This window comes from Marinomonas gallaica, assembly GCF_001639745.1.
In the GTDB taxonomy this organism is placed as follows: domain Bacteria; phylum Pseudomonadota; class Gammaproteobacteria; order Pseudomonadales; family Marinomonadaceae; genus Marinomonas; species Marinomonas gallaica.
Map to the genome: position 1 here is coordinate 1 of NZ_LTAX01000004.1, position 57,671 is coordinate 57,671.

The 57,671-nt window shown below is 45.3% G+C and carries 48 protein-coding genes (1 of these 48 running past the window's edge); 29 read left to right on the forward strand and 19 right to left on the reverse strand.

Annotated features, from left to right (window positions below):
- Positions 1–245: 245 nt before the first annotated feature.
- The 5 genes from AYW76_RS05615 to AYW76_RS05635 form a co-directional block, all read right to left on the reverse strand.
- Entirely contained in the window at positions 246–1,337 is a 1,092-nt protein-coding gene (locus AYW76_RS05615) for an acyltransferase family protein (RefSeq protein WP_156489033.1), read from the reverse strand.
- Positions 1,338–1,800: 463 nt separating this feature from the next.
- A complete protein-coding gene (locus tag AYW76_RS05620; protein WP_067216939.1) occupies positions 1,801–2,676 on the reverse strand; it encodes a hypothetical protein in 876 nt (291 codons plus the stop codon).
- A 169-nt stretch (positions 2,677–2,845) separates the two neighbouring features.
- Complete coding sequence (locus AYW76_RS05625; protein ID WP_067216947.1) at positions 2,846–4,243, reverse strand: TolC family protein; 1,398 nt, start codon at positions 4,241–4,243, stop codon at positions 2,846–2,848.
- Between the two features lies 1 nt (position 4,244).
- Positions 4,245–5,696: an HlyD family type I secretion periplasmic adaptor subunit gene (locus AYW76_RS05630; protein WP_082866124.1), complete on the reverse strand. Its 1,452-nt coding sequence runs from the start codon at positions 5,694–5,696 to the stop codon at positions 4,245–4,247.
- A 35-nt stretch (positions 5,697–5,731) separates the two neighbouring features.
- A complete protein-coding gene (locus AYW76_RS05635) occupies positions 5,732–7,441 on the reverse strand; it encodes a type I secretion system permease/ATPase (protein WP_067216949.1) in 1,710 nt (569 codons plus the stop codon).
- A gap of 279 nt (positions 7,442–7,720) precedes the next feature.
- Between AYW76_RS05635 and AYW76_RS05640 the strand changes: the two genes are divergently transcribed.
- The 10 genes from AYW76_RS05640 (at position 7,721) to AYW76_RS05685 (ending at position 17,114) form a co-directional block, all read left to right on the forward strand.
- Complete coding sequence (locus tag AYW76_RS05640) at positions 7,721–8,149, forward strand: DUF6447 family protein (RefSeq protein ID WP_067216955.1); 429 nt, start codon at positions 7,721–7,723, stop codon at positions 8,147–8,149.
- A gap of 84 nt (positions 8,150–8,233) precedes the next feature.
- Positions 8,234–8,806: a hypothetical protein gene (locus AYW76_RS05645; protein WP_067216957.1), complete on the forward strand. Its 573-nt coding sequence runs from the start codon at positions 8,234–8,236 to the stop codon at positions 8,804–8,806.
- A 22-nt stretch (positions 8,807–8,828) separates the two neighbouring features.
- Positions 8,829–9,905, forward strand: coding sequence for a dTDP-glucose 4,6-dehydratase (gene rfbB / locus AYW76_RS05650; protein ID WP_067216960.1), 1,077 nt, complete (start codon positions 8,829–8,831; stop codon positions 9,903–9,905).
- Between the two features lie 10 nt (positions 9,906–9,915).
- The gene (gene rfbA, locus AYW76_RS05655; RefSeq protein ID WP_067217408.1) at positions 9,916–10,797 is read left to right on the forward strand and encodes a glucose-1-phosphate thymidylyltransferase RfbA; all 882 of its coding nucleotides are present in this window, start codon (positions 9,916–9,918) and stop codon (positions 10,795–10,797) included.
- A 23-nt stretch (positions 10,798–10,820) separates the two neighbouring features.
- On the forward strand, positions 10,821–11,360 hold the full coding sequence (gene rfbC / locus AYW76_RS05660; protein WP_067216963.1) for a dTDP-4-dehydrorhamnose 3,5-epimerase: 540 nt from the start codon (positions 10,821–10,823) through the stop codon (positions 11,358–11,360).
- A 3-nt stretch (positions 11,361–11,363) separates the two neighbouring features.
- Positions 11,364–12,248: a dTDP-4-dehydrorhamnose reductase gene (gene rfbD, locus AYW76_RS05665; protein WP_067216966.1), complete on the forward strand. Its 885-nt coding sequence runs from the start codon at positions 11,364–11,366 to the stop codon at positions 12,246–12,248.
- Positions 12,245–13,354 (forward strand): glycosyltransferase, encoded by a 1,110-nt coding sequence (locus AYW76_RS05670; protein WP_067216968.1) that lies wholly within the window; start codon positions 12,245–12,247, stop codon positions 13,352–13,354. Before rfbD ends, AYW76_RS05670 begins: the two co-directional genes overlap by 4 nt.
- Before the next feature lie 22 nt (positions 13,355–13,376).
- Positions 13,377–14,438 (forward strand): DUF1972 domain-containing protein, encoded by a 1,062-nt coding sequence (locus AYW76_RS05675; protein ID WP_067216972.1) that lies wholly within the window; start codon positions 13,377–13,379, stop codon positions 14,436–14,438.
- An 81-nt stretch (positions 14,439–14,519) separates the two neighbouring features.
- Entirely contained in the window at positions 14,520–15,845 is a 1,326-nt protein-coding gene (locus AYW76_RS05680; protein WP_082866125.1) for an exopolysaccharide biosynthesis polyprenyl glycosylphosphotransferase, read from the forward strand.
- 36 nt (positions 15,846–15,881) lie between these two features.
- Positions 15,882–17,114, forward strand: a complete 1,233-nt coding sequence (locus tag AYW76_RS05685; protein ID WP_231872556.1) for an O-antigen ligase family protein — start codon at positions 15,882–15,884, stop codon at positions 17,112–17,114.
- Positions 17,115–17,304: 190 nt separating this feature from the next.
- Here AYW76_RS05685 and AYW76_RS05690 read toward each other — a convergent pair whose 3' ends face one another.
- Positions 17,305–17,994, reverse strand: a complete 690-nt coding sequence (locus AYW76_RS05690) for an FKBP-type peptidyl-prolyl cis-trans isomerase (RefSeq protein WP_067216975.1) — start codon at positions 17,992–17,994, stop codon at positions 17,305–17,307.
- A gap of 506 nt (positions 17,995–18,500) precedes the next feature.
- Here AYW76_RS05690 and AYW76_RS05695 point away from each other — a divergent pair.
- A complete protein-coding gene (locus tag AYW76_RS05695; protein WP_067216978.1) occupies positions 18,501–20,534 on the forward strand; it encodes a GGDEF domain-containing phosphodiesterase in 2,034 nt (677 codons plus the stop codon).
- Between the two features lie 36 nt (positions 20,535–20,570).
- Here AYW76_RS05695 and hslO read toward each other — a convergent pair whose 3' ends face one another.
- On the reverse strand, positions 20,571–21,440 hold the full coding sequence (hslO, locus tag AYW76_RS05700) for an Hsp33 family molecular chaperone HslO (protein ID WP_082866126.1): 870 nt from the start codon (positions 21,438–21,440) through the stop codon (positions 20,571–20,573).
- Positions 21,441–21,610: 170 nt separating this feature from the next.
- Here hslO and AYW76_RS05705 point away from each other — a divergent pair, with 170 nt between their 5' ends.
- From AYW76_RS05705 to AYW76_RS05725, 5 genes are all read left to right on the forward strand, one after another.
- Positions 21,611–23,539, forward strand: a complete 1,929-nt coding sequence (locus AYW76_RS05705) for an ATP-binding cassette domain-containing protein (protein WP_067216980.1) — start codon at positions 21,611–21,613, stop codon at positions 23,537–23,539.
- A 224-nt stretch (positions 23,540–23,763) separates the two neighbouring features.
- Positions 23,764–25,380: a methyl-accepting chemotaxis protein gene (locus tag AYW76_RS05710; protein WP_067216982.1), complete on the forward strand. Its 1,617-nt coding sequence runs from the start codon at positions 23,764–23,766 to the stop codon at positions 25,378–25,380.
- Positions 25,381–25,661: 281 nt separating this feature from the next.
- Entirely contained in the window at positions 25,662–26,651 is a 990-nt protein-coding gene (gene hemB / locus AYW76_RS05715; RefSeq protein WP_067216984.1) for a porphobilinogen synthase, read from the forward strand.
- A gap of 152 nt (positions 26,652–26,803) precedes the next feature.
- Complete coding sequence (ppk1, locus tag AYW76_RS05720; protein ID WP_197467772.1) at positions 26,804–29,056, forward strand: polyphosphate kinase 1; 2,253 nt, start codon at positions 26,804–26,806, stop codon at positions 29,054–29,056.
- A 150-nt stretch (positions 29,057–29,206) separates the two neighbouring features.
- Positions 29,207–30,748, forward strand: coding sequence for a M10 family metallopeptidase (locus tag AYW76_RS05725; RefSeq protein WP_082866128.1), 1,542 nt, complete (start codon positions 29,207–29,209; stop codon positions 30,746–30,748).
- A 60-nt stretch (positions 30,749–30,808) separates the two neighbouring features.
- Here AYW76_RS05725 and AYW76_RS05730 read toward each other — a convergent pair whose 3' ends face one another.
- Together AYW76_RS05730 and rho are read right to left on the reverse strand one after the other, a co-directional pair.
- The gene (locus AYW76_RS05730) at positions 30,809–31,525 is read right to left on the reverse strand and encodes an NAD(P)H-flavin reductase (protein ID WP_067216988.1); all 717 of its coding nucleotides are present in this window, start codon (positions 31,523–31,525) and stop codon (positions 30,809–30,811) included.
- Between the two features lie 174 nt (positions 31,526–31,699).
- Complete coding sequence (gene rho / locus AYW76_RS05735) at positions 31,700–32,965, reverse strand: transcription termination factor Rho (protein ID WP_067031356.1); 1,266 nt, start codon at positions 32,963–32,965, stop codon at positions 31,700–31,702.
- A gap of 456 nt (positions 32,966–33,421) precedes the next feature.
- Here rho and AYW76_RS05740 point away from each other — a divergent pair, with 456 nt between their 5' ends.
- From AYW76_RS05740 to AYW76_RS05760, 5 genes are all read left to right on the forward strand, one after another.
- Positions 33,422–34,942: a Ppx/GppA phosphatase family protein gene (locus AYW76_RS05740; RefSeq protein WP_067216991.1), complete on the forward strand. Its 1,521-nt coding sequence runs from the start codon at positions 33,422–33,424 to the stop codon at positions 34,940–34,942.
- Between the two features lie 528 nt (positions 34,943–35,470).
- Positions 35,471–36,967, forward strand: a complete 1,497-nt coding sequence (gene mqo / locus AYW76_RS05745) for a malate dehydrogenase (quinone) (protein WP_269448094.1) — start codon at positions 35,471–35,473, stop codon at positions 36,965–36,967.
- Positions 36,968–37,046: 79 nt separating this feature from the next.
- Positions 37,047–37,304 carry a YfcL family protein gene (locus tag AYW76_RS05750; RefSeq protein ID WP_067216998.1) on the forward strand — a complete coding sequence of 86 codons (258 nt, stop codon included), beginning with the start codon at positions 37,047–37,049 and terminating at the stop codon, positions 37,302–37,304.
- Positions 37,305–37,431: 127 nt separating this feature from the next.
- Complete coding sequence (locus tag AYW76_RS05755) at positions 37,432–37,866, forward strand: nucleotidyltransferase substrate binding protein (RefSeq protein ID WP_067217001.1); 435 nt, start codon at positions 37,432–37,434, stop codon at positions 37,864–37,866.
- Positions 37,859–38,173 carry a nucleotidyltransferase domain-containing protein gene (locus AYW76_RS05760; protein WP_067217004.1) on the forward strand — a complete coding sequence of 105 codons (315 nt, stop codon included), beginning with the start codon at positions 37,859–37,861 and terminating at the stop codon, positions 38,171–38,173. The genes AYW76_RS05755 and AYW76_RS05760 overlap by 8 nt, the downstream gene beginning before the upstream one ends.
- Here AYW76_RS05760 and AYW76_RS05765 read toward each other — a convergent pair.
- Positions 38,160–39,071 (reverse strand): lysine exporter LysO family protein, encoded by a 912-nt coding sequence (locus AYW76_RS05765; RefSeq protein ID WP_067217006.1) that lies wholly within the window; start codon positions 39,069–39,071, stop codon positions 38,160–38,162. The two genes, AYW76_RS05760 and AYW76_RS05765, sit on opposite strands and share 14 nt — an antisense overlap.
- Before the next feature lie 175 nt (positions 39,072–39,246).
- Here AYW76_RS05765 and AYW76_RS05770 point away from each other — a divergent pair, with 175 nt between their 5' ends.
- A complete protein-coding gene (locus tag AYW76_RS05770) occupies positions 39,247–40,629 on the forward strand; it encodes an MATE family efflux transporter (RefSeq protein WP_067217008.1) in 1,383 nt (460 codons plus the stop codon).
- A 54-nt stretch (positions 40,630–40,683) separates the two neighbouring features.
- Here AYW76_RS05770 and AYW76_RS05775 read toward each other — a convergent pair whose 3' ends face one another.
- Positions 40,684–42,168 (reverse strand): cobyric acid synthase, encoded by a 1,485-nt coding sequence (locus AYW76_RS05775; RefSeq protein ID WP_067217010.1) that lies wholly within the window; start codon positions 42,166–42,168, stop codon positions 40,684–40,686.
- Positions 42,169–42,269: 101 nt separating this feature from the next.
- On the opposite strand from AYW76_RS05775, the gene cbiB reads away from it, so the two are divergent.
- The 6 genes from cbiB (at position 42,270) to AYW76_RS05805 (ending at position 46,383) form a co-directional block, all read left to right on the forward strand.
- Positions 42,270–43,220, forward strand: coding sequence for an adenosylcobinamide-phosphate synthase CbiB (gene cbiB, locus AYW76_RS05780; protein WP_082866138.1), 951 nt, complete (start codon positions 42,270–42,272; stop codon positions 43,218–43,220).
- Between the two features lie 4 nt (positions 43,221–43,224).
- Positions 43,225–44,265, forward strand: a complete 1,041-nt coding sequence (locus AYW76_RS05785; RefSeq protein ID WP_067217013.1) for an aminotransferase class I/II-fold pyridoxal phosphate-dependent enzyme — start codon at positions 43,225–43,227, stop codon at positions 44,263–44,265.
- Complete coding sequence (gene cobU, locus AYW76_RS05790; protein ID WP_067217034.1) at positions 44,262–44,783, forward strand: bifunctional adenosylcobinamide kinase/adenosylcobinamide-phosphate guanylyltransferase; 522 nt, start codon at positions 44,262–44,264, stop codon at positions 44,781–44,783. The genes AYW76_RS05785 and cobU overlap by 4 nt, the downstream gene beginning before the upstream one ends.
- A 146-nt stretch (positions 44,784–44,929) precedes the next feature.
- Positions 44,930–45,427, forward strand: coding sequence for a xanthine phosphoribosyltransferase (gene gpt, locus AYW76_RS05795; RefSeq protein WP_067031315.1), 498 nt, complete (start codon positions 44,930–44,932; stop codon positions 45,425–45,427).
- Positions 45,428–45,610: 183 nt separating this feature from the next.
- A complete protein-coding gene (locus AYW76_RS05800) occupies positions 45,611–46,012 on the forward strand; it encodes a DUF2914 domain-containing protein (RefSeq protein WP_067217036.1) in 402 nt (133 codons plus the stop codon).
- Positions 46,013–46,050: 38 nt separating this feature from the next.
- A complete protein-coding gene (locus AYW76_RS05805) occupies positions 46,051–46,383 on the forward strand; it encodes a DUF1904 family protein (protein WP_067217037.1) in 333 nt (110 codons plus the stop codon).
- Positions 46,384–46,473: 90 nt separating this feature from the next.
- On the opposite strand, the gene astB is transcribed toward AYW76_RS05805, so the two are convergent.
- From astB to AYW76_RS05825, 4 genes are read right to left on the reverse strand one after another with little or no spacing between them, the layout of a single operon-like run.
- On the reverse strand, positions 46,474–47,823 hold the full coding sequence (gene astB, locus AYW76_RS05810) for an N-succinylarginine dihydrolase (RefSeq protein WP_067217038.1): 1,350 nt from the start codon (positions 47,821–47,823) through the stop codon (positions 46,474–46,476).
- A 31-nt stretch (positions 47,824–47,854) separates the two neighbouring features.
- On the reverse strand, positions 47,855–49,327 hold the full coding sequence (astD, locus tag AYW76_RS05815; RefSeq protein WP_067217041.1) for a succinylglutamate-semialdehyde dehydrogenase: 1,473 nt from the start codon (positions 49,325–49,327) through the stop codon (positions 47,855–47,857).
- 14 nt (positions 49,328–49,341) lie between these two features.
- Positions 49,342–50,385 carry an arginine N-succinyltransferase gene (gene astA / locus AYW76_RS05820; RefSeq protein WP_067217044.1) on the reverse strand — a complete coding sequence of 348 codons (1,044 nt, stop codon included), beginning with the start codon at positions 50,383–50,385 and terminating at the stop codon, positions 49,342–49,344.
- A gap of 52 nt (positions 50,386–50,437) precedes the next feature.
- The gene (locus AYW76_RS05825; RefSeq protein WP_067217047.1) at positions 50,438–51,451 is read right to left on the reverse strand and encodes an arginine N-succinyltransferase; all 1,014 of its coding nucleotides are present in this window, start codon (positions 51,449–51,451) and stop codon (positions 50,438–50,440) included.
- Between the two features lie 134 nt (positions 51,452–51,585).
- Here AYW76_RS05825 and AYW76_RS05830 point away from each other — a divergent pair, with 134 nt between their 5' ends.
- Positions 51,586–51,819, forward strand: a complete 234-nt coding sequence (locus AYW76_RS05830; protein WP_067217050.1) for a DUF1653 domain-containing protein — start codon at positions 51,586–51,588, stop codon at positions 51,817–51,819.
- A 58-nt stretch (positions 51,820–51,877) separates the two neighbouring features.
- Here the strand turns inward: AYW76_RS05830 and AYW76_RS05835 are convergent, their stop codons facing one another.
- From AYW76_RS05835 to AYW76_RS05850, 4 genes are all read right to left on the reverse strand, one after another.
- Positions 51,878–53,248, reverse strand: a complete 1,371-nt coding sequence (locus tag AYW76_RS05835; RefSeq protein ID WP_067217053.1) for a YjiH family protein — start codon at positions 53,246–53,248, stop codon at positions 51,878–51,880.
- A gap of 263 nt (positions 53,249–53,511) precedes the next feature.
- A complete protein-coding gene (locus AYW76_RS05840; protein ID WP_067217056.1) occupies positions 53,512–54,486 on the reverse strand; it encodes a LysR family transcriptional regulator in 975 nt (324 codons plus the stop codon).
- 53 nt (positions 54,487–54,539) lie between these two features.
- Entirely contained in the window at positions 54,540–57,617 is a 3,078-nt protein-coding gene (locus tag AYW76_RS05845) for an efflux RND transporter permease subunit (protein ID WP_067217059.1), read from the reverse strand.
- 1 nt (position 57,618) lies between these two features.
- Positions 57,619–57,671, reverse strand: partial view of an efflux RND transporter periplasmic adaptor subunit gene (locus AYW76_RS05850; protein ID WP_067217062.1) — the 3' end only. It continues 1,054 nt past the right edge of the window; only the last 53 of its 1,107 coding nucleotides appear in the window; its start codon lies off the right edge, out of view; its stop codon occupies positions 57,619–57,621.

Here is a 57,671-nt window from a genome sequence, read left to right on the forward strand (position 1 = left end):
AGTTGATACAAGCCTTATTGCCGCGAAGACTAGAAAATGAAATGGCATTTTAGACTAAAAACGCCATTATTCAGGGATGACGCGTTAGTATCGTTGAAAATTTGCGTGACGAATATATCAAAATACTTTTTTGCTAGGTGATTGGTATTCAGGGGCGACTAATTATTATTTCGCCATGATTAATCGCGCACAGAGTATCTCTCGAAGTATTCAGGTCCGACTATATAAATATTGTATTCAGTCGCTTATTTTATTTGTGCTTTCCTTGATGTACGCCGGTTTAGTATCGGGGATTCAATAAAATGCCAAGAAATGGTGGCGAAAATTAGAGTGATACTTAAAGATGCTAAAAACATAGTAAGAAAGCTAATGTCTGGTATAAAAAGCACAAGTGTCTGTTGTATGGGAAAGGCGTATATATATACTCCATAGGAGTAATCTCCGATGCGATTGTAAATATGAGTTTTTTCGCAAGGAAGGTAAGCTATCACTAGAACACTGTAGGCAATGGTAAGGGAATAATAGATAGGATAGGCAAGCGTATCCTTTAACCATGGTATGCCGAGTAATAGTAATCCTGCGATGCTCCACATGACAGGGATGCGATAGCGCAGTTTGTAAAGTATACTGCCGACTGTAAAAGTACAAATAAAGATCAGCATGTCAAATTTTTCAAACTGATGCGTATTTTGAAAGTGCTTTGCCGTTAAACAAGCAATAAGAATAAAACAGACTAGGGAAGTCAGTTTAATGTGAAGTTGCCAATGAGCTAAATAATGTTTGGTTAATCCACTTAAACAGAATGCTAGAGCGGTCATAACATACATCCAAGTTTCTATAGGTAGAGTCCAAAGAGAGCCATTTACAGAGTTTGAATGAGGGTTTTCTATGAATACTCCGGGAAGTTTAAAGTGAGTGTGGATATCTAGCAAGTTAATGTTTAAAAGGTATTGCCAAGTGCTTGGTGTGGAAAAATAAGTGACAATATCAAGTTCGGTTATAAATGGTCCAAGTATAAAGACAGTAAGTAATAGTACGACAGATAATGCTGGGAATATTCGCTTGCTACGAGCTAAAACATAATGTTGCAAGTCATGTGAGCGATCTAAGCTTCTATATATTAAGAAACCGCTGATAGAAAAAAATATTGTAACAAAAAAAGTACCCATGCCAATGTTAAAATATAATTGAAAAGGATCTTTTATGTTGGGCCTGTTACTTACCAGGACGTAGCTATGAGCGAATAAAACGCCTATGGCACAAAGCATACGTATGAGATTGAAATTATTATTTGAACCTATACAAAGTTTACTGATCTTAGGTGGATTTATTAGCAAATTTATAACCGAATATAGAGTGAAGTTAAGATGTGTTTTTCATGCTATCTCAGAAAATACAGTTCTAGCTATTATAGCGTCTATAATAGCTATGTATACAAAGAGTTAAAAGCGAATGCGTTAATCTCTCTATATTTTCCTATGCCTGATTTCGTCAGCACTGAAAGACTCCCATCTTATTGAAAGCATGTTAAAACCTGAAGCGTTACAAATGGTTAGGGGGTAAGGCTTTGAATGGCAGCTTACTCAGATGATACAAGGTACAAGCAATGCTCAAGCAGTGCGTCTAAAGTGAGTGGTGTTATACATGTGACAAGAAAAACGATGCCAAGCTGTACAGCAAGGCTCGACAGCGGCTCCCCTAGGTTGCCAAAGAGCAGACACTGCCCTAAGACAAACCTATGGTAAAGCCGATCATGAGTTAATGCTGAGACTGTGGCCATACCGTGCTTAAACGGTATTTTTAAGCTATATAATTTGCATAATCAATATCTGTCTGGGCACCAATTAACTCTGCTATATTGTTAAGCTGCGAAAAGTCTTCGCTGTATAAGTTTTCCAAATTTTGCAGATACCCGTCAAAATTTATATTGCTCAGTTGTTCTAGGTAGTTTGACCAGTCAAAAGAAGCGAATTGAGCTGTGATTTCAGACCAGTCGACTGTCCCAAACGCCTGTGTTAATAAGTCACTGACTTGATCGACTGAGAAGCCGAATTGAGCGAGGTATTCTGAGTAATCTTCCCAGTTAATATCCTCGAACCCAGTTGTAATATCATCATCTAAGTTATCCTGCCAAACTGAGTCATCGAAAAGCGTTTCAAGGTTGGTGTTGTCAAATAAATTACTCAGTTCTGTTATCCAGTTATCATCATTGGCTAGGACGTTAGCGTAGTTTTGTAGTTCTGTTGCCCACGATTCCCAGTCGAAGTTTGCTAATGCGCTTTCTAGGGTTGTGTTCCACGTGCCCCAGTCAATATTTGCCAGCGCAGCTTGATAATCGGTAATCAATGTGTCCCAGTTATAGGCTTGGATTTCTTCATCAGATAGGTTGAGAACATTTTTCAGTGTTAAGTCAACTTCGACTGGGACCTCTGGTGTTGCTGTTTCTGGCGGAATAGGGGCGCTAGAGGTTGTGGTAAACCCTTTAGCTGCAAAGAAATTTTTCACTTCGTTGCCAGAAACACCATCTGCATATAGTTCACCTAGCATATCGAAGGTAATACCGTATTGGGCAGCAGTGCTGTAAATAATGGCAGGAGAGTTTAAATTGTTGTGAATAAACTCCCGAGCTTGCTGAAAGGTAACGCCGTATTGGGCCAGTAACTCTGATGCAGACATAGTGAACTCCTTTTTTATTTTATAGCGGTCGAATAATGATCAGTATTATAGCGCCGACTTAATACGTTTGAAGTAGTATTGCGGTTTTTAGACAAAAAAAAGCTAAGACAGTTGCCTTAGCTTAAAGACTGATAACTGCTGAGTAGAGCGTATTATCAATACTTTTGTCTCATAGATGGGATTTCGAATTAAAAAGCTGGTCATATTGTTGAAGTGTTGATTCATTTAGTTGGCCAGCTTCAAGTTGAAGGTTCAGATCTGCCATTAAATAGTCAGAGAGTGTTTTTGCAAACTCTAAGCGCACGTCATACATCTCACTGCGTGCCTCTAATACATCTACTTGACTACCAAGACTTAAATCCGCTTGACGTTCTGCTGCATCTAAAAAGGCTTGGCTAGATTTACGAGATTCTTCTAGGGCTTTTAGTCGTTGACGATAGGAACTAAGCTGAGTGTAAGCAAGCTTAACGGCTTGATTTTTATCGGAAAGAGTTTTTTCGTAACGCGCTTGGGCCGCATTGTAAGTCGCTTCTGCTTGGCGAGATTTTGCTGAGGTACGCCCACCGGAATACAATGGAATAGTCAGGTTTAGCGAAGCAATGGAACGCGTGCTGTCTACAAAAATATCGTCTGAGTAGCGGTCAGTATAGGATAAAGAAAAGTCCAAGGTTGGCAAGTGTTGGGCACTTGCTGAGTCGGCTTCAAGTTCTTTGCTTCGAACGTTGGCCATTTCGGCTTGCAATAAAGAGTTGTACTGTACTTTCTTGATCCAGTTCTCTTTTGAGTCTTGAGAAAGATTAGGCAGTACGAGATGTCCGTTAGCGACCCAATCTTTTGGGATGCTAAACGATTCGCCAGTCAGGTTTTCAAGCTGAGTTTTTGCATCTTCAAGGCGGCTTTTAGCTTGTAGCATGTCACTGCGTGATACGTCACGGCTAGACGTGGCGCGTAGTACATTTAAACGATCGCCTACACCTAATTCGTTCATTCGTTGTGTTTGGTCAAGCTTTATCTGCAGTGACTCTAGCTTCTCTTGGTTTATGTAGACTTGCTGAGCAGCAAGAAGTGCCTCTAGGTAGGCTTGGCTTAAGCGGTAAATTAATTCTTGCTCCGCACGAGTGTAGGAAAATTTAGATTGTTTGACCGCTTCCTGCGCACTATCCAAGGCTTTCCAAGCGGAAATATTAATTAGGCTTTGTTTTAGTTGAACTTGATAGCTGTAATCAGCTTGCTCATCTTGAGTACGTTCTTTTTGGGTGTCACTTGTGTATTTGTCAGGATTACGTGTGTACTCATCATCAACAATTGAGTAGCGGTAGCTAGAGCTGAGCGATACGTTAGGTAGCAATTGTGATAGGGCTATATCATCTTGCTCTTCCTTCGCTTGCGAATTATAAAAAGCATACTTCAGTTCAGGGTCGTGCTGCTTAGCCAGCTCAAGTGCTTGAGCAAACCCAATTGCTTGTTCTGCTGGGTTGGCTGATTCAATCTCCTCTGCCAAGGTGGCAGAGGAGATTGTTGTACTGATCATCAAAGCAATCAGGTGCGGTTTAAATGGGATCAACATTCTACTTTTCCTTCAAGCTTCGTGCGAAGCTGTCTTTGATCGGTTTAATAATGTAGCTAAAGAGTGTGCGTTCGCCACGGCGAATCATGACTTCAGCAGGCATACCTGGGATTAGCTTCATTTGATCTGAGTTCATGTCATCACGTCCTTTATCCGTCACCTTGATGCGCGCTAAGTAATAGGGTGCTTGGTCTTCTCGCTGTTGCAGACGGTCAGCGGAGACATTGATCACTTCCCCTTGAATGACTTGGGTGATACTTGCATTAAATGCCGAGAAGCGAATGTCGGCCAGTTGACCAATATGAATGTCATTAATATCATTGGTCATAACGCGGCTTTCGACGACAAAACTGTCTTCAAAAGGCACTAAGTCCATTAGGGGTTGTCCAGAGTTTGCCACACTACCAATAGTGTGTACTTGCATATCGACAATGGTGCCATCTTCTGGTGCTCGTACAATTGAGCGTTCAACACGATCTCGTGCGACTTGGTATTTTTCTTGTAGATCGAAGTATGTTGTTTGAGTTTGTTTTAAACGATCACCAACGTCTTTAAGGTAGTCTTGTTTACGTGTTGCAATTTGCAGTTCCGTTTCAGTGTTTTGTATCTTCAGCTGCGCCATATTTGACTTCAGCTTATTGATCTCATTTTGAGTTGAAATAATAGAGCGGTTCAGTTCTCGCGCACGGTTGTTGTCGCCTAGGCCTTCGTTATACAGTGTGGTATAAGCTTCTTCTTCTTCACGGAGTAAGGCTAGTTGTTGGTTTAGGCCATCAATTTGTGCCTCCATACCACTTACTTGCTCATCCGTTTGTTCTAATCGTGTTTCTAATGAGTTGGCTTCTTGCTGATAAGCAGAGATTCGCGCGTTTAATTGATTGCTTTGCTGTTTGAGAGCATTGGCTATGTCTTCATCTTGCTTTGCTGCTTCTCGAAGTGACTCAGAGAAGCGAATGCTTGTTTCAAAGTTTTGCTCGGCGTTTAGACGCTCAAGCTCAGCTCGCGCGATTTGTAGCTGCTTGTTGCTGTTATTAAGCTGAGCTCGAAATTGGGCATTCTCAAGCTGAATAAGTGGTTCACCTGCTTTAACAGCATCACCATTACGTACGAAGATTTTTTCAATAATACCACCTTCGTAATGCTGTATGGTTTTGCGGTAGCTATCGACCACTACTTCACCAGGAGCAATTAAGGCACTGTTAAGAGGCGCGGTTGTTCCCCAAAGCGTGAAAAGACCAAGAGTCAGTATTAGAAAGATAATGCCAAATTTAACATAGCGGCGATCATCAGTAGGGACTTCGTCCTCACTTTTTTGAGCAGGTTGTGCAGTAGATTTTTCTACGTAACCAGGCTTTGCTTCAGAAGCGGGTATTTTAGCGGTTTCTATTTGTGCCAGCGGTTGGCCAGAACTTTCATGGCTTAGCTCGGTATCTTTGTCTGTCTGTTTTGTCATTTTTACGGTCTCGAATTCTTTACTTATAAAAGAGGTTAGGCTCTAAGTGCTGTATGTTCTGGTGCTTTTTGAGACATCAGTTTCTGCATAACTTCTTCTTTTGGTCCGAACATTTGCATCTGACCTTCTTTGAGTACCATAAGTTTATCAATACTCTTAAGGATTGACGTACGGTGACTGATGACAAACGTAGTGACGCTTTCTTGTTTCAGGATTTGCATGGTTTCGCTCAGTGCCTTCTCGCCTAGTTCATCTAAGTTGGAGTTTGGTTCGTCGAGCACCACGACTTTTGGTGTGCCATAAAGAGCACGGGCTAGGCCCACTCTTTGGCGCTGACCACCAGACAGAGCTCCTGAATCAACACCAATGCGAGTATCGTAAGCATCTGGGAGTTGTAAAATCATGTCGTGAACCCCCGCTTTTTTCGCGGCCGCTACGACAAGATCAGGGTTGACTTCTCCGAAGCGGGCAATATTCTCACTGACGGTACCGTTAAACAGTTCGATGTCCTGTGGCAAATAACCAATATGAGGACCAATCTCTTCACGGTTATAGTGCTGCACTTCTGCGCCATCGATTCGGAGGGTGCCATTCAGTGTTGGCCATATACCTAGTATTGCTTTGGCTAGAGAGGATTTACCAGCGGCACTTGGGCCAATGATGCCAACAAGGTCGCCAGGCTTAACTTCAAAGTTGACACCTTTAAGGGTAGGTGTTCGGGAACCAGCTGGACCAACAAATAGGTTGATGGCATCAACTTGCCCTGTTGGCTCAGGTAGACTCATGTTGCGGTCTTCTTCAGGGAAAGACGACAGTAATTCTTGCAAGCGTGTGCGTGCGCTTCGCGCATTGTTAAACCCAGACCAGCTGTTAATTAGCAAATCTAGAGGCGCTAATGCTCGTCCCAATAGGATGGATCCCGCGATCATCATACCCGGGGACATTTCATTGAGAACAACGTAATACGCACCTAATCCTAGAATAGAAGACTGAAAAATCATACGCAGTACTTTAGATAAGTTGGAGAACACGCCTGCACGATCACTTGCAACGGTTTGCTTCCCTAGGAACGTCTTATGCTGGTCACTCCAGCGTCCCATAATGCCAGGTAACATGCCCATGGCATGAAGTACTTCCGCGTTGCGAAGGTTACTAGAAGCCAAGTTTTGCGCTTTGATATTTTCACCGTTCGCTTCGGTTAGCATTTTTTTAGTGAACTTCTCGTTCAAAACCGCAATGCTTAATAAAATTGCGCCCGCACCCAACGCAAACCAGCCAAATGCTGGGTGAAACATAAACAATAAAGCGATGTAAATTGGGAACCACGGGGCATCAAAAAACGCAAAAAGACCGTTACCTGTTAGAAACTGGCGGATGCTGGTTAGGTCATTTAGCGGTTGAGCCGTACGTTGATTTGGGACTTTAACACCTGCATTAAACATGGCGGTGTACACCCGGTGGCTTAGGAATTGGTCGATTTGGTTAGAGACCCTTACCAAAATACGCGATCGAACCCATTCCAAAACCCCGAGTACTCCGAATAGGAAAATCATAATCAGTGTAAGGAAGAATAACGTTTCTAAACTACGAGATGTTACGACTCGATCATATACTTGGAGCATATAAAATGGCGCAGTTAACATCAGTATATTTATGAAGAGACTAAAGAAGCCTGCGGCTATAAAACCACGTTTGCTCGCTTTGAGTGCGCTTCCTAGATCATCTACGGCTTTTGAGTTTTTCATAAAGATATCTGTCTTTTTAAGGTTTACGGCTGAGTCAAAAAAATCGTCACGGTGGAGGGTTAATGTGGACGCAATGACATTTTACAACCCCATGATGGCGGCAAGATTATCAGAGTCTATTTAAAGGCATGTGACTCCACTCACTTTTTTACGGATTGTGTTCCGCTATTGTAGCAATTTCCAGTTTGTATCCTCAATTATTCAAGCCTGACCAAAATGTATTGTTGGATTAGTTATGTTAAATTACGCGACTTATTTAAGTCGACCTAGGAGTAAAAAATGGCAACGTTAACGGTTGAAGGTAAACAGTTCGATATCAATGAGTTGTCGGAAGAAGCGAAGTCTTGTGCAAACTCAGTATCTTTTTGTGACAATAGAATAAGTCAATTAGAGGCTGAATTGACCGTTGTTAAAATGGCTCGACATGGTTTTGTACAGCGATTAGTGGCAGCTCTACCTAATGTTGAGGATAAAACATTAACTACTAAAGCGGTTACGAAAAAACGTACGACACGCAAAGCAGAAAATAGTGAAAAAAGTGCAACAGGATCTTCTACAGGCAAGAAGACTACGACAACCCGTAAACGTGCTACTACGACAGCAGCGAAAAAAAATGTCGCTACAACAAAAAAAACAACCTCTCCAACAACACGTAAAGCTAGTGCAAAAAATGCGAATTTGGATTCAGGGCCGATTACCGAGTCGTAGTGTTTTGAGAAAAATAGCTATGATCCAGTTTTCTTACTAGATTGATACGGATAATGTTTTCTCAACTTTACAAGATTAACATGTATGAATGAGCTTGTTGTAAAGAGTGTTTCTCTGGCCTATTCCTCGTTTGAGGATCGTTTGCAGATGCACTGTGTGGTTGGTGGTAAACACCATGAATTATGGATGACGCAGCGTATGTGGCAACAACTGATGCCTAAGTTAATCAGTTGGCTTAAAAAATCAGGCGGTGCACGTTCAGCTCACTTAGTTGGCTTGACGATGAAGAAAAATGTGCCTCCATCAGGTGAGATGCCAGAGGTTCATAATTCAGATAGCCGTCAAGCGATAGGTTCTGCAGCACTCGGTTCCGATGCTAGTGCGGCTGAAGCTGCACAGCCTCTGCCACCTAGTTCTCGTGTTTGGATCTGTTCAATAGCAAATATCACGATGAACGATGCGCGTATTCGTATCAGTATCGGTTCAGAGAAGAGTTCTTTAACCTATATTTTTAGTATGACAGTGTTAGAGGCTTCATACTTTTTGCTAGCTCATAAACGCGTGTCAATTCAAGCTGCTTGGCCTTTTGATTGGCCTGACTGGTTGGTGTTGGAGGAAGACCTTGCAACCGACTCTTACACTAAACTTTTACACTAACTTAATATTTGGCCAGTAGTTTATGAAACTATTAATTACAGGTGGCGCGGGCTTCATTGGCAGTGCGGTTGTTCGACACCTTTTAACCGATACACAGTATGACGTGGTTAATCTAGATAAGCTAACCTACGCTGGTAATCTTGATTCAATACCCACTGAGTTAATTCATTCTCGTTATACGTTTGAGCAGGTGGATATCTGCGATGGCGCAGCATTAGCGAAAGTGTTTAATCTGCATCAACCTGATGCCGTGATGCACTTGGCGGCTGAAAGTCACGTTGACCGTTCTATTGATGGACCTGGTGACTTTATCCAAACCAATATTGTTGGTACTTATACGCTGCTTGAAGCGGCTCGACGTTATTGGTCGGGTTTAAGCAAAGATAAGCAGCAAGCGTTTCGTTTCCATCATATCTCAACCGATGAAGTGTACGGCGATTTACCACACCCTGATGAGGTAGACGGTGATTTACCGATGTTCACGGAAACAACATCTTACGCGCCAAGCTCGCCCTATTCGGCCAGTAAAGCCAGTTCGGATCATCTTGTTCGTGCGTGGCTGCGCACCTATGGTTTCCCCACGATTGTGACAAATTGCTCTAATAATTATGGTCCTTATCACTTTCCTGAGAAATTGATTCCACACATGATTTTGAATGCATTATCAGGTAAAGCTTTACCTGTGTATGGTGATGGCTCTCAAATACGCGATTGGCTGTATGTGGAAGATCATGCACGTGCTTTGGTGAAGGTAGTGACAGAAGGTGAGGTAGGGCAAACCTATAACATCGGTGGCCATAATGAAAAGCGTAATATTGAAGTGGTCCATACGCTTTGTGATTTACTCGAAGAGTTAGTGCCCAACAAGCCTAATGGCGTTGCTGCTTATCGCGATCTGATTACCTATGTAAAAGACCGTCCGGGTCATGATGTGCGCTACGCCATTGATGCCAGTAAAATTGCCGATGAATTAGGCTGGAAGCCTGAGGAAACGTTTACATCAGGCATGCGTAAAACGGTACAGTGGTATTTAGCAAACGAATCTTGGTGGCAACGTGTGCTGAATGGCGATTACAAACTTGATCGCTTAGGCAAATAGGATGGGCAGCATGGCAAAGCGTAAAGGGATTATTTTAGCCGGCGGCAGTGGTACACGTTTGCATCCGCTGACGTTAGGCATGTCAAAGCAGCTGATGCCGATTTACGATAAGCCGATGATTTACTATCCGTTGTCGGTTTTGATGTTAGCGGGTATTCGTGAAATCTTAATTATCACCACACCAGAAGATCAAGAGAGTTTTCAAAAGCTATTAGGTGACGGTAGTTACTTTGGTGTTGAGCTGACCTATGCTGTTCAGCCATCGCCTGATGGCTTAGCGCAAGCGTTTATTATCGGTGAAGAGTTTATCGGTGACGACAATGTGGCGCTGGTATTGGGCGACAATATTTTCTTTGGTCAGCATTTCTCAGACAAGCTAAAACAGTCGGCTGCGCAAACATCCGGTGCAACCGTGTTTGGCTATCACGTGATGGACCCAGAACGCTTTGGTGTCGTGGAATTTGATGAACACGGTAAAGCCATTAGCATAGAAGAAAAGCCGGAAAATCCTCGCTCCAATTATGCGGTAACGGGCTTGTACTTTTACGACAATGATGTGGTTAACATTGCGAAGAGCATTCAGCCTTCCGTGCGCGGTGAGTTGGAAATTACCGATGTGAATTTGGCGTATTTAAAACGCGGAGATTTGCATACATCGCTATTGGGGCGTGGTTTTGCGTGGCTGGATACAGGGACGCATGATTCTTTGCTGGAGGCTGGGCAGTTTGTGCAAACCGTTGAACATCGCCAAGGGCTTAAAATCGCGTGTCTGGAAGAAATTGCTTTTCGGCAGAATTGGATTAGCCAAGCGCATTTGATTCATGCTGGTAATGCGTTAAAGAAAACAGGATACGGCCAGTATCTGCTTAAAGTCGCTGATGGCTATCAGTAAACTCTGCTAGGACCCAATAAAGTATGAATGTCATTGAAACAAATATCGCAGATGTTGTGATTATCGAGCCGAAGGTCTTTGGCGACGAGCGTGGTTTTTTTCTCGAAACCTTCCAAGCCGAGCGTTATCAGGAAATGGCGGGTATCGATCTGCCCTTTGTACAAGACAACCATTCACGTTCAGGAAAGAATGTTTTACGTGGTTTACATTTTCAGAAAAGTAAGCCACAAGGCAAGTTGGTGCGCGTTGTTCGTGGTGAAGTATTTGATGTGGCCGTCGATATTCGTCCTGACTCGCCAACCTATGGACAATGGGCTGGCGTGTTGTTGAGTGAAGACAATAAACGTCAGTTTTGGGTGCCGCCCGGTCTGGCGCATGGCTTTGTTGTGTTATCGGACATCGCAGATTTTGAGTACAAGTGTACCGATTATTATGATCCGAGTGATGAAGGCTGCTTAATATGGAACGATGCCAGTGTCGGAATCGAATGGCCGGAAGGCATCGAGCCGATTTTGTCCGCCAAGGATGAGCTCGGTCTTTCCTTTGAAGAGCTTGGAAAGTAACTTATGCGGATTTTGTTAACGGGAAAAAATGGGCAGCTAGGGCGTTGTTTTCAAGACGTTTGTACATCCTCGAAGCATGAATTAATAGGGTATGGCTCGGATGAGTTAGATATTTCACAGACGGGTCAGGTGTTATCTGTGGTCGCAGAGGCCAAGCCGGATATTATTGTGAATGCGGCTGCATATACGGCGGTGGATAAAGCAGAAGATGAGTCTGACAAGGCGTATGCTGTCAATGAGTTGGGGGTTAAAAACCTTGCTCAAGCTGCGCAACGGCTTGGCATTCCAGTCATTCATGTATCGACTGATTATGTCTTTGACGGTTATAGTGTTGAGCCTTATAAGCCAAGTGATCCAACTGCGCCACAAGGGGTTTACGGAGCATCCAAGTTAGCAGGAGAAAAGCGTCTTGCGCAAATTTGTACTCAGTATATTGTATTAAGAACGGCGTGGGTGTTTAGCGAATACGGCAATAATTTCGTTAAAACCATGATCCGGTTAGCTAACCAGCGTGATTCACTTAGTGTCGTGGCAGATCAATATGGCTGTCCGACGTATGCAGGCGATTTGGCGCAGGCAATTTTGCAGCTTTGCGATCAATATCAACAAACTGGTGAGCTGGCATGGGGGACACATCATTACTGTGGTGATCTACCGACTAGCTGGCACGGTTTTGCTCGCACCATTTTTGCTAAAGCCGAGCAGGTCGGTTTAATTCAGAGTAAGCCTCAGTTGACGGCGATCAGTTCTGCACAGTACCCGACACCAGCTAAGCGTCCAGAGTATTCCGTGTTGGAGTGTTCTTCGCTTGAAGAAATTGGCGTTACACCTTGTCTCTGGCATGAAGTACTGTCTGATTGTTTAAATAAACTTGTTAAGACGCAATGAAACAAAAAGCTAAGGTTATTATTTTCGTGCACCTCTATAACGATTTTAGTGGTAGCCCTTGCGTTTTAAAAGATGCCATAGAAAGCTTGGATGGGACTGGTGTAGAGCGAATTTTGTTTACAAGTCAGCATCGTGGTTTTTTGAGTGATTTGGCAATAAAAAAACAAACGGTACCCTATTTATATTCGAATAAGACTCTGATTAAACTGCTTTTTTACGTGATTTCACAGTTTTACTTGTTCTTTTTCCTGTCGTTCTGTTTATTAAAGATGCGCATTTCGGGTAAACATGTTGAAGTAGTTGCAAACACTATTTTGCCAGCAGCGGCTGTATTGGCAGGAAAGCTATTTGCACATAGAACGGTAAGTTATGTGCACGAGCTAGCTGTTCAATCCAAGTTGCTGTCTTTTTTCTTAAAAAACATTGCGTTGAAGTGCTCTGATAGACGTATATATGTTTCTCAGTTTTTGAAAGAAAGCTACTTTGATGAGCAGGGCGATGTCCTCTTAAATGGCTTGAGAGGTGATCTGTCTGAATATGTGGCAAAGCTATCGTATCAGGAACTAATTGAATGCAAACTATCGCATTTTCGGGTACTTTTCGTTGGAAATCTTCGTGAATATAAAGGCTTTTGGGCGTTTTTAAAACTTGCGCGGTTACGGCCCAATATGTGCTTTGAGGCAGTTATTAATGCGTCTGAATCTGAATTTGATGCCTTTAGAAAAACGGCAGATATTCCTATAAATGTAAACGTTGTATTGAGACCGAAAGATCTTGCTGAGTCTTATCAAAAAGCATTCGTGCTACTTAATTTATCTGATACTCGTTTTGTAAAAGAAACCTTTGGTATGACGATTTTGGAAGGGTTTGCCTTTGCTTGCCCTGCGATCGTGCCGAGCGAAGGGGGCCATCACGATTTTTGTAGTACGAATAATAGCTTATCGGCAGATGTCCTGGCTATCGAGGACGTGCTAACACACCTAGACAGCTTGTCTCTAAATCAAGGTAAATGGCTTGAATTGTCTAAAGGAGCATTTGAAACGGCCCAAAAATTGACCAATTTGGAATATAAGAAACGAATCAAACGGTATTTGTTGGGCTTCTAACGGTTCTAAAAAGCAGGTGAGAATGAAAAAAGTGTTCGTAGTTGGGGTCGTTGGGATACCAGCTTGTTATGGTGGTTTTGAAACGTTAGTAGAAAACTTGGTTGAGAAGTCAGCCTCTGATGTAACGTACACGGTGTTTTGCTCTGAACATGATTACGATGTCCAACTTAGTGAGCATAAAGGCGCGAAGTTGTTGTACCTACCTTTTAAGGCCAATGGGATGCAGAGTATTCTGTATGATACTTACGCGCTAATAAAGTCTCTTTTCTACCGCCCTGATGTAGTGTTGATTCTAGGTGTCTCTGGTTGTGTCTTTCTTCCTATCTTTAAGCTCTTTTCTCGCAGTAAGGTGATTGTGAATATTGATGGCTTAGAGTGGCGCAGAGCGAAATGGGGGCGATTTGCTAGGGCTTTTTTAAAGCTTTCTGAAAAGCTTGCTGTAGCGTTTTCTGATACGGTTATTAGTGATAATCAGGCTATTTATGACCACGTATTGAGTTGTTATAAACGGCATTCTGAGGTGATAGCCTACGGAGGAGATCATGCAATGGTGAGAGCTGTTTCAGGCTTCCATGATAGCTACGCTCTTGCTTTGTGCCGGATTGAACCCGAGAATAATGTTGAGCTTATTTTAAAAGCGTTTGCTGATTTAGACATACCGTTGAAGTTTATTGGTAATTGGCACAACAGTGAATTCGGGCGACGCTTAAAAATAGAGTATTCAAATGTAGCTAACATTGAATTAATTGAGCCTGTTTACGACCCTGAAGAGCTGTTTGCATACCGTGATCAATGTAGGTTTTACGTGCATGGTCACTCTGCGGGCGGTACTAACCCATCATTGGTTGAGATGATGTTTTTCGCTAAACCTATTTTTGCTTTTAATTGCAACTTCAATCGCTACTCAACAGATGGCAAAGCAATGTATTTTGATTCACCAGACAGTTTGAAGACGATTATTCTGTCTTGGGAAAAAACAGGTGACGCGGCAGCTGAAGAGATAGGGCGAGCGATGAATGATATAGCCGTACAGCGCTATACGTGGGCGAAAGTGACACAAGCATATCAAAAACTTTACCAGTAGTTGGATAAATAGTTGTTGCAACCTGTGGTCTGCTTGATTAGGTTTGAACGTTTTTATGGTATTTGATGGCGTGGAGTACAAATGAAAAAAAGTTCAGTGAAGCGCTATCAAGATCGTAGAGTGCCATTCTCTTATGCTCTGGTGGATTTACTACTGCCCGGCATATTACTATCATCGATGTTCGCTCTATTTGGTACTGGCGAATGGAAAAGTGAATATCACTGGATGGCTGCATTAAGTGGTGTGTTTTTTGCCACATGTATTGGAGTTCAAGGTGGTTACAGTCGCTACAATGAGAGAGGATTTGCTAAAAAACTAGAAGTGACCTTTAAGACATGGTTTTTAAATGTCTTTTTTTTATTGGTGCTATTGTTTTTCTATTTGTCAAAGTTGCAATTTGATCGTTGGATTGTATCTGCTTGGGTAGTTCTTACGCCTTTTTTTGTGATGTTCACGAAAGTAATGATTCAGCGTTATTCTCGCGGCTTCTCTCAAGCAAAAATCCAAGTGGCTGTGCTGGGACGGTATTACGAATTTAATGAGTTAGAGTACGCCATGCTGGAATTTCAAGGCGTTGAGTTGACGTATTTTAGCTTAAGTGACAGTGATGATATTGAACACAGCATCCTGAAATTGTCTCCTGATTATTTATTGTTGAACTTAGAAACACCAGCCACCAATAAGTTGATTAAGGAGCTGACACATCTTGATCTGAAGGGTATTCGGTTAATTGTCTTACATCGTTTTATGGAAGCATTTTTGCGTAAATGTTACATCCCCTATGACGGTGAAGACTTGAGCTATCTTGAGAAAGTTCGTCCTTATAACCCTAAAAATTATCTATTTAAACGTTCAATTGATTGCGTAGCTGTTCTAGGCATAGGGCTTTTATGCTCACCACTTATCATTTATGCCATTCTCAAAATACGCTTACAATCTCCAGGTAGTATCTTATTTCGACAATGTCGAGTCGGGCTAGGCGGTAAAAACTTTGTCGCGCTCAAGTTTCGCAGTATGCATGAAGATGCACATTTTGATCCCTATACCCAAAAAGAAGATCCTCGTGTTTTTCCTTTTGGCAATGTGATGCGCAAGTTTCGGATTGATGAATTACCGCAATTATGGAATGTATTACGAGGTGAAATGCATTTGGTTGGGCCTCGGACGGAGTGGGATATTTTGGTAGAAGACTATGAAAAAGAAATCCCTTATTACCATGAACGCCACCTTGTGCGCCCAGGGATCTCTGGCTGGGCACAAGTGTGTTACCCCTATGGGGCTAATTTGGAAGACGCTCGTCAGAAACTCATGTATGACCTGTATTACATAAAGCATTGGAGTGTTTGGTTAGAGCTTGAAACGATTTTACGTACTGTGGTTGTGGTGCTAGGCAGAAAAGGCCATTAGTAACACCTTTGATTGTTGTTCAAGTAGGATGTAGATGTGTTAGTCATAAGCGTGATGGCTTGGTGTTTAGCGTGTGGGTTTTTAGCGCTTAATTTAAGTGTGGCTGGTGGCTACTCAATTCCTGCAGCTGTGTTGTTTTTGGTGTCTTTTTTAGTTTTTCTAAAGCAGAGAGTAGGTGCTTTGAAGCTCACTAAAAAAGATTATCTGTTAGCAGTCGTCTTTTCGGGCTACGCATTAGCGATGTGCTTTTTCGTTTATTTAGACGGTTGGCATACACGTGAATTAGATCGGCCGTCTCGATTCCTATTATGCCTCCCTGTTCTGTTTATGCTTCTGAGGCTGATGCCTCCGAAACTACCGCTATTGTTTTATGGTGTTACTGCTGGTGCAATTTCAAGCTTAGGGGTTGCTCTCTACGATCGCTTCTATTTAGGCTTGTCGCGCGCTCAAGGCAGTGAGAACGCGATCATGTTTGGCGATACGGCTATGATGCTGGGCTTTATGAGCTGTGCAGCGTTGATGTATTTCTACCATAAGAAGCAGTGGCCGTGGGCGCTGATCAGTGCGCTCGCGATATTCTCGGGCATTGCGGCGTCTTTTTTGTCTGGCTCGCGAGGTGGCTGGGTAGCAGCCCCTTTGATTGGCGGGTTCTTGTTATGGCAAAGTCGCGATCTGTTTAATAAAAAGTTGATGTTGGCTGGTTTACTTGGTGCGAGTGTATTTTTAGTTGGTGTTATTGCTACTCCGCAAACAGGGATTCAGCAGCGGATTGGCGCAGCGCTGACTGATATTAAAAAATATCAATCTGGGGACAGTTATACTTCGGTTGGATTGCGCTTTGATATGTGGCGTTCATCGTTCTATTTGGCAGCCGAGTCGCCAATATTTGGTGAAGGGCAATACGGCAGTCGTGAGATACGTAATGAGCTGGCGAATCAAGGGTTGATTCATCCACAAGCCGCTAAGTTTGATCACTTACACAACGAATATCTAACGGCGCTTGGCTTTCATGGCGTGGTCGGGCTGATATGTCTAATGCTTGCCTATCTAGTGCCATTAAGGCTCTTTATGGCGTCTGTTAAACGATACCGAGATAACTGGGATATTAAGCCTTATGCCATTGCTGGGGCATTAGTGCCTATGTGCTACATGGACTTTGCCTTGACCCAGTCTATGTTCAGTCACAATATTGGTGTGATGATGTATGTTTTTCCGATTATCTTTTTCTGGGCGGCATTACGCTGGCAGGAAATGAGATATGTTAACTAGCATTATTCGTTATGTATGTGTTGTTCGCGATAAGAATGAGTTGTCCCCGATACAATCGGGTCGTACAAAGGAATTGTATTCGCTAAGAGGATGAATTTCCCTCGGTAAAACTAGGCCGTACGAGCGAATTGTATTCGCGATAAGGATTAGTCATCCCCGATATAATTGGGTCGTACGACGTTCGCGTGATTTACTCAGCGCTTTCGATGTCCAGCAGTTCTACTGTGAACTGAAGGGCCGAATGCGGTGGGATTGGGCCTGTTCCGCCTGGGCCGTACGCTAAATCAGAAGGAATGTAGAATTCGTATTTAGAGCCAACCGGCATCAGCTGTACACCTTCTGTCCAACCCGGAATCACTTGATTGAGTGGGAAAGAAATAGGCTCGCCGCGTTCGTAGGAGCTATCAAATACCGTGCCATCAACCAATTTGCCTTCGTAGTTCACTTTAACGGTGTCGGTTTCGGCAGGTTTCGCACCGTCGCCTTGTTCGATGACTTTGTACATTAGACCGGAGTCTGTTGTCATGACGCCGTCTTGTTCCGCTTTTTCATCGAGCCAAGCTTGCGACTTTGATTGCGCTTCTTCTGCCATTTTTGCTTGCTCACGCTGTGCTTTTTCCATTTGTTCTTGCTGGAAAGCTTGTACGGTTGCTTGCACATCTTCTATCGACATTTGCGGTTCTACATCGTTGAAAGAGTCGTCGAAACCCGCTTTAAAAGCTTCTAAGTCCATGCCTTCAAAGTCATTTGCCATGCGGCTACCAAACATTGTACCGATTGAGTAACCCAGTTTCTGTTCTTTGCTATCAAGCTCGACGTCTGCAGCGTTTGCTAGTGAAACTGAAGAGACAACCAGCGCTGCGACTAATGTTTTTTTCATGTGAAAATGTTCCGTTAGTTAAGGTTCTAATAAAGAACTTGGTTGGGGTGGATATAAGATTTTCAAGCACGTGAGCAGAATTTTTCAGGTATTTGATAAAACGCTTTGTGCTTCGCAAATCGATTCAAGCGTTCGTTTTTAACATAAGAGGGCTGTCCAGCACCAATCATGTATAACACTTCACTAAAGTGACCCCTTCACCTGTACACCTAGTTAATACTCGAAAAGATACGCGAAGCACAAAGCGTTAAATAAATGTATGCCTCGATATTGGCGGCAACAAGCCCCTTTACAAATGGCTGACACTTTTTGTGAAATCTGTGATTTGTCCATATAAGCATGCATTGCTATGGCTTGTAAGTCTGGTGGCTTTAATCAGGAAAGGGATTCATTTTAAAGAAATCTAAGTCAAAAAACGGTCGATTCTGTCGGATTAGGGTAAGTTAAAATGGCTTTTTAAGGCTAATATGAAGAGTCAATTATGCTAATAGCGCTGTCAGGATATTATGTCTCGAAACGGATCATCGCAGGGTACTTCAACTTACCGTCAGTTGTTTATTACGATCGGTATTATCAGTGCGTTAGTATTTCTATGGGCGCGTACCTCGTTTAATCATTATCAAGTGGATTTATTTGATTTGGAGGGGGTCAATCTACAGCCTATTCAAGCTACGGAGCTGCTGTCTGAAAAGGATGATGGCTTGTTGTCGATGCGCTGTCGTTTGCTCCAAGTGTCGTCTTCCTTTACTTGTGGTGTTCAGGTGCATTTACCCAAGGATGCGCAAGGTAATTTATTTTCATTTGATAGAATCGATCGCATGGAGATTGCGACGCAAGTGCTGACTGCTCCTGAGCGTTTTGATGGTCGATTACAAGTCAATATTGTGAGTATGTTTAAAGGCGGGGACGATCAAGCACTGACCGATTCCAATTTAAAGTTTCACTCGACACGGATTGGCAGCGGCACGTTTGAAATCCCGCTGGATCGTTTTGATGTTGCCAGTTGGTGGCAGGATGCTTACAACATCAGTTTTGAAGACGCCAAGAAAGACTTTAGCCAAGTTGAGAGTGTGTACATATTGCTGAATGATAGACCGCTCAAATACGAGGGCGAGTATCAATTCACGGTGTCTGAATTAAAAGTCGATGGCTATCTCGTGGATCCGTTGTCGTTGAATAATTGGCTGATTACATTTTGGCTAATGCTAGGTGTGGGCAGTCTGCTTCACTTCTCATGGCGCGGGCATGGCACGTTACAACGTATGCGTCGTGTCGCATTGTATGATCATGCTACTGAACTGTTGAATGAGCAGGGTCTTAGGGATTACCTGCGCGGTTTAGCTCCAGAAGCGGATGGTGCCTTATATATCTTACGCTTTGATAATGCCGCCATTTTAGAGCGTCACTTTGGTGAAAAAGTCTTTAATCAGCTGTTGATTAAAACCAAACAGCGTTTGTTGTCCGTGTTTCAGTCTCAGTCAGTGACCTTAGTTCGTCTTAGTGAGGCAGAGTTTGCTTTGTTTTGTCCTACGGGGATATTGGCGCGTGAGCAGCTACTTGAACGGATTTTCAAGGAAGGTGTCGAGATGGAAGGGGTTGGACACCTCAAACTGGATGTGATCGCAAGTGTGGTGGTGGAGTCGTCGATCCCCAAGAAACTGGATGCTGTGCTGGAAAAAGGTCGTTTCGTTTTGGACCAGCCGAAAGATAGAACAGTATTTGCGAAGCGTTATACGTCGGAATTGGATGAGCCATTACAGCGTAAAGCCTCTGTCGAGCAAGCTGTACGTCGTTGTATTGCGGAAGACGACTTCTATCTGGTATTTATGCCGTTGTACGATGCCCGACGTGACCGAGTGATGGGGGCTGAGGCGTTACTGCGTTCTAATTCTGAAAGCTTAAGGCAACTGTCACCAGAGGTGTACATTCCTGTGGCCGAAAAGGCCAACCTGATTCAAGAAATCGATATGCTAGTGCTGCGCAAAGCGCTGACGGCAATCAAACAACACGAGTTGCCTGAAGGCTTTGTTTTATCAATTAATATCTCGGCGCAAGAACTGCTCGACAGTGAGTTCGCGCAGCGTATTGATGCGGCTTTACGCAGTGCGGGCGTGTCGGCCTCGAGTATTTGCCTCGAAGTGACAGAAACCTTCTTTGTACACATGGATGAGGCGAAAGTAGAGGTGCTGGATCAGCTGCGCGCGCTGGGGTGTCTTGTGTCATTAGACGACTTTGGTACAGGCTATACGTCGTTTGCGCATTTACAGCGTTTGTCTGTCGATGAGATTAAAATAGATCGTAGCTTTGTGAGCCGTTTGGATGACCCCAAAGCGCGTGTTGTCGTCGAGTCGATGGTGAACATTGCACAAGCACTGGATTATAAGCTGGTTGCGGAAGGGGTTGAAACGTTGGAGCAGTTGGACTATTTGCGTTCGTTGGGCTGTCACTGTTTCCAAGGGTTTTTGTTTTCTGAGCCCACGACCTTGAAGAAAGCACTGGCGGCGCGAAAGCCCGCCCCGGTAGAAATAAGTCTAAAGTAGGGTGGGCGCCTATCTAAGGATGCCCACCCTTTGCTATTAATGTGTTTGTGCTTGGTCGCCTAACGCGTGGTCTAAATCTTCTTTGTTAAACTGGTAGACTTCCGCGCAGAACTGGCATTCAGCTTTGATTGAGCCTTCTTCGCTAATGATTTGGCGAATTTCTTCTGCCCCCATAGACGCGATGGCATCAAATGTACGTTGGCGTGAGCATGAACAACCAAATTGCATGGTTTTAGAATCGTACATGCGCAGCTCTTCTTCGTGGTACAGGCGGTGTAATAGCTCTGTTGTGTCTAAGGTTAGCAACTCTTCATCTTTTACGGTGGTCGCTAAGTGAACGAAACGTTCCCATGCATCTTCATCGCCATCTTTTGCTTGTTCTGCGGGTAGGCGTTGTAAGAAAAGCCCGGCTGCTTGTGTGCCGTCGGCGGCTAACCATACGCGGCTTGGTAACTGCTCTGATTGGAAGAAGTATTGCTCTAGGCACTGGGCCAAGCTATCACCGACGATCTCGACGATGCCTTGGTAGCGATTACCTTGACGCGGTTCGATGGTGATTACCAAATAACCGTTAGCAAGCAGCTCTTTCAATGACGCCTGTTCTGGAAACGCTTGTGCTTCATCCCATTGGGCAATGGCACGCAAGTTTTGCTGTTCGTCACACTCAGCCATTAACGTTTTTAACTGACCTTCGCCTTTACACTGGATTGATAGCACGCCGTCAATTTTGACGATGTCGCGCAATAGAGCAATGGCGGCAACAAACTCGCCTAAAAGTTTTTCAAGGGATTTCGGGTAACTTTTACGAGAAATGATGTTTTGGTAAGCATCGGTTAGAAGTACGCGCTCGCCTCGAACATTGGTGTTATCGAAGGAGAAGCGTTGGATTTCATTGATGTTGTTCACAAGAATCACCGTTAAATTAAGTATGCGTACATTTTAAATCGCAATGGCCGATTTTGCACCTTATGTGAGGGCGCTAAATGAGGTTTAAAGGGGCAATCTCAAAGAGGCTCGCTTGGTCTTTTATAATCCTCTAAAATGCGTGCTTTGCTAAATCACTCAGAGACGTATTCATGATCCAGTTTTCCCAAGTCAGTTTGCAACGCGGTACGCAGTTTTTGCTTGAACAGGCCGATATGACCATTTTTGAAGGTCAAAAGGTGGGTTTGATCGGGGCAAATGGCGCGGGTAAATCGTCTTTGTTTGCGTTAGTGCGTGGTTTGTTGCATGCGGATACAGGAGAGGTCATTCTACCGGGCCAGCGTCGTATCGCGTTTATGGCACAAGAGGTAGAAGACGTTGACCGTACGGCGTTGGAATATTGTCTTGATGGTGACGATCAGTTGCGTGTGATCGAAGCGAAAATTGAAGTGGCGCAAAGCAGTGGCGATGATCATGCCCATGCTCACTGGTTAAGCGAATACGAAAATGTACAGGGTTATACTGCACAGGCGCGCGGTGAAATGCTGCTCCAAGGTCTAGGTTTCAAAATGGCCGACATGAGTAAAAAAGTGGCGGATTTCTCAGGTGGTTGGCGCATTCGTTTAAACCTTGCACGGGCGTTGATGTGTCCATCTGATATTTTGCTGTTGGACGAACCGACCAACCACTTGGATTTGGATGCGGTAATGTGGCTTGAAAACTGGTTGCGCTCTTACGCGGGTACGTTGTTATTGATCTCTCACGACCGGGATTTTCTCGATGGTATTTGTAGCCATATCGTTCATCTCTACCAGAAGAAGCTGAATCTGTATAAAGGTAACTACAGTAATTATGAGCGTCAGCGCGCTGAGCATTTAGCACAGCAGCAATCCATGTTTGAACAGCAGCAACGTAAGCGTGCTCATCTACAAGAGTATGTAGATCGCTTCCGCTACAAAGCGACAAAGGCAAAGCAAGCCCAAAGCCGACTTAAAATGCTGGAAAAAATGGAGAGTATTGGACCTGCGCACATTGATTCTCAATTTCAATTTTCTATACCGATGGCGGATAAAACCTCGCCCCAATTGGTCAGTTTGATTCAAGCGGACTTGGGTTATGTGATGGAAGATGGCACGCCAAGAGTACAGTTGGGAGAGTCGAATTTTTCTGTACGTGACGGTCAGCGTATTGGTCTATTGGGCCCTAATGGCGCGGGTAAATCGACGCTGATTAAATCCTTGGTAGAAGAATTGGATTTGTTATCAGGGGAGCGTGTCTATGGTGAAAACACCAAGGTTGGCTATTTCTCTCAGCATCAGTTGAGCGCATTGGATTTAGAAGCGTCGCCTGTCTTACACATTCAGCGCATTACTCCGACGGCACTGGAAGCGGATGTGCGTAAGTATCTTGGCGGTTTTGGTTTTATTGGTGATGATGCGCTTCGCGCGGTGAAAGGTTTTTCCGGCGGGGAAAAAGCCCGTTTGGCTTTGTCTTTGATTGCATGGCGCAAACCGAACTTGCTGGTACTCGATGAGCCGACTAACCATTTGGACTTAGACATGCGTCAAGCATTGACGGAGGCTTTGCAAGAGTTTGAGGGAGCGATCCTTGTGGTATCCCATGATCGTCACTTATTAAACAGTACTGTCGATGAATTTTTCTTAGTGGCTGATCATCAAATTGAAGCATTTGATGGGGATCTGCATGCTTATCATCAATGGTTGCAAGCCAGACAGCAGCAGGCTAATCAAGCAGAACGTGCAGCTGGTGGTAATGACGTAAAAGTTGAAAAAGTAGACCGTAAAGAAGAACGTCGCAAAGCCGCTGAGCAACGTGAAAAATTACGTCCTCTGCGTAAGTTGATCGAGAAACATGAGAAAACCATGCAAACCGCCCAGGCGCACCTTTCGAGCATCAGTGAAGCTATGTCTGATAACGATCTGTATGACATTGCCAATAAAGACAAACTGCAACGTCTGTTAGCCGATGAAGCGCAATGGAAGAAGACGCTAGAAGACGCAGAAGAGGCGTGGTTTGAGGCTCAAGATGAACTAGAGCAGGTTGAGATTGAACTGGCTTAAATAGTTTATATCAACATTGTTTCTAAGCCTTAGCGTTTATAAATGCTGAAAACACACCTGATATAAAATTTTTTTATATGTTTTATATGGCGAATGCTCGCCAGCTTAGACTTTTAATATTTGTTGGTTTTTGATAATAGTATTTATTCTTATTTGGTGCTTTTTTACTTTATTAAAATGGTATTTTTATCGTCATCGTTTGTTATTAAGGAGTGATAACAGCCGTGAATATTCGCTTAGTATCCATTGGAGTACGTTCTACGATTGCGTTCGCGGTTGTGGGTCTAATTGTGTTGGGAATAGGACTTTTTTCTATTAATCGTGTCTCTAATCTGTCCGATGAATTTGATGTCGTGACAGAGCATCGAGTGCCTGCGCTGGTGTATTCAAAGAATATGGTTGCAGCACTGTATGAGTTACGTTTTGAGGTGGTGAAAACGATTCTATCGCCTGAAACCTCTGACCAAGGCCGACGTCGTGTGACGGCCGCGGAAGAGCGCTTTAAAGCGGAACTGGAAAAAATGCGTAATGTAGCGCGAGCTGAAGAGGCCGTTCGGCTTGTGGCAAAAGTGACGCAGCAGTTTTCAGATTATCAAGCATTACAAAAACGCATACTCGATTTAGTAGTGGCGGGCAATGTCGCCGCGAGTTTACCCGTGCAGGAACAAGCAAAAGTGGCGGGGAGTGAGCTTGTCAACTCAATTGAATTATTAGAGAAATTTCAGAATCAGCGCATCATAGACAGCGATCATAGAGTTGATCAAGCTGAAACGGATACCATGGTAATTATGTACTCCGTCATTGCTTGTGCATTGATGTTGGTAGCACTGTTTTCTTATCTATTTACTCGAAGTCTTGTTCGACCTCTTCGAGTTGCCATTGGGGCAGCAAAGGCCATCGCCAATGGCGACTTGCGTCATGAGTTTTCGGATAAAGGGAAAGACGAGGCGGCGCAGATGATACAAGCGTTAGCGGCCATGCAGTCTAATCTGAGGAAGACAATCTATGATATTCAGGCCTCAGCCCGCCAGCTCGCTTCGACATCTGAAAATTTGAGTAGTGTCACGGAGCTTTCAACTAAAGCAATTTACGATCAGAACGTGCAGCTAGAGCAAGCTGTATCATCTGTGACGCAGCTATCATCCGCTGTTGATGAAGTCGCTCGTAATGCTGTTGCGACGTCAGAAGAATCTCAAAACGCGAATGAGCGTTCAGAGGTGGGTAACCAAGAAGTATCAAATACCATTGATACGATTAACGGTTTATTGTCCGAGCTTGATGGCACAATGTCAGGTGTTACGTCCCTAGAGCAGCAAGTTTCTAATATTGGTAAAGTGTTAGATGTGATTCGTGATATTGCAGAGCAAACTAATTTATTGGCTCTGAATGCCGCAATTGAGGCTGCCCGTGCGGGAGAGAGTGGTCGTGGTTTTGCTGTGGTAGCAGATGAGGTGCGTGGTTTGGCTCACCGGACTCATGAGTCGACCATAGAAATTGAAAGCATGATTGGTTCCGTGCAAAAAGACACAGGCAGCACTGTTAGTTCTATTCGTACAAGTTATGAAAAAGCGAAAGAAACTCTGGACATTGCTCATCGCGCTGGGGACGCGCTGGAGGCTATTCGAACCTCAGTCGTAAAAATTAATGAGCAAAATACGACCATAGCATCCGCCGCTGAGGAGCAGGCTATCGTCTCCAATACCGTAGATGAAGGGCTGGTTGCTATTAGCGATCTTGCGAATGCAACCGCTGAAGCAGCGAATAAAAGCAGCCAATCAAGTCAAGAACTTGCACAACTGGCGGAGTCTCTTAGTAAGCTAACCAGTCAGTTTAAGGTGTAAGCCCTAATTTTTACGCTCTAGATCATGGAGCAGCTTAAGGCCTCTAATGGAAAGAACATTAGAGGCCTTTTTATTTGTGTTGCAACATCATGCTTTTTCTATAAATTTGCTGAATGATATCAATACCTACCCTTTAATTTTGTTCTAGAATGGGTTTATTCGTAAAAAGGGAAAGTCTTTACTAACGTGCTTTTCCTTGTTTTATCGGACAATTTGCGTCTCTGTAATGTAATTGTCACAATTTATTTATAGTTTACACTCATAAAGTAAGGAGTTGGTACATGACCTTTCCGTTCGCTCGTATGCGCCGTATGCGTAAAGATGATTTTTCTCGCCGTTTAATGCGCGAGCATCGTCTAAGCGCTGACGATCTTATATACCCTATGTTTGTGATCGAAGGGCAGAATACGCGTGAAGCCGTACCTTCTATGCCGGGGGTCGCTCGTGTGACATTAGACTTGCTTAAAGAAGAAGCGGCCGAGTTGGTTGCATTGGGCATTCCTATGGTGGCGCTATTTCCGGTGTTGGCAAGTGACAACAAGTCACTGATGGCTGAGGAGGCTTATAACCCAGACGGCCTAGCTCAACGTGCTATTCGTATGTTGCGAGAAAACTTCCCTGAGTTGGGTGTGATGACCGATGTGGCATTGGATCCGTTTACCACTCATGGGCAAGACGGCATCATCGATGATGACGGCTACGTGTTGAATGACATCACGGTCGATGTGTTGGTGAAGCAAGCCCTGTCTCATGCACAAGCGGGTGCTCAGGTTATTGCGCCGTCGGACATGATGGACGGCCGTATTGGTGCGATTCGTGAAGCTTTGGAGTTAGAGGGCTTTATCAATACTCGCATTATGGCTTATTCGGCGAAATATGCGTCGGCTTATTATGGCCCTTTCCGTGATGCGGTAGGTTCATCAGGCAATCTAGGGAAAGGCAATAAATTCACCTATCAAATGGACCCGGCTAATACCGATGAAGCAATTCGTGAAGTCTTGCTGGATTTGGAAGAGGGGGCGGATATGGTGATGGTGAAGCCTGGTATGCCTTATCTAGACGTTGTACGTCGAGTAAAGTCAGAATTGGGTGTACCGACCTATGCGTACCAAGTGAGTGGTGAATACGCGATGCAGATGGCAGCCTTTGAAAACGGCTGGCTCGATAAAGATCAAGTGATGATGGAATCTTTGTTGGCATTTAAGCGCGCTGGTGCGGATGGTATTTTGACTTATTTTGCAAAAGACGCTGCCCGTTTATTAAAGGGCTAAAACGGCTTCATTATTTTCGTGTTGAGATGTTGATTAATCATCGAGGAAGCCGTGACCCTAGGGCCGCGTTAGTGTAATTTTAAAGTTGGCCAGACTGCTTAGTTAGGTCAACATGGAACATAATGATGGCACGCTATTGGAGCTGACACGCAATGTCTGAACAGCCTGAAAAAGAAAATGAAGTGGCTCAATCCTCAGCTAATACAAACGAGGATACTGCACAGAACGAAGCCAAGACGATCGAAGAGATTGCTGAGGAATTGGTACTAGAACCGATCCCAGAGCAGCCTATTGATCCAAGCCGTTTAGCCATTGAAGAGCGCTTACCTGAAGACATCGATTTGTCGGATCCAGAGCTGTTCTTTAACCGTGAGCTTAGTCATCTACAGTTCAATGCGCGTGTACTTGAGCAGGCTATGGACGAAAATCATCCGGTTTTGAACCGTTTGATGTTCCTGTGTATTTTCAGCTCAAACATGGATGAGTTCTTTGAAATACGTGTGGCAGGCCTAAAAAGTCAGATTGAATACGGTCGCGAGAAAAACGGCCCAGATGGCATGCACCCACGTAAGGTGTTGCAGTTGATTAGCGACCACGCTCACAAACTTGTGCGTCGTCAATACCGTATCTTAAATGACATTATTTTCCCAAAACTGGCGGAAGAAAATATTCGCTTTATTCGACGCTCGGTGTGGACTGAAAAGCAAGCGGCTTGGGTAAAGCGTTACTTTCGTGACAATGTGTTACCCATCATTAGTCCGGTAGGGCTTGATCCTGCTCACCCATTCCCGCGCTTGGCGAACAAGACCTTTAACTTTGTGGTTGAGTTAGAGGGCCGTGATGCGTTTGGTCGTGAAAACGGTTTGGCGATTGTGCCCGCACCAAGTTCTTTACCTCGCTTGGTCAAGCTACCTGACGATGTTTGTGAAGGTGGCGATAACATGGTATTCCTATCTTCCATCATTCACGCTCATGCTGATCAGTTATTCCCTGGTATGACCGTTAAAGGCTGTTTCCAATTCCGCCTGACTCGTAACGCCGATTTAGAAGTGGATTCTGATGACATTGGTTTGGATTTGGCCGGTGCCTTGCGTACAGAATTACAAAGTCGTCATTACGGTAGCTCCGTGCGTTTGGAAATTGCGGATAACTGTCCTGCGCACATTGTGGACGCCCTATTAGCGCAGTTTGATTTAGCGGAACAAGATTTATATTGCATCGATGGGCCAGTAAACTTGAGCCGATTAATGGCTGTGTTGGAGTTAGTGGATCGATCTGATTTGATGTATCCGCCGTTTTCTCCTGGCTTACCGAATAAACTGGCGAAGTCTGGTGGTATCTTCGAGGCTGTACGTCAACGAGATTACCTGTTGATGCACCCGTTTGAGAGTTTCTCACCAGTCGTTGATATGCTCAGTGAAGCGGCCAAAGACCCGCATGTGATTGCCATTCGTCAAACTCTTTACCGCACTGGAGCCCGTTCACCGATTGCCAATGCGTTGGTGGAGGCTGCACGCAACGGTAAGGAGGTAACCGTTGTTATTGAGTTACGTGCGCGTTTCGATGAAGCGGAAAACTTAGCGTTAGCCAGTCGTTTGCAGGATGCTGGTGCAATCGTCGTATACGGTGTCGTGCGTCATAAAACCCACGCGAAGATGATCTTGATTGTGCGTCGTGAGGGGCCAGATCTGACGCGTTACGTGCATCTAGGTACTGGTAACTATCACGCGGGTAACGCGCGCTTGTATACCGACTACAGCTTCCTAACCTGTGATAAAGAAATTGGCGACGATGTACACCGAGTCTTCCAGCAGCTAACCGGCATGAGTAAAGAGCTGAAAGTGAAGAAGCTGTTGCATGCACCGTTTACATTGCGTGACCGCTTGCTGGATATGATCAATAAAGAAGCAGAAAACGCGCGTAATGGCGATCCAGCGCGGATTATCATTAAGGTAAACTCTTTAACCGAGCAGCGTTTAGTGCAAGCACTTTATAAAGCTTCTCAGGCAGGCGTGAAGATCGATTTGATTATTCGCGGTATTTGTACGCTACGCCCGGGTATTAAAGGCGTATCGTCTAATATTCGTGTACGCAGCATTATCGGACGTTTTCTTGAACATACACGTGTTTACTACTTCTATAATAATCGCGTGCCCATGGTGTATCTATCCAGTGCCGACGGCATGGATCGTAACCTGAATAACCGTGTTGAAGTCGCATTCCCAATTCAAGACTTTAAACTGTCGCGTCGAGTGAAAAAAGAGCTGGAATATTACTTGAAAGACAACACGCAAAGTTGGTTGTTACAAAGCGATGGGTCTTACCAGCTGGCTAAGCCGCGTAAAGGAGAGTACCGCACAGCACAACGTGCGTTGATGAATGATTTAGCGGATAACTCTCGTTAAAAGGTCTGCTCGTTAGCGCTGTAAGACCAACAACGATGTCGATGTCTATGAAGTAATCGAGGGCAGCTTTACAATTTTCATCATTGTAAAGCTGCGTTTTTCACTTACTATTAAACTCTGACCTAGAGCTTAAAAGTAAGTGGAGAAGTTATGATGAGTGGCGTTAATGACATCCTAGACAGTTATGGTATCTCGTTCTCAGAGGCGCGTGATTTCATTTATGCGAACTTATCGACGCCTGAACATATTTATAATGCTGCACTGCAATACAATATTAGCTTTTCCATGATTGCCGAGTTATATGGGCAGAATGTCTCAGCAGCTCAGGTAAAAGACTTCTTCTCTGTCCAAGGATTCGATATATCCCCAAAAAGCTTGAATACGCAGCCGGATAATGAGTCTTTAAGTCAACAACACCTTGAATCTAAAAGTATCACCATAGATAACGTTAGTGACTTCGCTCGTAGTCAAACGCCGTATGTGTCTTCGATAGAAACAGACAGCGTTTGGTCCTATGACGTGACTACGTACAGTTTCCCTTCCTCCATGCCTAATAGTCATTCCGCTAGCCGCGATACATCGTCTGGATGGCGCCCCCTATCAAATACAGAGCAGAGTTATTTTAGAGATCTTGTTGATCAGCAAAATAACTACATAAATACGGACCTGCTTGAGTCTTCAAGCTTTTTGGTTGGCGATATACAAGTCGCGGCGATTCGACAGACCTCAGCTGAAGCATTTGCTTATTTTCCAGGGCCCAGTATTGGTGGTGATATTTTTCTGAACCGTAACGTAGACGCTGGTTATTACAGTGAGGGAGGGTATGGTATGTATACCATAGCCCATGAACTGGGTCATGCGATGGGGTTAGACCATACCTTTGAAGGTGCGGTATTGGATTCTGCTGTGGACAATACCTACTACAGCGCGATGAGCTATACCAATGTGGGTGGCTATGAAGTGGAAGCGCTGGACTCCGGCTCTCGTTATTCTACCTACACTGTGGATGCTTACCGAATGGATTTAGGCATCATCGACATTGCCGCGCTACAGGCCATGTATGGTGCTGATATGTCGACGAATAATGGCAATAACGTTTATGTTTATAACGAAGACAGTCGCTCGTTTGAGGGGCATTCTGGTCACTACTTAACGATTTGGGACGCTGGTGGTGTAGACACACTTGATTTGAGCGATGCTCGATACGCTAGCGTGATTAATCTAAATGATTATACCTTGTCATCTATTTCGCAGAGAAGTGCCGCAGAAGAAGCTTTAGAGGTGGCCGCTGAAGCAGGATTAGGTACGTTTGATGAAGTGTCTTTTATTGAAGATTTTATTGTATCGTTAGGTGAAGAAGCTTTTTTAAATCAGAATAATCTAGGCATTGCCTTTGGTGTGGTGATCGAAAACGTCGTAGCAGGCGTGGGTGACGATGTGATTATCGACAACGAGGTTGATAATCTGATTTATTCAGGCGCCGGAGACGATGCGATTTACCTTGGTGCGGGCGGTTATGATCAGGTCGATGGTGGTGTGGGCAATGATACGGTATTCATAGCGGAAGCCTATAATAGTATTGAACGGTATGTTGATAACAACGGCTATCATATTGTCGGGGATAACTTTGCCGCTACTTTGATTGGTGTGGAAACGGTTCAGTACTCGGATACTAGCGAATCGATCGCGTAACGTATCCGACCAATAAAAAAGCATGCCTCGGCATGCTTTTTAGGTAAGGTTTAGTATCTATTAGCTCTTAGGTCTTGGCGCATAAGCAAACACATCGGAATGACAGTTGTCTGCTTGGATGCCTTTCGCTTCCAGTTGATCCAGCGTGCCGTAGACCATACCAACGGAACCGCTAATGAAGGCATGGCTATTAGTTAGGTCTAAGTGGTCTTCTATAACCGCTTCATACAGCCAGCCGGTACGCCCATTCCAATCGTTACTGCCTTCATTAACAATGACGTGAACATGGAAGTTATCTGGCGACTGATGGTTGTTGATCCAATCCATCACAAATGTGTCGGCAGAGGTACGCAGACCCCAGTAAAAATGTACTGGGTTTGAGTAGCCTTTATGGACTAAATCATCAAAGATGCTTTTCATCTGAGCGAACCCAGTACCACCCGCAATCAGCAGTAGTGGATCGGTAAGGTCGCTTGGGGTTTGCTCAATATGAGCATCGCCACCTGGTAGAATAAGATCGATGGATTCGCTGTGCTGAATGTGTTCGATCACTTTAGAAGCCAAAGAGGCTTCGTCTGACACTAATATATACAGCGTTAAGGCTGGAAGCTCATATGGCGCACTGCCAATAGAATAGGGCACTTTCTCACCGCTTGGCAACGCGATCATTAGATACTGGCCAGCAATGAATGTCGTGTTACGGACTTCCAAATCCACTTTAAATACTGTGCTATTAAGTGATTCGACTCGAATAACTTTAGCGTTGACGTCTTTCACCTAGATGACTCCGTTGTGTTCTCGTGCCTGCTGCTTGAAGCAGCTATTTTTAATATATCGCTTAAATAGCGTGGCGTGTCGCGCCATTATATCGATGCTTTCCACATAAAAAAAAGCCACTTTCACATATAAAGTGAGGAAGTGGCTTCTTTGTAGAATGATAGTCTACAACCGTTACTTATTCTTGCCTTTCATAGACTCGAAGAAGTCATCGTTGGTCTTAGTGACTTTTAGACGATCGATTAGGAACTCAGTGGCTGACACATCTTCCATAGGATTTAGAAGCTTACGCAGGATCCACATACGTTGTAGCTCGTCTTCCGTTGTCAGTAAGTCTTCACGACGGGTACCAGAACGACGAATATTGATCGCAGGGAACGTACGTTTCTCAGCGATCTTACGGTCAAGGTGTAATTCACAGTTACCTGTACCTTTAAACTCTTCGAAGATAACTTCGTCCATCTTAGAGCCCGTATCGACTAACGCTGTTGCGATAATCGTCAAGCTGCCGCCTTCTTCGATGTTACGTGCAGCACCAAAGAAACGCTTAGGGCGTTCTAGCGCGTTTGCATCAACACCACCAGTCAAGACTTTACCCGATGAAGGTACGACTGTGTTATAAGCACGCGCAAGACGCGTAATAGAGTCCAGTAGGATCACGACGTCTTTCTTGTGTTCAACGAGGCGCTTGGCTTTTTCAATCACCATTTCTGCCACTTGTACGTGACGTGCTGGTGGCTCGTCAAACGTTGAAGCAACCACTTCGCCGCGAACAGTACGCGACATTTCAGTGACTTCCTCAGGACGTTCATCGATCAACAGTACGATCATGTGACATTCTGGGTTGTTGCGTGTGATCGCGTTTGCGATGTTTTGCAACATAAACGTTTTACCGGCTTTCGGCGGTGATACGATAAGCGCGCGCTGACCTTTACCCATTGGTGCAACAAGGTCGATGATACGAGACGTGACGTCTTCGGTCGAACCGTTGCCCGCTTCCATAAGTAAGCGGTCATCAGGGAATAGCGGTGTTAAGTTCTCAAACAAAATCTTGTTGCGAACACTGTCTGGCTTATCAAAGTTGATTTCGTTCACTTTCAGCAGAGCAAAGTAACGCTCGCCATCTTTTGGTGGACGAATCTTGCCAGCGACGGTGTCGCCTGTGCGAAGGTTAAAACGACGAATCTGACTGGGAGATACGTAGATGTCGTCGGGACCCGCTAGGTATGAGCTATCAGGAGAGCGTAAGAAGCCAAAGCCGTCTTGCAGAATCTCAAGGATGCCATCGCCGTAGATATCTTCGCCACTTTTCGCATGGCGTTTCAGAATCGCGAAGATAACATCTTGTTTTCGGGAGCGGGCAAGGTTGTCTAACCCCATTTCCGCGGCGATATCTAATAGTTCAGGGACTGATTTCTTTTTTAGTTCGGTAAGGTTCATAAACGAATAAAGTTGTTAGCTCATTAAGAGAATAAATGACGGGACCATAGTAATGTACAAATACAGCTATAAATCAATGTCGGAAGTTTTAATGTAAAAATGCTTTTCGACACAGAATACCGGCTACGGGCATAACCATGGCTTGAGTTCAATCATATCGCGATGGGCGAGGTCGAACAGCGTGTATTACTTGATTGGAGTCCAGAATTGGTCAATTGGTTATAGATAACCGCACAATTCATAAGACAGCTTTACTATAGTGCGAGTAATTCCATAGGTCTATAGTCAAAAAGGCTTAATAACGCCTTTTTTGTGAGTTTTTTGACCGATTACAGTAAAATTTATGTTTTAAGGCTCACACAAGATCAAAAAAGTCCTTGGAATTTGACCATGACAGCAGGGTGTAAACGAGTTAACCTTCGCTCACAATTTGTAATCTCGAAAAGGCGTTGATGGATGCAATCACTTTTAGTGCAACAATCGCATGATTTTCCATTCGAAAAAATTGCAGCAATAGATCTGGGATCAAACAGTTTTCACATGGTTGTTGCGCAGGTGACACATGGGCAACTGCGTATTACGGGTCAGTACGGTGATAAGGTGCAGCTGGCCGCTGGCCTCCAAGACGACGACACACTAGATGACGCTTCTCAGCAACGAGGCATCGATTGTATTGCGCAATTTGCACAAGTTATCGATGACTTACCGCTGGGATCCGTACGTATTGTGGGCACTAACGCTTTACGTGCTGCGAAAAACCGTTATGACTTTATTTCCAAAGCGATGGATGTGATCAGTCATCCGGTTGAGATCATCGCTGGACGAGAAGAAGCCCGCCTGATTTATATGGGGGTGGCACGCACCATGGATCATGGCGAGCAGAAGCGTATTGTGGTCGATATTGGTGGTGGCTCAACGGAGTTTATTATCGGTAAGCAACAAGAGCCGATTTTAACGGAAAGTTTGCACATGGGCTGTGTGAGTTATCGCCAACGCTTTTTCCCCGATGGCTCCATCACCAAATCGAACTTCCAAAAAGCGGTTACCGCGGCGCGCCTTGAGTTGTTAAGTATCCAAGATGATTATTTAGAAGAAAACTGGGACGTTGCCATTGGCTCTTCCGGCACGATTAAAGCGGCTTACAACATTGCTGTTGAAAATGGCTGGAGCAAAAAAGGCATTACCCCTAAGGTACTCAAACAAATTCAGAAAGCATTGTTTGAAGCCGGCCATGCGGACAATGTTGATTTATTAGGCTTAAAGCCAGAGCGCAAAACAACCATTGCGGCCGGGATTGCCATATTGACAGCGGTGTTCGAATGTTTTGGCATTAAGCAAATGGACTTCTCAGTTGGCGCATTGCGAGAAGGTGTCCTGTACGACATTATGGGACGTTACGCGGATACAGATATCCGTGAACGTACCGTCAATTACATGCTCAATCAGTATCATATTGATATGGAGCAATCGAAGTTAGTCACTCATACTTCACTGTCCATGCTTGAGCAGGTTAAAAGTGACTGGACGCTAGACTCGTTATCCAATGAAGATATTTTACGATGGGCGAGCTTATTACACGAATGTGGCATGGGGATCTCCCACAGTCGTTACCATAAGCATGGCGCTTACATTATCAGTGAATCCGATATGCCCGGGTTTTCTCAGCAGGAGCAAAAAGCTTTGGCTTCATTGGTGCTGCGCCACCGTCGTAAGTTCACGCAAGCGCTGGACTACCGTTTTACTAAAAGTGATCAGCAAGATTTGGATCGTTTGGCAATTTTACTGCGCTTGGCTATTTTGCTTCACATTGATCGTAAAGAGGGTGATATGCCGATCTTTACGCTTAAAGCGCAAGACAAATCGTTGCATGCAGAGTTTTTACCCGGCTGGTTGGATGGCCGTCCTCTGACGGTTGCCAATTTACAACGTGAAGCCGATTACTTGGCAGTGTCTGGTTATATTTTTACCTTTAAGTAACCTGAAATAGCATGACTCGAAAGCCCTTTTTGATGATTCTCAAAAAGGGCTTTTTAGTTTGTCGAGCGAATGCTCGGGGTTTGTGCCGTGACCATCACTGATAGCGGTTATTTCGTAAGTTTATAAAGCTATTGGGTTTGTATCCCTTTGGTAATACATGAGATTCAATATTCAGTTGTAATCGTCAATAAAAACAAAGGCTTAAATTGTCACACTAGTTGACGAATCATTGTGAATTTTCATACTAAGGATTGCTAAACTAATACCAAGGTATCAAGACATTAGCGTCAAAATCCGTATAATCTGCGACACACCTGCTCAAAACCCTTGCAAGGTCGATCGCTTTGGTTCTATCAAACTACATTTGAGATGAACGGCGTTCTTAGGGGAGTATTTAGGAAGTGCTATAATCTTTACCCAGATTGCAGAGGGAGAGTCCGAATGCGTCTGCTTTAATTCGTATTCGCACCTTCCCTTATTTAAGGTCAAGAGCCCTTTTCCTGAATTACTCTCAAACTACAACTGGCTATGACACGGCGAACTCATATGACCTCAAACATTGTAGACGTACTACTCGTTGGCGGCGGTGCCATGAGCACCACCCTTGGAATGATTCTAAAACAGCTAGACCCTTCACTTTCAATGACAATGGTCGAGCGTTTAGATAAAGTGGCACAGGAAAGTACCGATGGTTGGAATAACGCAGGTACTGGCCATGCGGCTTACTGCGAGCTGAATTACACTTCAGAGAATGACGATGGCACGGTTAATATCGACAAAGCTGTCAATATTAATGCTGCATTTGAAGTGAGCTTACAGTTTTGGTCTTACCTAGTTGAACAAGGCCTGTTACCACAGCCTACTGAATTTATTAATCGCGTGCCGCACAAGAGTTTTGTGTGGGGAGCGGACAACGTTAAAATGCTTAAAGCGCGTTATGAAGCCATGAGTGCTCATCCCGCCTTTCGTGAAATGCAATACACAGAAGATCGCGCAACCTTGGCAGAATGGATGCCATTGATCATGCAAAACCGTGATGATAGCGAGCCGCTTGCCGCGACACGTATTGAGCATGGTTCGGATGTGAACTTTGGCGCTATTGCACGCAACATGGTGACGTTTCTTGAACAACAAGAAGGCTTTAACCTAGAGCTAGGCGCTGAGGTTGAAGACTTGACTCAGCAGCCAGATGGCACATGGAAAGTGTCTATCGATCAAAAAGGTCATCGCCAAGACATTCATGCGAAATTTGTCTTTCTTGGTGCGGGTGGTGGGGCATTGCCTTTACTACAGAAAGCTGACATCAAAGAAGGTAAAGGTTACGGTGGCTTCCCTGTGAGTGGACAGTGGTTGGTATGTGATAAACCTGAACTGGTTAAACAACATCATGCCAAAGTGTACGGTGCTGCGCCAATTGGTGCGCCGCCGATGTCTGTTCCGCATCTAGATACTCGTATTATCGACGGTAAGAAAGCCATTCTATTTGGCCCTTTTGCTGGCTTCACGACTAAGTTTTTGAAGAAAGGCTCAGTGTTGGACTTGGTAAAAAGTGTGCGTGCGGACAACCTTTGCAACATGCTAAGCGTCGGCAAGAACAACATGGACTTGACCAAGTATCTGATCAGTGAAGTGCGTCAGTCCCATAAAGACCGTTGTGATTCATTGCGTAACTTCTTCCCAGATGCGCAAGACAAAGATTGGTCGTTGGCTTACGCTGGACAACGCGTACAGATCATTAAGAAAGGTCCTGATGGCGCAGGTAAACTGGAGTTCGGTACTGAAGCAATCGTATCGGAAGATGGTTCCATTGCTGCTTTGTTGGGGGCTTCGCCAGGTGCTTCAACAACGGTTCACACCATGATAAATATTCTAGAGCGCAGCTTCTATGAGCGCGTCAAGTCGCCAGAGTGGCAAGCGAAGCTGAAAGAAATGGTACCGTCATACGGGCAATCTTTGGTGGAAAATACGGACCTATTGTTGGACATTCGTGCGCGCACACTTGAGACGCTTAAGCTAAAGCCTTAATCTTAACCACAGAAAATAGTAAAGCCGACCTCACGTCAGTGAGCTCGGCTTTTCTTATAATAAGCCAGAGGTAAATACTATGACGACTTATGCAGAGCGCTCTGATGCGTTGTGTGATCAACTACGTGAGATTGAACATCAAGCTAACGACGGCGACCAGCTTTTTTATTGCGCGTATTTATTAGGCTTATTAGGCTTACACAGTGCTGTAGAAGGCGATGGTGAAGCGGCATTTGATACTTACTTTGAGCAAGAACTGAAGGCCACGTTAGATGCGGAAAGTGTATCAGAGCACGATCAAGCGAATATTCTATCGCTATGGCAGCAGATCCAGTAAAAGCTAATATCGCTCAGGCAGTACGCCCGTAAGAGCAGATTGTATTAATCGTGCTTTCATAATACGCTCGAACGAAAGCGGTTTATTCGATAGACTCTTTTTATGCCTTTTTTCGTGTGAGTTTTCTATGACCCATGATATTCGTTGGTTACAGCGCTTTGAGCATTTCAAAAAAGCGTATACTCAATTACAAGAAGCACTTCAGCTTATGGCTGAACGTGAACTCAGTAACATTGAAAAGCAGGGATCGATACAAGCGTTTGAGTTTACTTATGAGCTTGCTTGGAATGTGTTGCGTGATTACCTTGTATGGCAAGGCGCTGAAACTATTTCCGGTTCTCGTGATGCTATTCGAGAAGGATTCAAGCGTGAGTTGATCTCTGATGGCCATGCTTGGCTTGCAATGCTGCAAGACCGCTATAGAACTGTGCATACTTATAACGAAGCAACCGCGAATCAAATTATTGAAAACTTACGATTGAGCTATGCGCTTTTGCTTGCCGAGTTTGTTGTGACCTTCCAGGCTAAAGCTGACGAAGAACTGGAAGGTTTCAATGTCTGAGCAATTTGGCTTGGCACCCTCTGATATTGAGTTGCTTCGTTCCGTTTTTGAGTGTTTCCCAGAAGTTACCCAAGTCTTAGTCTATGGTTCGCGAGTGAAAGGTAACTTTCGAGCTTCCTCCGATATTGATATGACGATTCTAGATAACGTTGATTGGACATTATTTAATCGTATAGAAACTGAATTGGATGACTTGATGTTACCTTATCAGATTGACCTTTCAATATTTTCTCATATCGAAAACGATGCACTTATTGATCATATTCAACGCGTTGGGAAGCCTATTTATCAAGCTACATTCCCATAAATAGGGGGATCAATATCGGCACTAACACACTCATAATAAAACCGCTGGCAATACACACAGGGACGATTTCAGCGCCATGTATTTTACCAAGTAGTGGTAGGGTGAAATCCATGGCGGTCGCGCCCGAATAGCCAACGGATAAATGGCTATTGAGTCGTGCGAACATCGGGATCAGCATCAAGGCAACGATTTCACGGCCAAGGTCGAGTAAGAAAGCCGTCGTACCTAGGACGGGATCGCCTAAGCCACTGATCAGAATGCCTGACAAGCTGTACCAGCCAAATCCAGAAACAACCGCTAAGCTTTTATTCCATTCTAAACCTAAAAAAGAGCCTGCTAGCAAACCTGCGATCAAAGTGGCCGCTACGGTGGTCAAAGCAATGGCGACCCCTTGAGTATTTAGAAACAGTTTACGCAGGCGGAAGTTACCTTGACGTAATTGGCAACCAACCAAAAATAGCAGTAAATACAGCAACCAAGTGACTAACTCATCAACATTTGGAATCCAGCTTTTTAAACTCCAGCCAGCGAGCACACCGACTAAAACCCAGCCCAATGTTTTGGCGGCATCCACTAGAGCGTGATTCGTTGATGAGTTTTTATCCACATGTTCGACTTTACTTGCGCCAGCGTGGAAAACTCGACCGCTTATCCACAAGGCTAATAAAGGTAATACTGAAATAGCGATGAATAAAACAATGGCTTGATAGCCTGCGATGACAATTTTACTGGCTAGATTATCCAGCGCACCGATACTGTAACCAATCAAGCCTAGGATTACGTAAGTAAGCTGAGAAAGGCCTTTTGCAACCCGTTCAGGCGTGACAGGGCGAAGGTTTATCCAATAACCGGCTAAGAGGGCGGCTAGGAGTGGCCCAAGCGTTGATAAAATGGTCATAATCCATTGATCCTAAAGACTTTGATGAGAATGTATACGTAAGGTGATAAACGCTAATGCAGAGACTGAAAAGCACATAAGCGGTGCAATTATAGCCTGTTACCGTGCAAATTTGACCACTTGGTGATAAATTCGCCGCACCTAAATTTGAATACTTTTCACAGTAGCTAACACCATGTTTAAACGCTTTACTAAACGTTATCCGTCCTTGAGTGAAATTCTGCATTTGCTCTTTCCTATGATCCTGACGATGACTTTGGAATTGTCCATCAGTATTGTGGATACAATGATGCTAGGACACTATGATTCGCTGCATTTAGCGGCGGTTGGCTTAGCCTCTAGCCTTTGGAGTCCCGTAGCCTGCTTTATGATCGGCGTGACGTTTGGCTTAACACCGTTGATCACGCGTCACTTGCATGGGCGCCAGCGTTTACTGGTCAATGTTTATATGTCTCAAGCATTTGGCTTGTCGATCATACTTGGACTGATTGGCGCGATAATGAGCATTACCGTGCTGCCAATAGCGGCCAAAATGATGGCCAGCGAGCCTGAAACCCAGCGCGTTGCGGCGCAGTATTTGTATCTTTTTTCGCCCACGTTTATGGCGTTGGCCTTGATGACCTCTTACAAAAACTTATTCGAAGCGGCCGGTAAGCCGAGAGTGCCATTATTGGTGGCAACATTAAGTTTGATCCTAAACATCGTCTTCAATTATGTGCTTATTTACGGAAAACTTGGCTTTCCTGAAATGGGGGCTAGTGGTGCAGCGATTGCTTCGGCGTCTTCAGTTTGGCTCTCTCTGATCGTATTTGTACTCTACGACCTTAAAGTTAATCCAGATACATTGTTCAATCGCATTGATTGGTATTACGTGCGTCACTTCGGCATCTTGTTTGGCGTTGGTATGCCAGCGGGTTTTGCCTTTGCGTTTGAGATCGGCTTATTCTCGTCTTTAACGTGGCTGATTTCAGCGTTTGGAGACTTAGCGCTGGGCGCAGGACAAATCGTGATGTCTTACTCGACGATTTTGTTTACCCCATTGATGGCCATGAGTGCCGTTACCGCCATTGTGGTTGCAAAAGCCATGGCAACGGATGGCATCGAGGAAGTGCAGCGCCGCATTCGTATTATTTTGTCATTGGGGGCGGGTTATGTGGCCATTTGCTTTACGCTGACCCAAGCGTTACATGAACAGATTCCTTTACTGTTTAGCTCTAACGAAGTGGTGGCTGCGATGGCTGCGGGCATTTTGTTAATCTCATCTTCGTATCAACTACCCGACATGGTGCAAACCGTGTTCACAGGAGCGCTGCGCGGTTTCCGTGATACCCGCTCAAGCATGATCGCCATGGCCATTTCATTGTTTGGTTTGAGTATTCCATTAGGTTATTGGCTATCTCATTATAGCCCGTGGGCCGAGACGCTGCATGTCCGCGGACTGTATGTAGGACTGGGTTTTGGTCTGCTAATCTTGGCAACTATTTTAACCGCACGTTATCGCCTGACGCTGAAGAAATTTCGCAACAAGAAACTGTTACATCCTGAGGAAGTGGCTTAACGCCTCTAGACACCGAGATCGCAGATAAAATCTGCGACTAAACACACATATAATCTACTTGCTAGCGAGTTGAAAGGCTCGGCAGTGTTCTATCAGTTGGTTTATGTCCATGTGCTCATCGCAGCTTTTCGCCAGTCGCGCGACTTCTTGCTCGCGGTAAGCTTCATAGTCGAAGTCTTGGCTGTCTATCGCACCGGCCCAGTCGAGTAGGGCTTTGAGTGCATTTTTATCATCGAAAAGTCCGTGTAAGTACGTTCCGATTATTAGGCTATCTTTTGATAGATAGCCTTCTTTCTCGCCATTTTCTAGGTCAGCGAAGTGTTGTACTGGCTGGTTGAATTCCGAAATACCACTGTGAATCTCATAGCCTTTGACTGTCGCGCTCTTGGCAAATGTGAGGTAGCCAGTACGTTGTTTTAGCTGTTTGCCTTCTTTCAGTTCGGTGCGCATGGGAATGTAGCCGAGTCCTGAGGTATTTCTGGGTTCGGCGTTTTCCAGGCCGAGTGGGTCTTCTAAGGTGTCGCCCAGCATTTGGAAGCCACCGCAGATGCCCAGCAGCTTTCCACCATAGCGTAAATGTCGCGCTAGATAGTCTTCCCAGCCTTGTTCCCGTAAAAAATCGAGGTCGCTTTGAACACTTTTACTGCCTGGAAGAATGACGAGATCCGCTGGGGGGATCGCCATGTTTTTGCCTACTAATGTGACTTGAACATTGGGGTGTAAGCGTAGCGCGTCCCAATCCGTATGGTTACTGGTGCGAGGCAAAATGGGAATCACAACTTTCAGCTTTGTGTCTGCGGTTGCTTTGACTGGACTGGTAGCAACCGCGTCTTCTGACTCTAAGTGAAACCCCATTAGATAAGGTAGTACACCCAGTACGGGTTTACCCGTGCGCTCTTCGAGCCAATCAAGGCCCGATTGCAGCAAAGCAATGTCGCCTCGAAAACGGTTAATGACAAAGCCAATGACACGGTCTTGTTCGCTCTGAGACAGCAAGTCTAATGTGCCGACTAGATGAGCAAAGACGCCGCCTTTGTCGATGTCGGCAATGATAATCACCGGACAATCGATGCTTTCGGCAAAGCCCATGTTGGCAATATCGCGGGCGCGTAGGTTAATCTCGGCGGGGCTACCAGCGCCTTCGATTAGGACGCAGTCGTATTGCTTGGCTAAGTGTTGATAAGAGTCCAACGCTGCGTTCATGGCGATGGTTTTGTACTCATGGTAACCAACTGCATTCATATTGCCCACCGAATGACCTTGCACAATGACCTGAGCGCCGATATCGGTATTAGGTTTAAGCAAAATCGGATTCATGTGCACATTTGGTTCGAGGCCGGCGGCGTAAGCTTGTACGGCTTGTGCACGGCCAATTTCTTTGCCATCGGCGGTCACAGCGCTGTTGAGAGCCATATTTTGCGGTTTAAACGGTGCCACATTCAGGCCGCGCTCTTTCATAAGTCGGCATAGGGCGGTGACTAAGGTGCTTTTTCCAGCATCTGAAGTAGTGCCCTGCACCATAAGATTAAAAAAACGCATGTGGGTTTGTCCGCTTGATTGATTACAATGGAGGGGATTTTAACGCATTAGCGTTGCTTTTACTGAATGAAAGTTAATTGAATACTGTGGCGGATAACCTGATGGATTTTCTTTTTAATGCTGTATTAAATATGTTCTCCAGTACGGCATTGGCGGTGGTTGCCGCATTACTGTTGGATCGCTGGTTGGGTGAACCCCAATCTTGGCACCCTCTGATTTGGTTCGGTCAATGGGTTGATCGCTGTCGCTTAGCCTGGCAGTTGCCTATTGGTGCCAGCAAATCGTTACAGCGCCTACATGGCGTGCTTGCGTGGAGTATTGCCGTTCTGCCGTGGTTAATGGTACTAACGTTACTTTTATGGATGCTGCCTAATTGGTTGGAGTGGATCGCTGGCACGGTATTGCTGTATTTCACTATCGGTTGGCAAAGTTTGCGTGAACATGCGATCGCGATCGCAGAGCCATTACATGAGCAAGATTTACCCGCTGCGCGCCAAGCTGTTGGACGAATTGTAAGCCGAGATACCTCTGAACTGAATGAAACACAAATAGCCAAGGCGAGTATGGAATCAGTGTTAGAAAATGGCAGCGATGCGATTTTTGCGCCGATTTTTTGGTTTGTGCTGCTCGGTCCGTTTGGTGCGTTGTTGTATCGCTTATCCAATACCTTAGATGCTATGTGGGGTTATAAAACACCGCAGCTGTTGCATTTTGGTTGGTGTGCAGCACGTGTTGATGACGTCTTGAATTACGTACCAGCGCGATGTGTGGTGCTGACCTATGCCGTTCTGGGCAATGTGAAACGTGCGCTGTATTGTGCTTGGCATCAAGGCCGTGGCTGGAAAAGCCCAAATGCTGGCCCTGTTATGGCCGCAGGTGCTGGAGCGCTGCAAGTATCGCTGGGTGGCTCGGCGGTGTATTTTGGGGCCATTCAAGTGCGTCCGGTCTTAGGCGAGGGGCCTGAACCTGTTGTAAACGATTTGGATCAGGCGGTGCGCTTAGTCGACAAGGGGGTCTTGTTGTGGGCCTTATTGATTGTATTAGTGATGTGATTTTATGAATTTTGATTTAACGCCGCCCAAACACGGCGGGGATTTAGAAGCATGGCAACGTTTAGAACATGGTGCGCAGCATTGGTTGGATTTATCGTCGGCCTGTAATCGTGAACCTTGGCCTATTCCAGCGCTGAGCAGCAAATTATGGTATGAGTTACCGGATCAATTTGTACTTGAAGAAGCGGCGACTGAGTACTTTGGTCAGGCTCCTCTTGCTATTGGTGCAGGCACACAGCAGTTTATTGAAATTTTACCGCCACTGTTACAAAAAAAGCGTGCTGGTAACACCGTAATGGTGCCTAAAATGGGTTATCAAGAGCATGCGTATTGCTGGCGTAAGTGGGGTTATGACGTGCTTGAATACCAAACGGTCGGAGAGTTGTTGTCGACGGCTTGGGACATTGCGGTGGTGGTACAGCCGAATAACCCGACCGCGGAGTATCTCGGCGATGATGAGTCTCAACAGCTTAAAACGTTGTTAATCAACTCGCAGCGTTACCTAGTGCTGGATGAAGCCTTTTTAGATGCCACACCGGCGCGCAGCTGGTTGAATCAGCCGTTGCCTAGAGGGTGTTTTGTCTTGCGTTCAGTGGGCAAGTTCTTTGGTCTTGCGGGAGCTCGCGTGGGGTTGTTATTTGGCGAGTCTCAATATAAAGCCGCGGCGCGTTCTCTTATCGGGCCATGGCCGGTCGCGACCCCAGCGGTGCATTTAGTCGCCGCAGCGCTCAATGATAAGGCTTGGCAGGCAGAAGCGCTTGAATCGTTAGCAGAGCGTCATGACTACTTTATGGCAACCATTGTACCTAAGCTTAATACCCTGTTTGATTCGCAAGCGATTCAATACACGCCACTTTTCTACACATGGGTGTTAGACGAAGCGCAGGCAGATAAAGCATTTTTGGCGCTTCATAGCGTTGGTATCCACATTCGATTAGGGCAAGGTTGGGTCAGAATATCGTTACCAGCAGGGCATGAAATGCAGTATTTAAACGCTGGGTTGGTGAGATTATTGCAAGGCCATCAATTAAAGGAGCTGGGATGAAGCACTTAGTCTTAGGTGGCGTTCGCAGCGGCAAAAGTCAGTTTGCTGAACGCTGGATCGCTGAGCAGCGTTCACAGATAGTTTATGTTGCTACTTCTCAGGTGTGGGATGACGGCATGGCGCAACGTGTTGCTCAGCATCGTGACTATCGGCCTCAGCATTGGTTAACCGTCGAAGAGCCGATCCAGCTTGCAGCGACACTTGAAAATATCGCTAAGCGACAGCCTGATGCGGCCGTCATTGTAGAGTGTTGCTCGCTTTGGCTGACAAATTTGTTGTGTGCAGAAGATGAAATGCAATTGACGAAAGAGCGAGAGAAGTTTTTAGAAACCTTGGCTCGCTATCCTTTACCCATCATTTTAGTCAGTGCCGAAGTAGGATTAGGCATTATGCCAATGAATGCTCTGGCGCGTCGTTATGGTGATGAAATAGGAGTGTTAAATCAAAAATTGGCCAAGCTATGCGATAACGTCACGTTAGTGACAGCAGGACTGCCAATGACATTGAAAGCCAATTAGTTTGAGTGCTCTGGTTAATAACTGACACTTTTTATAGAAAAACTTTAACCGTTTGGTCTAAAATGCGCGACTTATAACTGTCTGGTGGTTGCTGGATCTCCTTTTTAAGGGGTATGTAACTGGAATAACAAGCTTAGGAGCAAAAAATGAACCCTTATTCAAAAGACTTTCCGGTCTCTTGGCACGAACTGCATCGTGATGCGCGCGCGTTGTCTTGGCGCTTACTGGAGCAAGGCCCTTGGAAAGGGATCATTGCGATTACCCGAGGCGGCTTAGTGCCTGCGGCCATTCTATGTCGAGAAATGGACATACGCCTGATCGATACCATTTGTGTGGTCAGCTATGATTCAAATGATGAAGGTGGCACTGCCAACGTACAAGGTGATTTGCGAATTTTGAAAGGTGTTGAAGGCGACGGTGAAGGTTATATTCTGATCGATGACCTTGTTGATACCGGTAAAACGGCCCGTGAAATTCGTAAGTTATTGCCGAAAGCTCATTTTGCTACGGTCTATGCCAAGCCAGCGGGCAAGCCTTTAGTGGATACGTTTGTGACAGAAGTTAGCCAAGACACGTGGATTCGTTTTCCTTGGGACATGGAGTATACTTTTTCGACACCTTTGGCCGATCGTCAAAAAGGCTAAGTTGTGTAAATTGCTTTGAGTTGAAGGGGGAAGCTTGTATACACTTGCTGCCCCGTTCAATGCGTTGCAATTTGCTACAGAAAAAAGTGCGTGCTTGTGCGAAATTTGAGCTAAATTAATAGAGCTTGAAGGGTTGCCCTGACGATAAAGGGTTTCTATTACCAAGATAGTGTAGGAATCATTATGCACCATACTTTTGTCCGCAGCTTACTGCTGTGCTTTACGTTATTTTCAACCGCTGCGTTGGCTGAAGGTACGGTTGCGCGTGCGCAATTTGCTTCTGAAGTTTTGGATAGAGAGCCGATTGATGAATTGGCGGATGTTATTAAAGTTGAGTATGGTGAAATTCAACGGGTTTACTTTTATACCGACTTACGTGATATGCAAGGCAGCCAAGTGATTCATCTGTGGAAACTTGATGGCGAAGTGCAAGCTGAGGTGCCATTCGACATTGGTGGCGACCGCTGGCGAGTATGGTCGAGTAAGCGCTTGATGCCCGGATTCGACGGCACGTGGAGCGTTGATATTGTGAAAGATGGCGTTGTCCTTGAAAGCCGCTCGTTTGATTATGTGGATGAGTGGTAACATTCTGAAAATTCATTCATATTGATAGGTTGATTCAGATGCCTCACATTCGCGTACGCGGTTTACCTTTTGAAGAGTTAGAGTCCATTTCAGATGCGTTGGTTGAAACACTGGCTGACTTAACGGACACCCCTAATTCACATTTCACATTAGAATATCAGTCATCTTTGTATTTGGCCGTTGGTGGCGCATCACCAGCCTATCCGTTTATTGAGATTCTTTGGTTTGACCGGGGCCCAGAAGTGAAAGCCAAAGTAGCGCAGGCCATTGATGACCTAGTGCGACCTCTGATAGAGGCTGGACAAGACATCACCACCTTGTTCCAAGACCTTAAAGGCAGTGACTATTTCGAAAATGGTGAGCATTTCTAAACGGCTTGTCATACTTTAAAACGTAAGCCCGCTGATTTCACAATGAAACCAGCGGGCTTTTTAGTGGCGCAAGTTTAGGCGTTATCAACGTTAAGCTTTTTGAAAGTCATAGAGACTGCCGAGTTTTAGGATCTGAGTCAGCTCATCCAGTGCTTGGCGAGATTCTAATAATAGATTTGGGTCAGCCAGATCTGCTTCGATTAGTTGATCACGATAATGCTGATCGACCCACGTGTTGAGCGTTGCGAACAGCTGATCATTCATGATCGTGGCAGGGTTTACCGCGGCCAGCTCCTGTTGGCTTAATGCAACACGTAAACGCAGGCAGGCGGGTCCGCCACCGTTACTCATGCTCTGTTTTAAATCGAATACTTTCACATCTTTGATGGGCGTATTGTGCGTTAGCAAATCCGTTAAATAAGCCCAAACGTTCTCGTTCTCTTGGCATTCCCCCGGCACCACCAAGGTCATATCACCGTTTGGTTGGCTGAGCAGTTGGCTATTAAATAAATACGACTGTACGCAGTCTGCCACCGATACCGCACTGTTAGGTACTTCTACAAAATAGAGCGGAGTCGTTCGATCACCCCAAGCAAGCTGTAAATCTGCTTTCATCTGCTCCGGGTCTAGAAACGCGTGCTCATGGTAAAAATGAACGTTGCCATTACCCACTGCAATCACATCGTTGTGGAACACCCCCGCATCAATAGCCTCTGGGTTTTGTTGCACAAAGACAGCCCCTTGCTCCGATAACCCATGACGCCGAGCGACCGCTTGAGACGCTTCTAATGTATGTCGAGCAGGAAATTGCTGTGGCCTTGGCATGTCGGTATTAAACGCGGACATACCATAGACAAATAATTCGACACCGGCCTCATTATAGCTTGAGCAGAAACGAGTATGGTTAGCCGCACCTTCATCGCCGAAGTGCTCGACACTTGGCAAAGCTGGATGATGTGCAAAGTAACGCTGATCAGGAAACGTTGCTTTTAAAATCTCGCCGGTTGTGACGTGTTCGATTGAACGGTGGAACTTGTTCACTAAGTTAGCGGGTGTGAAATGTACTCGGCCATCTTTTGTATCGGCGCTGGGCGATACCGTGGCGGCATTGGCCGTCCACATACAAGACGCTGAGCTAACGGCGGCTAGCAGTTTAGGGGCATGCTTTGCCGCAGCGGTTAACACTTGCTGATCCGTTCCACTAAAACCTAATGAGCGAAGCGTCGGAATGTGTGGACGCTCGTGGGGAGCCAGTACGCCTTGTACAAATCCCATATCGGCCAACGCTTTCATTTTTACTAAGCCTTGCTTGGCCGCGGCTTTCGGATTAGAGGGTTTTGCGGTATTAACTTGTGACGCGACATTGCCGAACGATAAACCGCTGTAATTATGGGTTGGGCCGACCAGACCATCAAAATTTGCTTCAATAGCAGAATGCATTATGACACCTCAGAATGACTGGGAAATAAGATTACAGAGTGAGACCGTTAGGTAATGTATCTGGCACCTGCAAAGCGTCCACTTCAATACTTGCGACAGGGTAAGCGCAGTAGTCTGCCGCGTAGTAAGCGCTTGCTCTGTGATTACCGCTTGCTCCGGTGCCACCAAAGGGGGCGGCACTGGATGCGCCTGTTGTTTGACGGTTCCAATTAATAATGCCAGCACGGGAATGTTGTAAAAACCACTCATATTCGCTGCGATCGTCAGACAAAATGCCAGCCGACAGACCAAAACGGGTATGGTTGGCAATCGTCATTGCTTGTTCTAAATCGTCATAACGAATGACCGTCAACAGCGGGCCAAAGTATTCAAGGTCAGGCAGTTGTTCGAGTATTTCAGTAGCATCAATAATGGCTGGTGTGACAAAGCCGGTATGGCTGTCGCCACGTGTCATAGGTACCAGTGGTTTAGCGCCCAGCGTCGTCAACTTGAGATAGTTTTCAAACAAAGTGTCTGCTGCTTTGGCGGATACGACTGGGCCCATGAATGGCTGAGGGTTCGCATCAAAACGATCGACGTTAAGTGCCAGCGTGGCCTCTGTTAGTGCGTTTAAAATAGCGTCCCCATGGGCGCCGGTTGGCAGTAATAAGCGACGTGCACAGGTACAACGTTGGCCCGCCGATAAGAAAGCAGATTGGATGATTTCATAGACAACAGCACGAACATCTTGAGTTTTGTCAGACACCAATAGTGGGTTATTGCCGCCCATTTCTAGGGCTAATATTTTCCCTGGGTGGCCTGAGAATTGTTTGTGTAAAACATGCCCTACATCTGGGCTGCCAGTAAAGAATAAGCCATCAATGCCATCGTGATTCGCCAATGCAACACCGGTGTCACGCTCGCCTTGGACAAGGTTTAAAACGCCTGCAGGAATGCCTGCTTGTTGCCAAAGTTGAAACACGAAATCAGAGACGGCAGGGGCCAGTTCACTGGGCTTAAAGACCAGCGTATTGCCTGCAATTAAGGCAGGCACAATGTGGCCGTTGGGTAAGTGCGCTGGAAAATTATAGGGGCCGAATACGGCGACAACGCCGTGTGGTCGATGGCGTAATACGGCTTTGGCACCGGGCATATCATTCGACTTTGTGCCTGTCCGTTCATTGTAAGCTTGTTTGGATATACCGACTTTGCCAATCATGGCGGCAACTTCTGTACGAGTCTCCCAAATAGGCTTACCCGTTTCACGACTGATCAGTGTGGCAATGTCTTCAGTATTCTCTTTTACCAGTTCTGCGAAGCGATCAATAATGGCTAAACGTTCCTCTAGTGGACGATTCGCCCATGCCGGAAACGCTACGCGAGCACTTTCAATGGCCTGATCAACTTGTTCAGACGATGCGCTGTTGCCGTGCCATACAATGCTGCCATCAGCAGGGTCGATGGATTGAAACGTTGGGCCGCTTCCCTCAAGCCATGCTTGATTAATATACAGTTGTTGTTTCATAAAAACTCCTTCGTTCAATGGCGTGTATGGGGCAGCAATTCGACTAAACGAATCGGCTCTTTGTGAGAGATGAGCAGTGCATCGGCTTCTTCTTGGCTAAGCACTAAGCCGCTTCCTGGCGGTGTTGCGCGTTGAATCAGAATGCAGCGAAAGTTATCCAGCTTGGCATTGGAAACTAAATAGTGAAGGCCTTCGCCGCTATTTTTAGGCTGACCAATGGTGGCTAAGACTAAACGGCTATCACGTACGGCCCGCAGGTCTTCTACACGTGCTTCTAGTGTTGGGCCACCGTCGAAAATATCGACGTAATTTTCAAAGCGAAAACCTTCTTGCTCTAGCAGTCGGCGTGCAGGTGCCGTACTGGTATGTACTTGTCCCAGTACTTCACGTGCATCAGGTGGCAGCAAGTTCACGTAAACAGGGTTGTTGGGCATCAGCTCGGCGATAAATTGTTTATTGCCTTGTGCGGTCAATTCGTCTGCGCGTTCAAAATCGATGGAAAAGAATTGACGCCCCAAGCTTTCCCATAATGGAGAGCGGCCGTTTTCGTCGCACACGCCACGCATTTCTGCAAAGATTTTTTCCGTGAAGCGTTCTGGAAATTGTGCGAGAAACATAAAGCGGCATTTAGACAATAGTTGTCCATTACGCGAGTGGCGGTAGTCGTCTTGCAAGAACAAGGTACATACCTCACTGAAGCCAGTATAGTCGTTATTTAAAATTAACGTTGGGTGCATGTTATGAATGCTCAGCTCGCGAGAGGAGTGCGTAATGGTGCCTAAGTGATAACTGTAGAAAGGTTCGTCTAGTCCCACCGCAGCCAACAACCCCGATGTACCAACGATGGTGCCAGTGTCGGTATCTTCCAGTACAAACAAGTACGATTCTTCGGTAGGCGCCTCAATGGTTTCTTTTTCAAAAGAGCGCACTGATAGATCAATTTTACGCTTGAGCACGTCTTCATCGGCGACCAGCGATGTGAAGCCAACACCCGTGAGAGCGGCTAAACGGTAGAGTTCTTCTAAATCGTCGGGCTTAATTGTTCGAATAACCATCATAAGCGATGTTCCTCTTAATACTGCTTACAGGGCGCTGTCACGCCTCTATCATTTAAAGTTTAGACCACTGAATGAGACTACCGGAATGAATTCTTAGACGTTCTTGTAGGTCATTGTGGAGTACCAGGCCCGCTACTTGAGCTTGACCTGGTGCGCAGGCAACACGAAAATCTTCCAAATGGCCTGCGGCAATAAGGTAGGCTTCAGTCTGCTCTAATTGAGCATCGAAGAGCGCTTTACCATGGCGTTGATTGGCGATGGTACGAATATCTTGTGCTCTGGCCTCAATGCTGGGCCCTGCATCGAATATGTCGACGTAATCACGAAAGGCAAAACCTTCGTCTAACAGAATATTGGCGATTTTTTCAGATCCTTCATGGATGACACCAATACAATTCTGCGCATCTTCGGGCAACGTAGGGACATAGATCGGATAACGGGGCATAAGCTCGGCGATAAAATGTTTGTTGCTAATGCCCGATAAGTAGTCGGCTTTTTTAAAATCCATACTAAAAAAATGACGTCCCAGTGCTTCCCAAAAAGGCGAGTAGCCCTTGTGGTCGCTTTCACCGCGAATCTCGGCAAAAAGCTTGGGAGTAAAGCGATCTGGATGATGAGCAATAAACAGTAAGCGCGCACGTGAAAGTAAGGCGAAGTTTTCATCGGTTTGATGCTTACGGTCTAGCACTAAAGAATTTAAACGCGTCGTGCCGCTGTAATCGTGACATAAATGTAACGCGGGGACGCGGTTATGGATCTGTAATTGTGGCGAGGCATGTACGACTTCATCAATGCGATAACTGTAGAAGGGCGCGTCTACGCCAACCATGGCATCGATGGAACACGTTCCTACGATTTCATGAGTGTCTTGTTGCTCCATAACAAACAGATAAAACTCGCTGCCAGGTTGAACGACGTCAGTATTAAACGAGCGACGTGACGTTGCAATTTTATCGTTGAGACGTTCGCGATTGGCAGGAAAGTTGGTGATACCGATACCTGCATCGCGGGCTAAGCGTTCTAGCGCCGGTAAATCTGGAAAATCTGCTGGTCGAACTAAATACACTAGACGCTCCTTTTGTATAAGCGGACAATAGATTTATTATCGTTAAAGGTGTTCAAAGGTAACAGATACGAAGTTTCGTAATTGCGACCTAGCATTCAAAAACTGAGACATTTCGAGTCGAATTTAGGTAAATCATGAAAAAAGCAACGATCAAATCGGGTGTGTACCGTCATTACAAAGGGGCTGAATATTGGGTAGAGCGTGTGGCGCGACACAGTGAAACAGACGAGGAGCTTGTGGTGTATCAAGCTCTTTATGGGGATCATGGTTGGTGGGTGCGACCGAAAAGCATGTTTTTAGAAAGTGTTGAAATTGAAGGTGAAACAATACCGCGATTCGATTGGATCAGAGCTAAAATTGAGAAATGAGCATAACAAAGGGCCACATCATGTGGCCCTTTGTTATGAGGTAAGCACGTAGCAAACGTTAGAAAATCAGATGGGCGACACCCGCAATGATTGGCAAGGTGATGACAGTACGCATAATAAAGATAAAGAACATCTCTATAAGGTTGACTGGAATTTTACTGCCAAGAATCAGCGCCCCGATTTCGGACAAATAGATCAGCTGGGTAATTGACACCGCAGCGATGATAAAGCGTGTCATCTCACTTTCGATGGAGGCCGCCATGATCGAAGGAATAAACATATCAGCAAAACCTACCACTAAGGTTTCTGAGGCTTTGCCGGCTTCTGGCACGGCCAGTAATTCTAGCAGTGGTACAAAAGGCTGACCAAGGATACTGAAGAGGCTGGTGTTTTCAGCGACGACTAAAGCAAGTGTTCCGATGGCCATCACTACGGGCAATACACAGAACACCATCTCAGCAGCATTTTTCGCGCCGTCCGCTAACACGGCTTTTGCACCACGGCTGCTTTCCGCTCGCTGAATGGCTTGTTTGATCCCCAGAGAGAACAACTCTTTCAGTGGCTTGCTAGACAATTCACAAGGCTCTGCGGTGGTGCCATTATGATATTGATTGGTTTTCCAGCGTAAAGGTGGCAAACGGGGAATAATTAGGGCTGCCACAAAACCTGCCAGCGAAACGGCAAAGTAAAACGGAATGAATAAATGCTCCAATTCCACTTGTGCAATCACAACAAGCGCAAAACTGATTGATACCGCTGAAAATGTAGTCGCAATTACGGCCGCTTCACGTTGGGTGTATAGGTTCTTTTCATATTGTTGGCTGGTCAACATGACGCCAACGGTGCCGTCTCCGAGCCACGACGTAGTACAGTCGATAGAGGAGCGTCCGGGTAAATTAAACAATGGCCGCATGATCTTACTCATTAGACTACCGGTTAACTCTAACAATCCGAAATCTAATAAAAGTGGCAGCAGTAACCCAGCGAATAAAAATACAGACAGCAGTGTTGGCATGAGTTCTTGTAGTACTAAACCGCCAGTATATTCGTGCCAAATCATGGCCGGCCCAACGGCATTAAGTGTCATGATGGCAAATACTGCACCTAAAATACGCAGCAACAACCAAGGGTAGCTGGTCAAAAATAGGGTCGTTAGGAGTGGCTTATTGTGTAGTGGTTTATACAGCGTTGTTATAAACGACAGTACAGCAGCAATGCATATCAGTATTGTGACAATCAACGGGGCTTCATTGCCTAATAGCGCTTTAAATTCCCCTGCGAGCACAGCTATTGGGATGGTGACGCCATCTTTGTAGGCGACAGGCGTCATAAATAAGAGTAGGCCTAAAATAGACGGCACTATAAATTTCCAAAGACTGCGTCGGCTGGTTTGAGCCTCTTGATAATTGGAATGAGCTTGATTAGGCATGAATCTTGTCCTTTTCCTTAAATGTCATTTTTCTTATTTGTCGCGCTATACTAGCTTTTCGAACCTTGATGGCAATTTAGTTGCCAGTATGTAGGGCTAATTTCGTTAGTTTTGGTCGCATTTTCGAAATAGAGAAGATAGGTGTGTCGACTTGAAGAAAGTATTTTTCTGAAAGGTTGGCGTACATATAGCAATGCCATAGAGCCTATTTGCTCTATGGCATTGGTTAATTAACTATTACGTGCAGCTATTCGATGGTGGACTTAGTTTTCGTACACCCAAGGTGAAGACTGCATAAAATTGATGATTTGCTCACGAAACCAGCGATGAGCAGGGTCTTTATCATAGCGCTCATGCCAACAAATTTGCACTGGGTGACGGCCGTTATAAGGGTCAGCGGCCACGGCATCAGCCGGTAAAGGTAGAACTTTTATTGACGTATAATTTTGTCGACAGGAAGAGATGTTGCTAAACAATTCCCCCAGTTGCGCCGAGCCAATCAAAGCCATGCCACGTTTTACCGCTTCTATGGTAACTGCAATACTGTCGGTCTCAATTTTCGGTTCAATCACATAGCCGAGCTGTTCCAGCTTTTCAATCGTAACGCTGGTGGTCGCGCTTTGGAAATTACGGATATTGAAGACCACTGTTTTGTGAGCGAGCAGTTCTTTGAGGGTGACTTCGTCTTGGAAGTAAAGCGGGTGCGCTTCACTTAAAATAACGCAGGCGTCCATACTGCCGATCATTTTACTGCGAATATTATTGGGCGTAGATTCGGCGTTAACGATACCTAGGTCAACGCCATTCATTAGGTCATCGTAGCCATTGTCACTCCAGCTGCTGCTGGTTAGGCGAATATTAGGCGCTTGATAATGCAACAACGCCAGCAGAGGCTCGATAAATGTCAGCAGTAATTCTTCATCTGCTTTGATACTAAAGCGGCGCTTTAACGTACTTTGGTCGAAATGGCTTGGCTGAAGTAAATTCGACATAGAGCCAAGAATCGGCGTTATTTGCTCATGTAATTCGTAGGCACGTGACGTAGGGCTCAGGCCATAAGCTTGGCGTGTAAAAAGTGGGTCTTTAAAGAGATCACGTAGGCGCTGCAATGATTTGCTCAGGGCCGGTTGAGTGACCCCTAAACGTTCCGCTGCACGCGAAACGCTGCATTCTTCCAATATGATTTCAAAAGACACCAGCAGTTTGATGTCGAGTTTCAGTAAATCATCTATTTGCATAGTTCTATCCATTTTACCTCGACCCAAATTGGGTCGAGGTATTTGTGCGCGATTTATGAGTCAAAATCGCTCATTTTACGATACTTCACACGGTGCAAAATGACATAAAAGACAGGTACGGCAATCAAAGTCAGAATCGTCGCAAAGCCTAAGCCAAACGCAATAACAACTGCCATACCTTCGAAAAATGCATCGTACAACAGCGGCACCATACCAAGGATTGTGGTAATGGCTGCCATGCACACTGGGCGTACACGACTGACCGCTGATTTGAAGATCGCTTCGTAGGTTTCCGTTCCTTGTGCGAGCTCGTAGTTGATTTGGTCTGCCAAAACGATACCGTTTTTCACAATCATGCCGGACAAACTTAGGAAGCCAAGCAAGGCCATGAAGCTAAATGCAGCATCCATTATCAGCAGTCCAGAAGACACACCGATAAGGGCTAACGGTACGCAAAACCAAATGACTAATGGCACGCGCACAGAATTAAATAACAATATAGTAATGATAAACATGAATAGGTAGCCCATGGGAAGCGAAGTAAAGATGTTTGCTTGAGCATCCGTACTACTTTCATATTCTCCCCCCCATTCCATGCTATATCCGGGTGGAAGTGCGATGTTTTCGACACTTTCACGGATACGGCTGAACACCGCCATTGCCGTTTCATCGCCTAAAATTAAAGGGTCTGCTTTTACGGTAATCGTACGTTTACGGTCTCGGCGCTCAATGATCGGGTTTTCCCAAACGGTTTCAAAGCCATCGACTAAGTTTGAAACAGAAATGTATGCACCACTGGCTGGGCTATAGATTTGTAAATCACGAACTTGATCAATCGACACGCGCTCATTCTCAGGCACGGTCTGAATGATGGGCAATAAGTCTGTGCCATCGCGATAGGTGCCGATTTTAGAACCTGTGAAGTTAGTCAGCAAGACTTCGTCCAAATCACTCTTATTGATGCCTAAGCGACGTGCTTGCGCATCGTTAAAAATTGGGCGTAGAACTTTAACGGGTTGGCGCCAGTCGTCTTTGATGTTCTCTAAGCCCCCGTCAGCACGATAGATAGCTTGTACTTTCTGGCTGAGTTGGCGTAACACTTGCGGATCGGGACCGCTAAAGCGCGCTTCGATTTTAGCACCGGTCGATGGCCCCAATTGGAGGCGCTGCAACTTAAATTCCACGTCTGGATATTTCTCAGACATCATCTGATAAATTTCTTCCATCAAGGGTGGAATATCGTCACTGGTTTTAGTTCGGACAATAAACTGGGCATAGCTGGTATCGGTTTGTTTGGCTTCATACGTCAGCATAAAGCGCAGTGCACCTTGGCCGGTCGTGCTGGTCACAAATTCGATACGATCATCACCCAACAGCTCTTGTTCAATCTCATTCACCTTGTCATAGGTGGCATTGATATGTGTGCCTTCTGGCATATTAATATCAAGGTAGAACATCGGTGTGGTAGACGGCGGAAAGAACGCCTGTTTCACAAACTGGAAAGCCCAACCAGACACCACTAAAGCGCCCACTAAACTGATGACCGTCATCCAACGGAAATGCATGGCTTTATCAAGTAACCATTTGTACCAAACAAATAGAAAGCCTTTGTATGGGTCTTGTTCTTCTTCGGAGCTGTCGCTTTGTTTGCTTTCTTTAAAAAATAAGTCACAGAAGAAGGGCGTCAATGTAATCGCTGTAACCCAGCTAAGCATTAGGGATATCAGCAATACAAAGAATAAAGAGCCGACAAATTCACCCACAGAGTCTGGAGACAAGCCAATGGGCGCAAAGGCGGTGACGGCAATGACGGTTGCACCCAATAATGGCCATTTGGTTTGTTTTACGACACTAGAGGCGGCTTCGAATTTACTTTGACCACGATGGAGGCCAATCAGTATGCCTTCCGTTACTACGATGGCGTTATCAACCAGCATGCCTAAGGCGATGATTAACCCCCCGAGGGAGATACGTTGCAAGTTGATATCGAAGTAATCCATGACAATAAAGGTGCCAAGGATTGTCAACAGTAGGATCAAGCCGATCAAAATACCTGAGCGAACACCCATGAAGACCAGCAATACCAAAATAACAATGCCGACTGCGGCCGCTAAGTTTGATAAAAAGTTGGTAACAGAGTTGGCGACTTCTTTGGATTGAAAGTAAACCGTATCCATGTTGATGCCGACAGGCTGTTGATACTGGATCTCTGTTAAGCGATTTTCAATGCGTTCACCAACGTCCACAACATTGACGTTATTAGCGAATGAAATGCCCAAAAGTAGGGAGCTGGCTCCGTTAAAATTCACCAAATGTGTTTGCGGATCTTGGTATTCGCGTTTGACGGATGCCACGTCACTTAAACGAATTAGGTTGCCGTCACCAGGGGTACCAATAGTGAGGTTTTCTAATTCTGAAATATCATTGAATTCGCCCGTCGGACTAATGCGGATGTAATCCGAGCCTACCTGTACTTTACCTGCGTTTGAGACGACATTCTGGTTAGTCAGTAAGCTTTGTAATTGAGTAGGGGAGACGCCCATAGTCGCGAGTTTAGAGCGAGAAATTTCAATGGTCACTTGCTCAGCCTGCTCTGCAGCAACTTCTACTTTGGCGACACCATCGACTAATACAAGTTCACGTTTTACATAGTCAACGTAGTTCTCAAGGTCTTTGTAAGGGTAGCCTTCACCGTGAACGGCGAGCATGATGCCATACACGTCACCGAAGTCATCGACTACGATCGGGGATGAAACACCGGCTGGGAATTGCCCCTGCATGTCACGGATTTTCTTACGCAACTCGTCCCAGATTTGCTTTAACTCTTGGGCACGGTAAGTGTCCTTGATCGTCACTTGTACCTTCGAGTAGCCGTCTTTTGAGGTAGAACGTATCTCGTCTACATAGGATAGGTTCTGTAGTTGCAGCTCGATCGGGTAGGTCACTTCTTCTTCGACCTGTTCAGGGCTGGCGCCCGGATATTGCGTAATCACCAAGGCATCTTTAATGGTGAATTCTGGATCTTCCAATTGCCCAAGATTCGTGAAAGCCATGGCACCGCCGATGAGTAGAATCAGCGTGACTAGCCAACTTGAGACTTTTCGTTCAATAAAATAGCCGGCAATATTCAATTTAGATTCCTCCCTCTCGTGTCCAAGGGCGAACTTTAAGATCAGGCGTTAGGT

What these genes read in the sequence shown, in the direction of transcription:
- AYW76_RS05835 (WP_067217053.1), bottom strand. Translation starts at nt 53,248, where the DNA reads ATGCCTAATCAAGCTCATTCCAATTATCAAGAGGCTCAAACCAGCCGA.
- AYW76_RS05695 (WP_067216978.1), top strand. Translation starts at nt 18,501, where the DNA reads ATGTCTCGAAACGGATCATCGCAGGGTACTTCAACTTACCGTCAGTTG.
- AYW76_RS05690 (WP_067216975.1), bottom strand. Translation starts at nt 17,994, where the DNA reads ATGAAAAAAACATTAGTCGCAGCGCTGGTTGTCTCTTCAGTTTCACTA.
- AYW76_RS05620 (WP_067216939.1), bottom strand. Translation starts at nt 2,676, where the DNA reads ATGTCTGCATCAGAGTTACTGGCCCAATACGGCGTTACCTTTCAGCAA.
- AYW76_RS05775 (WP_067217010.1), bottom strand. Translation starts at nt 42,168, where the DNA reads ATGCGTTTTTTTAATCTTATGGTGCAGGGCACTACTTCAGATGCTGGA.
- rho (WP_067031356.1), bottom strand. Translation starts at nt 32,965, where the DNA reads ATGAACCTTACCGAACTAAAAAAGAAATCAGTCCCTGAACTATTAGAT.
- AYW76_RS05760 (WP_067217004.1), top strand. Translation starts at nt 37,859, where the DNA reads ATGTCTGAGCAATTTGGCTTGGCACCCTCTGATATTGAGTTGCTTCGT.
- AYW76_RS05640 (WP_067216955.1), top strand. Translation starts at nt 7,721, where the DNA reads ATGGCAACGTTAACGGTTGAAGGTAAACAGTTCGATATCAATGAGTTG.
- cbiB (WP_082866138.1), top strand. Translation starts at nt 42,270, where the DNA reads ATGGATTTTCTTTTTAATGCTGTATTAAATATGTTCTCCAGTACGGCA.
- AYW76_RS05830 (WP_067217050.1), top strand. Translation starts at nt 51,586, where the DNA reads ATGAAAAAAGCAACGATCAAATCGGGTGTGTACCGTCATTACAAAGGG.
- gpt (WP_067031315.1), top strand. Translation starts at nt 44,930, where the DNA reads ATGAACCCTTATTCAAAAGACTTTCCGGTCTCTTGGCACGAACTGCAT.
- AYW76_RS05725 (WP_082866128.1), top strand. Translation starts at nt 29,207, where the DNA reads ATGATGAGTGGCGTTAATGACATCCTAGACAGTTATGGTATCTCGTTC.
- AYW76_RS05840 (WP_067217056.1), bottom strand. Translation starts at nt 54,486, where the DNA reads ATGCAAATAGATGATTTACTGAAACTCGACATCAAACTGCTGGTGTCT.
- AYW76_RS05750 (WP_067216998.1), top strand. Translation starts at nt 37,047, where the DNA reads ATGACGACTTATGCAGAGCGCTCTGATGCGTTGTGTGATCAACTACGT.
- cobU (WP_067217034.1), top strand. Translation starts at nt 44,262, where the DNA reads ATGAAGCACTTAGTCTTAGGTGGCGTTCGCAGCGGCAAAAGTCAGTTT.
- astB (WP_067217038.1), bottom strand. Translation starts at nt 47,823, where the DNA reads ATGCATTCTGCTATTGAAGCAAATTTTGATGGTCTGGTCGGCCCAACC.
- mqo (WP_269448094.1), top strand. Translation starts at nt 35,471, where the DNA reads ATGACACGGCGAACTCATATGACCTCAAACATTGTAGACGTACTACTC.
- AYW76_RS05785 (WP_067217013.1), top strand. Translation starts at nt 43,225, where the DNA reads ATGAATTTTGATTTAACGCCGCCCAAACACGGCGGGGATTTAGAAGCA.
- AYW76_RS05645 (WP_067216957.1), top strand. Translation starts at nt 8,234, where the DNA reads ATGAATGAGCTTGTTGTAAAGAGTGTTTCTCTGGCCTATTCCTCGTTT.
- AYW76_RS05765 (WP_067217006.1), bottom strand. Translation starts at nt 39,071, where the DNA reads ATGACCATTTTATCAACGCTTGGGCCACTCCTAGCCGCCCTCTTAGCC.
- rfbA (WP_067217408.1), top strand. Translation starts at nt 9,916, where the DNA reads ATGGCAAAGCGTAAAGGGATTATTTTAGCCGGCGGCAGTGGTACACGT.
- ppk1 (WP_197467772.1), top strand. Translation starts at nt 26,804, where the DNA reads ATGTCTGAACAGCCTGAAAAAGAAAATGAAGTGGCTCAATCCTCAGCT.
- rfbB (WP_067216960.1), top strand. Translation starts at nt 8,829, where the DNA reads ATGAAACTATTAATTACAGGTGGCGCGGGCTTCATTGGCAGTGCGGTT.
- AYW76_RS05800 (WP_067217036.1), top strand. Translation starts at nt 45,611, where the DNA reads ATGCACCATACTTTTGTCCGCAGCTTACTGCTGTGCTTTACGTTATTT.
- astD (WP_067217041.1), bottom strand. Translation starts at nt 49,327, where the DNA reads ATGAAACAACAACTGTATATTAATCAAGCATGGCTTGAGGGAAGCGGC.
- rfbD (WP_067216966.1), top strand. Translation starts at nt 11,364, where the DNA reads ATGCGGATTTTGTTAACGGGAAAAAATGGGCAGCTAGGGCGTTGTTTT.
- AYW76_RS05770 (WP_067217008.1), top strand. Translation starts at nt 39,247, where the DNA reads ATGTTTAAACGCTTTACTAAACGTTATCCGTCCTTGAGTGAAATTCTG.
- AYW76_RS05625 (WP_067216947.1), bottom strand. Translation starts at nt 4,243, where the DNA reads ATGTTGATCCCATTTAAACCGCACCTGATTGCTTTGATGATCAGTACA.
- astA (WP_067217044.1), bottom strand. Translation starts at nt 50,385, where the DNA reads ATGATGGTTATTCGAACAATTAAGCCCGACGATTTAGAAGAACTCTAC.
- AYW76_RS05755 (WP_067217001.1), top strand. Translation starts at nt 37,432, where the DNA reads ATGACCCATGATATTCGTTGGTTACAGCGCTTTGAGCATTTCAAAAAA.
- AYW76_RS05740 (WP_067216991.1), top strand. Translation starts at nt 33,422, where the DNA reads ATGCAATCACTTTTAGTGCAACAATCGCATGATTTTCCATTCGAAAAA.
- AYW76_RS05680 (WP_082866125.1), top strand. Translation starts at nt 14,520, where the DNA reads ATGAAAAAAAGTTCAGTGAAGCGCTATCAAGATCGTAGAGTGCCATTC.
- AYW76_RS05635 (WP_067216949.1), bottom strand. Translation starts at nt 7,441, where the DNA reads ATGAAAAACTCAAAAGCCGTAGATGATCTAGGAAGCGCACTCAAAGCG.
- AYW76_RS05670 (WP_067216968.1), top strand. Translation starts at nt 12,245, where the DNA reads ATGAAACAAAAAGCTAAGGTTATTATTTTCGTGCACCTCTATAACGAT.
- AYW76_RS05675 (WP_067216972.1), top strand. Translation starts at nt 13,377, where the DNA reads ATGAAAAAAGTGTTCGTAGTTGGGGTCGTTGGGATACCAGCTTGTTAT.
- AYW76_RS05705 (WP_067216980.1), top strand. Translation starts at nt 21,611, where the DNA reads ATGATCCAGTTTTCCCAAGTCAGTTTGCAACGCGGTACGCAGTTTTTG.
- AYW76_RS05630 (WP_082866124.1), bottom strand. Translation starts at nt 5,696, where the DNA reads ATGACAAAACAGACAGACAAAGATACCGAGCTAAGCCATGAAAGTTCT.
- AYW76_RS05805 (WP_067217037.1), top strand. Translation starts at nt 46,051, where the DNA reads ATGCCTCACATTCGCGTACGCGGTTTACCTTTTGAAGAGTTAGAGTCC.
- hemB (WP_067216984.1), top strand. Translation starts at nt 25,662, where the DNA reads ATGACCTTTCCGTTCGCTCGTATGCGCCGTATGCGTAAAGATGATTTT.
- rfbC (WP_067216963.1), top strand. Translation starts at nt 10,821, where the DNA reads ATGAATGTCATTGAAACAAATATCGCAGATGTTGTGATTATCGAGCCG.